Source organism: Ruegeria sp. AG6 (assembly GCF_056541565.1).
This window is the reverse complement of the sequence record NZ_JBQFYQ010000013.1, coordinates 1-55642: the sequence shown is the minus strand read 5'-3', so window position 1 is coordinate 55642 and position 55642 is coordinate 1. Positions and strand designations below refer to the sequence as shown.

The following is a 55642-nucleotide window of genomic DNA, read 5'->3' as shown; positions in this document are numbered from 1 at the left end:
AGAGCGCCGGGCCGAGATGGTGTCACTGGAGGAATCCGTGATTACTGAGGCCGGTCTGATCAGTGACCGCGCCCGCGTTGGCAAGAGAGCAGTGACTTTGATCCAGCAGGAGCATCTGGCGGCGATTGGGTCGTATCTGGGGCAGGGGCCGGTTGCGCCTGAAATCCTGCGGCGCAACCTGGTGGTTTCGGGGATCAATCTGACGGCGCTCAAAGGGCGCGAGGTGCAGGTGGGCGAGGCAATTTTGCGCCTCACCGTGATTTGTGCGCCGTGCAGCCGGATGGAAGAAGCGCTGGGCAAAGGTGGCTATTCCTCCGTGCGTGGGCACGGAGGATGGTGCGCCGAAGTCGTGCGACCCGGGCGGGTTCGGCTGGGTGATGTGGTGCAACCTGTTGATTGACAACGCCTCGCAGTTCTGAACATCAGCAGGGTATGGAGCGGTACGGCATACCCTATGCGCGACCTGGGCAGGTCGTCGGTCTGTTCGGCGGGTCGTTTGATCCACCGCATCAGGGCCATGTGCATGTCACGCTTCAAGCGATAAAGGCGTTCGGGCTGGATCGGGTTTGGTGGCTGGTATCGCCGGGCAATCCGTTGAAGGAACGCGGGCCCGCGCCCATGGACAAGCGAATGGCGGCAGCGCGGAATGTGATGCAGCATCCGCGTGTCGAAGTGACGGACATCGAGGCGCTCACAGGTACACGCGCGACTGCGGATACTCTGACAGTGTTGCAGCGATTGTATCCACAGGTCCGATTTGTGTGGCTGATGGGGGCGGACAATCTGGCGCAGTTTCACCGCTGGAAAGACTGGCGAGGGATCATGGACAGTGTCCCTGTCGGTGTGGTCGCGCGGCCCGGCGACCGGATATCTGCCCGGATGTCCAGGGCGGCACGGGTCTATGCCAAGTACAGGATCGACGGGCAGGCGCGGCATCTTTTGGGGCGGGCGCAGGCTCCGGCCTGGTGTTTCGTGAATGTGCCGATGGTTGATGTCAGTTCCACTGAGATTCGGACGCGCGGCGAATGGCGCGCGGAAGTGTTGCCGGAATAGCCTTGCCCGGCGCATAATCGCAGCGAGTGGTTGCGCGCATTTGATCTGTGGGATTTTATTCCAACTATGGCTGGTCGTTTTTCACGTCGTGAGTTTCTGGGAGGATTGGGGGCGTCTCTGATCCCGGCAACTGGTTTGGCGCAGGCGCCGCTGGTCTCGCTCAGACCGCGCGCGCGTGCGGCGCTGTTGAGTGGTGCCGAGCGTTTGGTTGCAGCCGCAGGGTTGACGGGCGAAGTTGTTTTCGCCGTCGCGGATGTGGCGACCGGAAAGCCGCTGGAGGTTTTTGGTGAAGGTGCGGGCTTGCCCCCGGCCAGTGTCGGCAAGGCGATGACCGCGCTTTACGCGCTGGACGTTCTGGGGCCTGACCACCGGTTCGAAACCCGTTTGATCGCAGATGGGCCAATTGAAAACGGGATTCTGCATGGCGATCTGATACTGGCAGGCGGGGGTGACCCGCTGTTGGATACGGATGCGCTGGCCACGATGGCGGCCAACCTGCGCGAGGCCGGAATCACCGAGGTTCGAGGAGCTTTCAAGGTCTATGACGGGGCGCTGCCCTTCGTGTTCAGCATTGATCCCGGACAGCCGGATCATGTGGGGTACAGCCCGGCGGTAAGCGGGATATCGTTGAATTTCAATCGGGTCCATTTCGAGTGGAAGCGTGCCGGCAAGGGGTACGATGTGACCATGGATGCACGCAGCGCACGATATGTGCCGGCAGTGGATGTGGCAGCCATGCGGGTCGAGAACCGCAGCTTGCCTATCTATACCTATCAGCCAAGTGCGCGGCAGGACCGCTGGACCGTGGCCAAGGGCGCGCTGGGCAATGGCGGGGCGCGCTGGCTGCCTGTGCGCAAGCCCGCATTGTACGCGGGTGATGTGTTTCATACTTTAGCCCGATCCAATGGAATCGTTTTGAATCGGGTGCAAGTGACACGAGAGACGCCAAAAGGCGTCGACCTTGTGGTGCATCGCAGCGATCCATTGAACAGTATTTTGCGCGGGATGCTGAAATACTCGACGAACCTGACGGCCGAGATGGTTGGGCTGGCCGCAACCAAAGCGCGGGGCGTTGACCCGCGCAACCTGGCGGAGTCGGCGGCCGAGATGAACCGTTGGGCGTTTCAGAGCTTTGGCGTGAACGGGATCGCGATGGTCGATCATTCCGGTCTTGGCGATGCCTCGCGTATGGTGCCGGCGGATCTGGTTGCGTCCCTGGTCGCGGCCCGGAAAATGGGCGCATTGCGCCCATTGATGAAGCCTTTTGCCTTGACGGATCGCAATGGGCGGCCGGTCAAGAACCACCCGATCAAGGTCGATGCCAAGACAGGCACATTGAACTTCGTATCCGGGTTGGGCGGTTTCCTGACAACGGCGGACGGGGTCGATCTTGCCTTTGCCATTTTTACGGCGGACGTGGCCCACCGCGCCAAGATTCCTCGCGCACAACGCGAACGGCCTGAAGGCGCGCGCAGCTGGAACCGCAGGTCGCGGAAACTGCAACGGGCCTTGCTGGAACGTTGGGGTTCGCTCTACGGAAGCTGAAACCCTTAGATTGCCCAGATCAGACCGTGTGGCGCGCGCGTGCCCCGCGTTCGATTGCGGCGGCATGCAGCCGGTCGATATTCAGTTCGTACCGGATTTCTTCCAGCAGGCGCAGTTCCGTTTCAGCGAGCGAACCGTCGGCGGCTGCAACATCGCAAGCCAGCGCATAGGCCGTTTCGTTCAGACGCTCGGGCAGGTTTTCACGGATCAGGCCAAACAGCGCATCCAAACCGTCTTCTTGTTCGAACAGGTCAAAAACAATCTGTGATACACGACGGGTCCGATCGATGTCATACCCGGCAAAGACCGGCAGCATGTTCACGGCGACTTCGATCTTGACCAGCTCGGCGGTTCGGATGTTTTCGTCAGACGCCGAGACTGCAACCATGATAGCCACAAGGCAATCCTGCGGGGACATCGGGTGGGGCACTTGCTCGGTCATGGGATGGTCCTGATTGGGGTCGTTCGAGGACGCACGATATGAGCGCAGCGGGTCAGGTTCAACACCTTGTTTCATCCACCCCCGCGCGATCAGATATTCATGACCATCATTCCCGAAATCAAAAGCGCGGCCCCCAGCCAGTAGCGCAGCCCAAGTGTTTCGCCGAAGAAGACGTGCGAGGCCAGTGGCACAAGAACGAAACTGAGGGCCATGAAAGGGTAGGCCTGGGACAGGGTCAGATACCGCAGGACATACACCCACAGCACCGTAGCCGAGCCATAGATGGCAAAGGCTGTCAGAAGGAAAGGATCGAACAGCGTCTGGATGAGGCCCGCAATTCCGGTGGCTTCGCGCCCGTCAATCCGGTTTCCTGCCAGTTTGAACAGGATTTGCCCGGCCGAGATCATAACTGGTGTGCACAGCAAACCAACCCAGACCAGTGTCGTTGGGGCGGGCGGAGTCATCCTTGATGCTCCGGTTCCGGTTTTTCCCCGGGGCGGTCTTCGCAATAGTAGATGTCGCGCCCCAGATCTTCGCAGACATGGATGTCCGGGCTGGGATGCACCGCGCGCAGAAAGCTGTGGGTGTAGGGGAAAAAGTTGAAATGCGGATTGAAGGTGTACCTGCTTTCGCGTTCACGCGGGACGACGATAATGACGCGTTTTCGCGCGACACGACGCAGTTCAGCGATTGCTTGCCGGTAATCCAGAAGATGCTCGATCACGTGGGTGCAGATTACGGTGTCAAAGCTGTTGTCTTCGAACGGCAGTTCTTCGATCCGAGCTGCGACATAGTCGATATTGTCGATGGCTGCCGCATCATCGACGACGAAATCCACTCCTGTCAGTTGCGTGATGTCGGGTCGGGCGGCCTTTATGCGTTGCAAAAGAACTCCGGTGCCGCAGCCGACATCGCAGATGCTTTGCCCGACGATATCCTTGGCAATCCGCTTGATGCAGGCTTCGGAATTGTCGGTGCCCTGATGTACGCGCGGATGATCGCGGTAGAGTCTTTCGTATTCGTCATCCGTCAGATAGGTTGCACGTTCACGGAATTCGGCAAGGCGCGTGATATGGTCGCCCCAAACCCGGCATGCCAGCCAATGAAAGGCGGCGCTGTCACGCAGGATAGGCGGCACGATATCTTCGAGTACAAAGCGTATACGGTTGGTGGTTTCGCGTCGCATCCCGTTTCCTCTGGTCCGGGGAACCCCCCGTGTCGCCTTTGTCTAACACTGCCCGGTGAGCGTGCGAAACAACCGGGTCAAGTTTGCGCCCGCGCCCGTGTCTTTTTTGTTTCGGGTGAACAATCGGCCCACCATTGTGGCCTGAGCAAGGCTGGCCGGTGAAAATGCAGCGCAGATATCCCGGGCAGAGTGTTTGCGGGCCATGGAACGTTTCCCTACCTGCCCGAGGGCGACTGTTTTTTGGCGCAGTGTGTCGCGAATTGCGCCACTGCTTTATTGACTCATGCTGCACTGGCACAATAGGAGGGGCCGGTCCGGTTGCATGGGGTGACCGCGGCACTTTCCCCGATGGAGCACATTGAAATGTCTGAACTGCGTGAAACCGCGATGTCGTCCAAGGCCTGGCCTTTTGAAGAGGCGCGCCGGTTGCTCAAACGCTATCAGAAGGGTGCTCCGGAAAAGGGGTATGTGCTGTTCGAAACTGGTTACGGCCCGTCTGGCTTGCCGCATATCGGAACGTTCGGCGAGGTCGCGCGGACCACGATGGTCAAGCGCGCGTTCGAGGCGCTTTCGGACATGCCGACCAAGTTGATCTGTTTTTCAGACGATCTGGACGGGATGCGCAAGGTGCCCAGCAACGTGCCCAACCCGGAGGCGCTTGAGGAACATTTGCAGCGCCCGTTGACTTCGGTTCCCGATCCGTTTGGCGAATACCCCAGCTTCGGCGAGCACAACAACGCGATGCTGCGCCGGTTCCTCGATACCTTCGGATTCGAATATGAGTTCTATTCGGCGCGTGATTTCTATCGCTCGGGCCAATTCGACGAGATTCTGAAGCGTGCAGTTGAACGCTATGACGACGTGATGGCCATCATGTTGAAAAGCCTGCGGGAAGAACGCCAGCAGACCTATTCGATCTTCCTGCCGATCCACCCGGAAACCGGTCGGGTTCTGTATGTGCCGATGAAGAAAGTGTGTGCAGAGACCTATACCGTCACATTCGATGATGAAGACGGCAAGGAATGGACCGTTCCCGTCACCGGTGGCAACGTGAAGCTGCAATGGAAGCCGGATTTCGGGGCGCGCTGGGCAGCGCTGGGTGTCGATTTTGAGATGTACGGCAAAGAACATGCTACCAACGAAAAGATCTATGACGCGATCTGCCGTGCATTGGGTGGCCGCGCGCCCGAGCATTTCAGCTATGAGCTGTTTCTGGATGAGAATGGCCAGAAGATCTCGAAATCGTCGGGCAATGGTGTCTCGATTGACGAATGGCTGACCTATGCGCCGACTGAAAGCCTAGCGTATTTCATGTACCAAAAGCCCAAGACGGCCAAGCGGATGCATTTCGACGTGATCCCGAAAGCCTATGATGAGTATCATCAGCAGCTGCGCGCCTATCCGGGGCAGGACCTGAAAGCTCAGTTGAACAATCCGGTCTGGCACATTCACGGTGGCGACGTTCCAGAATCGACCCTGATCGTACCGTTTGCGATGTTGCTGAACCTGGCGTCGGTCTCGGGCGCGGAAGACAAGGAGACGCTGTGGGGCTTTATTCGCCGCTATGCGCCGGAAGCAACGGCTGAAAGCCATCCCGATCTGGATCAGGCCGCGGGCTTTGCGGTTCGCTACTTCAACGATTTCGTCAAACCAACGCGCAAACATCGCGCACCTACGGATCAGGAGCGCGAGGCGCTGGAAGCGCTGAAAGTCGCGCTTGAGGCTTATGATGGCCCGACCGAGGACGAGGCGCTCCAATCAGTGGTCTATTCCATCGGGCGTGAGCGGTTCGACCCCATGCGCGGTTGGTTCACGGCGTTGTACGAAGTGCTTCTGGGTGCATCGCAGGGCCCGCGTTTTGGCGGCTTTATCGCGCTGTACGGTGTGCCAGAGACAATTGGCCTGATCGACAAGGCGCTGGCCGGAGAGCTGGTCTGATTTGACCTGATCCCCTATGGGGCTACTCTTTTTTGCAGGAGGTGGCCCCATGCGTCGATTTTTGCTTGCTGTATCCCTGAGTGTTGGGCTGGGGTCGGGCGCGTTTGCGCAAAACGCAGAGATCGAAGCAAACATTTCGGCGCAGATACAGGCCTTCAAGGCGGATGATTTTGCCACGGCCTTCACCTTTGCCAGCCCCAGCATCCAGCGCCTTTTTCAGAACCCCGACAATTTCGGACAGATGGTGCGCAATGGATATCCGATGGTCTGGCGTCCTGCCGACATACGTTTTCTGGAGTTGCGTGAAATTGCAGGAGCCTTGTGGCAGAAGGTGATGATCACGGATGCAAACGGGCGTGTGCACATATTGGACTATCAGATGATCCCTCTGGAAGGCGGTTGGAAAATCAATGGCGTCCAATTGTTGGGCAACGCTGACCCTGCGGCCTGAGGCAACACCACCGTCACGGTGATATGAGCCGTGGTTAATTCTCTTTCGGTATTCAGACTGACGCGTTCGGGGCGGACCTGGACACGGGGTTTGGACGCGTCGCCAGATTGGCGTGGCGCGATTTAGAAAGGGTTTTCAATGAACAAGGCAATCACTGACGGCATCGTCTTCATGCCGCCTCAATTCGCGAATGGCCTGAACGTTTGGTCTGCGGGGGACGGAACGCCCGGCTCGCCCACATATGGTGGATCCGGCACGGGGGTTTTCGTGCCTGCGGATGCCGATTTTGGTGGCTGTCTGGAGATCCTGAAAGTCCAAACCACCCAACAGCTTCGATACATGGGCCAGACGCCGATTTTGCCTGGTTGCTATTTGCAGATCAAAGCGCGGGTCAAGGCGATCAGCGGCCCTTTGCCGTCGGTGCGCATAGCGGCCTGGGCCGGGGGCGCGGGGGACACGCATGTGTCAGGTGTTGTGGAGCAGGGGCCTGCAACACAGCTGTCAGGCTATGGAGGAGTGCATGAAATAACGGCGATTGTCGGAACCGGCAAACGCCCCGGCGTGGACATGCCTTGGGGGCTGGCCGCCCTGTATGGCCATTTTGGTCTGGATATTGAGGGCGCGAATGGGGCGCTGGTGCGTGTGGACGACCTGGAGATCACGGATGTCACCGGTGTCTTCCTGCGTGAGATGATCAGTGTTGTGGATGTGCGCGACTATGGGGCCATCGGCGACGGTGTGACGGATGATTCAGCTGCGTTTGAAGCGGCCGATCAGGCGGCGGGTGGCCGTCGGATTTACGTTCCGCAAGGGACTTATCATCTGGCCGAAAACACCAGTATGACGTCCGAAATGGACTTTGAAGGCACAGTCACCATGCCGGATGACAAGATGCTGTTGCTGACAAAGGATTTCCATCTGCCGGCTTACATCTCGGCTTTCGGAGACGAAGAACTGGCGTTCAAAAAAGCGTTTCAGGCCCTTCTGAACAATTCGGATCATGACTCGCTGGATTTGGGTGGTCGCAAGATTTCCGTCACCGCGCCGATCGACATGGCCGCAGCGGTTCCCAACAAGCAGAGTGGTTTTTCAACCCGTCGCGTGATCCGGAATGGTCAGTTTGATGTCAAAAGCAGTTCGGCGTGGGATACCGAAACGTTCACCTCGACTGCAACCTATGATCCGTCGGATAAAACGCGTCTGACCAATGTCGCGAATGTCGCCAACATTCCTGTTGGGTCCTACGTTGCCGGCAGCGGAGTCGGGCGCGAAATCTATGTACGGTCAAAGAATGTCGGTGCGGGTGAGATCACACTGAGTGCGCCTCTTGTGGGGGCTTCGGGGACCCAGTCTTTCACATTCTATTCACTCAAGTACCTGCTGGATTTCAGCGGCTTCAGCACGCTTCGGAAATTCGGCATGGAACAGATCGAATTTCAGTGCAACAGCCGATGCAGCGGAATTCGTTTGGCGGCCTCCGGCAGTACGTTTTCGTTGAGCGACTGTTTTATCAGCCGCCCGAAAAACCGGGGGATCACGTCGACCGGAACGGGGTGCAAGGGTATGCTGATCGATAATTGCCAGTTCCTGTCAGCAGAAGAATCCCTTGTCGTAACGGACCGGTATTCCATTGCGTTGAATACCAATTCAAACGATGTGAAGTTGCGCCACAACCGAGCGGTGCGTTTCAGACATTTCGCCGTTCTGGGTGGTGACAACAACATGATCCTGGGCAACCATGTCTTTCAGGGCGATAGCATCCCGCAAGGTGTGCGTACGGCCGGTTTGATCATGATCGGCACCTACAACAGTTCCACTATCGCCGAGAATTATGTCGACAACTGTTTCGTCGAATGGACGAATGAACGCGACCCGTCGCCGACCTACACGAGTGGCTTTTCGTTCAGTGCAATGAGCATCACGGACAACATCTTTTATTCCAGTCAGGCCCCGTCCTGGTTCAGTTTCATCGTCATTCGTCCCTATGGGCCCGGGCATTTTCTCAATGGCCTGGTCGTGACCGGCAACAAGTTCCGTGCCACGAGCGGTGAAATCTTTCGAGCGGATCGGGTGGATACAAGCTTTGCCGACTTGAACAAAGACAGGCACTCGAACGTGACCTTCCAGAACAATACGTATCATGGCGTAACAAGGAAATCCGCAAACCCGTTGAGGGTTCGTTATACGCAGAACTCGGTGTCCAATCTTTGGCCTGTTTCGGCAAACGGGCAGTTGCCTTTCGACGGCAAAGCAAGAAGCTGCGATGGGGTTGCGACGATCGGTGTGCTCTCGGGGGTGTTCAACAACCACGTCTTCAGTGCGCCTCATGTTGAGGTCGAACAGGGGGCGACAGGCGACAGTTTTCTGTTGCGTTGGCCAGAGCATGTGAAGGGTACGGCCTCGGTTCTGATGCGCATGGAACGTTAAAAGGCTGTCTGGCCACCCCGAAACGGGTGGCCATTTCACTCTGATCTGACCGTAAAATAACAGACCCGGTTTGCAAGGACGGCAGGAAATAGGCGACGTTTCATTTTGATGTGTTAGGCTTGGGACAGAAAGTGGAGAATCCCGATGCTGAAAATCGCCAAAAACGCCAGTGTTCAGACAGTTATCACGACCTTTGAAATGACGCCTGGCACCTGCCAGGACCTTCTGGAAGCTCTGACGGATGCCTATGCCGAATTCATTTCGAAGCAGCCAGGTTTCGTTTCCGCCGGGCTGCACGTCAATGACGCGCAAACCCGAATAGCAAACTATTCGCAATGGGAACGCCGCGAAGATTTCCTTGCCATGCTGCGCACGCCTGAAATGCGCGATCGCAACCGCAAGATCAACGAACTCTGCAAAAGCTTTGAACCGGTCATGTATGACGTCGCTGAGACATTCGGCAGTTCCTGACCTGAATCAAAGCCTGCAATTCGTATCTGTTTCAAAGTTAGCCTGCAAAAACGGAGGCTCACATCATGTATCACAACATTCTGGTCCCCATCTCGTTCGATGTTGAAAGAGATACATCCGGGCCTTTGAAGCTGGCCCAGATTCTGGCCACGCCAGACGCGCAGGTGACCTTGTTGCATGTGGTCGAGCATATTCCTAACTATGCAATCTCGTACATGCCGTCAGAATATCTGACAGAGGCGCGTAAGGCGATTCAGACAGAACTGGATGAACTGGCATCGCAGCTGCCGAATGCAAAGGGTTTGGTGATCGAGGGACATTCCGGCCGGACCATTCTGGATTGGGCCGAGGCGAACAAACCCGATCTGATCATAATTGCGTCCCACCGGCCGGGGATGCAGGACCTGCTACTGGGCTCTACCGCGTCTCATGTCGTTCGTCATGCGGCATGTGCCGTGCATGTGGTCCGCTGATGGCTAGAAATCCTGTGCGGTAAGGCGGCAGGCCCTGCCAAATCCGGCGTTCAAAAGGCCGTCTTGGATGGCGAACCGGACCAGTCCGAAATCGGCGAAATCGATATAGAGTTTCGCTTTGGGCCGTCGCGCCAAGTACCGGTCGCGCAAGTCACCATAGCCTGCCATGTCCCGGTGAACTGGCTGAGCGATCACGTGCAATGTCAGGCGCGGATGGGTCAGCGGGTCGCCCTTGTCTGCGGGCTCTCCGATCAGAAGGGCGCAGTTGGGACAAGCGCTCAGCGCGCGCGTGTGTTCCGCAAGGGTTGAAATCAGCGAAACAGGGCAACCTGCTTCATCCGTGGCCAGCGCGATCCGCGAGACAGACGGCAACCCGGTGTCAGGGCGCAGAAAGGCCAGTGCGGCAAATTTGGCCTGAAAGAGAAGGTCCTGTGCTTGCAAGCGCGCCGCTGCGTCGGGCGTCTGATAAGGATCGGATTGGGTCACGATATCGGTTCGGCAGCAAAAAATCGGGCAGATGACGGTCCCTGTCATTTTAAGTGCCTGAAATGGATTGCGCCATTTGTTTTACCTCAGCGATATGGGATTGCCTCGGCTTTGCCACAAATCGACGCTACAGATCAGACAATGCTGTTCAAGAAACCCTCGCAGGATACGCCTGATCCGAAGCCGCGGCCGTCCAGACGACACCGGCGCGCAGAGGCGACGCGCAGGCATGCGCTGTCTCCGATACGCATTCTGGTCATGGTTCTGTTGTTGCCGCTGACCACCGTGCTGATCGCCACGGGTGTTTTTCTGCGCCTGTCCGGATTTGAGCGGGAAGAGGCGGTGATCCACCTGATCGCATTGGCAGGGTGTGATGCAACGCAGTCGCTGGGGGTGGGGCCGTTTTACGAGGGGCAGGCGGGTTATCACAAGCGTAATGACCCGGATGGCGACGGGGTCGCCTGTGGCGCTGCCAGCCCGCCCCGGGCAACTGCGCCGCCAGTTCACAACAATCCCGAACCGCAACAGCGGTCTCTTGGAACGGCCAAGTTCGTGCGCCCCTGACGGTTGTAATCGCGAAGTCCAGAAAATCTGCTCGGGCCGGGGCCGGTTGCCTGTGTCATCCAGTTAGCCTCAAGCGAACGGGCGTCATGTCACAGTGGGATGGCAATGCAGCGGATCAACCCCATCTCATATGGATGGCAAAACAGGAGATCGTATGATGCAATGCCCGATTGACGGAACTCAACTGGTCATCACGGACAGAAACGGGGTTGAAATCGACTATTGTCCGCAATGCCGAGGTGTCTGGCTGGATCGGGGCGAACTGGACAAGATCATCGAGCGTTCGACAGCGTATTCTTCGCCACAACCCGGCTACGATGACCGGGCGGATCACGGCCATCGCAAGAAAAAGAAAAGAGGCGGCTTTCTGGAAGATCTGTTCGATTTCTGACCCGGTTAGGACAGCTGGGCCCCGGCACATTCGCGGAAAATGCGAACCTGGGGCGCTGCACCGTCCAAGGGAAATTCACTCACCCTGTCCTGCGTAAACGCATAGGCGGTCAGGTTGTATTCCAGCCCGTCCAGCACGTTTCCAAATCCGGTATCGGTAACCGTCAGCATCGATGCACCGTCAGATAGGACATGATGCGGAGTGGCGATTTCGATAGGGTTTGGCCCCTGGAACCGCATCGCGAACCATGGGGTATTGGTCCAACCTTCGGTCTTGCGGGTAACGGACAGGGTATAGAGCGGCTTTGCGGGGTCATAGGTCAGGAATAACTCTGCCGTGTCCGTCACGTGTGACAGGGTGCAGATCTGGCCCGCCGTTGCTTCCCACGCGGCGGCGGGTGTGCCGAGGATCAATGATAACAGGACAACGCGCATGGGGCGAAGTCTAGCGGCCGAAAAGTCCGGGGCAAGGGCTGCGTCAGCCTTTCATCGCATTCAGCAGGTCCAGCAACCCCTTGCGGTCGTCATCATCGGCATAATCGCCTGCGGCCAACCGTTCGGCGATGCGCAGGCGCAGACGCTCGTGCTGGGTGCGCACCTCTTCGCCGGCGGTTTCGGCCAGGGTTTTCATGATCACCGCCACCGCCTGCTGGCGCTTGGTGGTGGGGTTGGCGATGTAGTCGACCAGGCTCTGCTGCCCGGAATCGAGGATGTTTTCGGCCAGCGCCCGCAACTGATCGCCATTGGGCAGCAGCGGGGCGGGGGCATCCTCGGGTGGCAGAATTTCCGGCAGGCTGCGCGGGGTTTCGGCCAATGCGTTTGCGCCGTCGACGAAGGCTTCGGTGATCATGCGGGTGATCTTGATCGCGCGCGGGTCCTTGAACAGGGCCGAGGCGATGGCCACGCCGTAATCCGTATAGACCCAAGGGTTGACCCGCCGCCCGCCGCGACCCTTGGGCTTTGAAATCACATTCTGTGATTGCAGATCGGCCACCTCGGCATCGGTCAGCTGAAAGCGGTAGCCCTCGAACAGATCCTTGTTGCGCGAGACGGCCTGATTGAAAGCGCTGACGGATTTTCCGTAGAACTGCGCCAGATCCTCGGCCAGCACGACACGGGTGCCGCGCACCTTGTGAATGGCGTTTTGGACCTCATGCGTGGAGGGCAGGGTGTTCGGGTTCGTCATGGCAGCCGTTTGGAATCACAATTTGTGATTTCAAACGTGGAGGAGGGAGGGGTGGGGTGCAAGGGTGGAGTGTGGGGGTGAGATTGTCGCAACTGAGGATGAGGACTTAGCCAATTATCATGTCCCGACCTTCAAACTCGACAGTGTAGACATAAGGCGGTTTGTTCTCTGAGGTGGAGTTTAGATCTCTCGCCGCTATGGAAACGTCTTTTCCAAATACCTTCCGCAAGTTACTACAAAACAACCAAAGAACTATCATTTCAGAGCTGAACATCGTGGCACAGCGAAGCTGTCGAAGCAAAGAGGCCAAGTCCATTTCAACTGGAGTGTCATCACCTTTCTCAACTACTACTGAGGGTGCGGCAACGGACCCGTTCGGCAACAAGCGATAGTTCTGTAGTGCAAGTAATTGCCCGGGTTTAGGGTGTTCTTTTGCGTTCCTAAACCACCTAACGAAGCCCAAATCGTGCTCGATGTCGGAAAGTACGTCACTTTGATCAGCGGACGAAAATGCAGAAAAGTCCAATCTTCCTGCCAAGTCGCGAAACCAGTTCTCCTTCTTGCTGATGTCAGGAAAAAAGTGAAAACTCAATTCGCGAAGAATAGATCGAATATCTGAAAGAGCGTCATGGGCGTTAGACCATTCTCGTTCTAAATCTGCATAAACAGGTACCAAAAGCGACCTCATCGAAGGTGGCTGAAGGGTATCTTCTGTTTCACTTGAATGCTTCTCGAGTCGAAAAATTGTCTCATCAAGCTTGGCAAAGGCAACGGAAAGCGCCAAGGCTTTAGACAAGCAATAATCCCTATCGACTTCTATTTCTGAAAGGTTTGCTTCAAGAAAGTAGTGTACCTGAAGGAGAGTCTTTTTCACAACTTCAGAATGCGCCCCAATTGACAGGACTTGTTGTTGTGTATTCGGCAAGCCGACGTTTGAGCGGCCAGGATCGATAGCATCGGCGAGCTGAATTTTCCAAATGGAATTTTCTTTGACAACGTACATTGCTTCAGAGATTCCAATCATTATCAGACAGCGCTTTCCGTCATCACCGACCCTCATGCTGACGGCGCCGTCTCTAATTTTGTCGATTTCTTTTTGTGACATTGACTATCGCTTCCTCCGCTTCACATTCCCACCCCGCTGCCCTGGCCTGCCAGCCGTTGACCGTCCACGCGATTTCACCGCGTCTTCCGAGGCTTTCTCGACCGCCCATTGACGCGCCATGGGGTCGTCGGCGATGGCCAGATCGACCGCTTCCAAACGTTTGATCTCATCCCTGATATTGGCGGCTTCTTCGAATTCCAGGTTCTCGGCCGCCTTGCGCATCTGGTCGCGCAGACCGTCCAGATGGGCCTCGAGATTGGCGCCGTGCATCGGCTTGTCGATGGTGGCGGTGACGCGGTTCATGTCCACGTCGCCCTGATAGAGCCCGGCCAGAACGTCCTCGACATTCTTCTTTACCGTCTCGGGCGTGATGCCGTGTTCCTCGTTATAGGTGATCTGCTTGGCGCGGCGGCGGTTGGTTTCCTCCAGCGCGCGCTCCATGCTGCCGGTGATGCGGTCGGCATACATGATCACGCGGCCTTCGGCGTTGCGGGCGGCGCGACCGATGGTCTGGATCAGCGAGGTTTCGGAGCGCAGGAAGCCTTCCTTGTCCGCGTCCAGAATGGCGACCAGGCCGCATTCGGGGATGTCGAGCCCCTCGCGCAGCAGGTTGATGCCCACCAGCACGTCGAAAGCCCCCAGCCGCAGGTCGCGCAGGATCTCGATGCGTTCCAGCGTGTCGATGTCGGAATGCATGTAGCGGACTTTTATGCCCTGTTCGTGCAGGTATTCGGTCAGGTCCTCGGCCATGCGTTTGGTCAGCGTGGTGACCAGCGTGCGGAAGCCATTGGCGGCGACCTTGCGCACCTCGTCCAGCAGGTCGTCTACCTGCATCTCGACGGGGCGGATTTCGACCTCGGGGTCCAAAAGGCCCGTTGGGCGGATCACCTGTTCGGTGAAGACACCGCCGGTCTGTTCGATCTCCCACTTCGCCGGGGTGGCAGAGACAAAGACGGATTGCGGGCGCATGGCGTCCCATTCCTCGAATTTGAGGGGACGGTTGTCCATGCAGGAGGGCAGGCGGAACCCGTGTTCGGCCAGCGTAAATTTCCGCCGGTAGTCGCCGCGATACATGCCGCCGATCTGCGGCACGCTGACGTGGGATTCGTCGGCAAAAACGATGGCATTGTCGGGGATGAATTCGAACAGGGTCGGGGGCGGCTCGCCCGGCGCGCGGCCGGTCAGATAGCGCGAGTAGTTCTCGATCCCGTTGCAGACGCCGGTGGCCTCGAGCATCTCGAGGTCGAAATTGGTGCGCTGTTCCAGCCGCTGCGCCTCGAGCAGTTTGCCCTCGCCCACCAGTTGATCCAGCCGCTGACGCAGTTCCTTTTTAATGCCGATGATGGCCTGCTGCATCGTCGGTTTCGGCGTGACATAGTGCGAGTTCGCATAGACGCGCACCTGTTCCATCGTCGCGGCGCGCTCGCCGGTCAGCGGATCGAATTCGGTGATGCTTTCCAGTTCCTCACCGAAGAACGAGAATTTCCAGGCGCGATCCTCAAGGTGGGCAGGCCAGATTTCAAGGCTGTCGCCCCGCACCCGGAAGCTGCCGCGCTGGAAGGCCTGATCGTTGCGGCGGTATTGCTGGGCCACCAGATCGGCCATCACCTGCCGCTGGTCGTATTCGTGTCCGACCTTCAGATCCTGTGTCATCGCCCCGTAGGTCTCGACCGAGCCGATGCCATAGATGCACGAGACCGAGGCCACGATGATCACGTCGTCGCGTTCCAGCAGCGCCCGCGTGGCCGAGTGGCGCATCCGGTCGATCTGTTCGTTGATCTGCGATTCCTTCTCGATATACGTGTCCGATCGCGCGACATAGGCCTCGGGCTGGTAATAGTCGTAGTAGGAGACGAAATATTCGACCGCGTTTTCCGGGAAAAACCCCTTGAACTCTCCGTAAAGCTGCGCCGCCAATGTCTTGTTGGGGGCGAGGATGATGGCCGGGCGTTGGGTTTCTTCAATCACCTTGGCCATGGTGAAGGTTTTGCCCGTACCGGTCGCCCCCAACAGAACCTGATCGCGCTCTCCATCCAGAATGCCGCCTGCAAGTTCCTTGATCGCGGTTGGCTGGTCTCCTGCGGGGGCGAACTCCGTATGCATGACAAACCGTTTGCCGCCTTCCAGTTTCAGGCGGGCCCGAACATCTTCGGTTGTCATTTGAGTCTTGTCGGAATGGGCGTATGGCATGGGCAGGCTCCGGATCAGGCCCCTACATTTGTTCTTATTTTGTCCAACTGCAAGGGCTGATCCGGTACAAATTCCCCAGTTTTGAAACTGGGCAGATACGCATCCGGATTGTGATCCGAGCCAACCTTGCCGGCCAACGCGGCAAGGTCGCCGATGAGAGCCTTCGTCATCATCGGTTTGCCGGCGATCACGGCATGGGCTTCGGTCGAGGGCATCGCCCGGTTGTTCCCGGGGTTTGCGTTGACGTCCAGAATGCATTCACGATGGATCATCTGCTTATCCTTCGGCTGACTTGTCGAAGATCATAGTTGGCCCTGATGACAGTTTCTGTCATTGGCTTGCTTCGACAATCCGCGACAATTGTTGTCTTGTCCCGGGCTGCGCTCTGACGCATAAACAGGTCCAGCCAAGTGAGTACGGAGAGGCGACATGCGCGCACGGATTTACCAGCCTGCAAGGAATGCGATGACTTCAGGAATGGCCAAGACCCGCAAGTGGGTTCTGGAATATGCCCCCGCTTCGGCACGTGAGGTTGATCCGCTGATGGGCTGGACATCATCCAATGACACGCAAACCCAGATACGCCTGAAATTCGACACCAAGAAAGAGGCGATGGATTATGCCAGGGACAATGGCATCGATGCGCAGGTCAGCGAGCCGCACAAGCGCAAACCCAACCTGCGCGCACGCGGATACGGAGAAAACTTCGCCACCGACCGCCGTGGGCCCTGGACACACTGAATGATCGAAATTCGCGAGGCAGACCCGACCTCGGACGTGTTGCGCCCGATTGTGGAAGCTCATTTCGCTCACAGCGAATCGGCCGGCCCTGCGGAAAGCAACCATACGATGAGCGCAGAATCACTGGCCGGATCGGGCATTCGATTCTGTGCGATTTACGACGATCAGCAGGCTTTGGGCTGCGGCGCCTTGAAGCTGTTGCCCGATGGCACGGCCGAGGTGAAATCGGTGCATATCCTCGCACAGGCACGGGGGCGCGGACTGGCGCGTGTCATGATGGCTCATCTGGCCGATCTGGCGCGCGCAGAAGGCGTCAAGGCTTTGGTTTTGGAAACCGGGGCAGAGCATCTTCCAGAGTATGATGCCGCCCGCAAGCTTTACGAAGCGTTGGGTTATTCCTATTGCGGACCGATCTTTGGGTACAGTGACGATCCGAACAGCGCATTCATGCGCTTGGCTCTTGAACCCCGCTCGTAAAAACCGCAAGAAGGGTGCAGCGGTCCCTTAGCTCAACTGGATAGAGCAGCTGACTTCTAATCAGCAGGTTGAGGGTTCGAGTCCTTCAGGGATCGCCATTCTCGAATTTCGATTTCGATGAACACGTCAGGCCGCAATGCGGGCTGTTTCTTCGCGGTTGTCGGGTAAGGTATGAAGGGCTGGACGAGGGGGTCATGCCAGCCCTTCTAAGGGGTCACAGAGTGGTAGTGTGTGTTCCTTAACCAAACATTAACCTGATTCACCATGTTCCGAAATTGGGGGATTCCCGTAGGACGGCCAATGCGCGGATTTCAGCGTGTGGGTTGCAGCCGGCGGATCAGGATCCGGGATCATAACGCGAATTTTTCAGGGTGATTTGGGGCCTGGGCCGTAAAAGCGCCAAGGTAGCGAAAAAAATATTGCAACCGGTTGCAAATAGAATCATTGTTGCGCGCAACAACAAGATTCGGGAGATCTGTATGTTGAACGTCGGATTGTTGGGTGCCGGGCGCATCGGGCGTGTTCATGCGCAGGCGATTGCATCGCATCCGGGCAGCAAACTCATTGCTGTTTCCGATGCCTTGACCGAGGCCGCGGCCAGCCTTGCCAGTGATCATAGGGCCGAGGCGCGCAGTTCCGAAGAGATCATTGCGGATCCGGAAATCGGCGCGGTTCTGATTGCAACTCCAACAGATACGCATTCTGACCTGATTGAAGCAGCGACAGGCGCAGGAAAAGCCGTCCTGTGTGAAAAGCCCGTTGATTTGGACCTGAAGCGCGCCTCGGATTGTCTGAATACCGTCGCGGAACGCGGCAAGCCGGTCATGATAGGGTTCAATCGGCGATTTGATCCCAATTTTGCGACCTTGAAGGCGGGGTTGGATGCGGGTGAGATCGGCAAGGCAGAGCTCCTGTCGATCACATCTTTTGACCCGGCGCCACCACCAGTCAGCTACGTAAAGGTGTCTGGCGGTTTGTTTCGGGACATGATGATCCATGATTTTGACATGGCTAACTTCCTGATGGGGGATGTTCCCGAAACGATCTCGGCGGTTGGGTCCTCGCTTGTGGATGCTGAAATCGGCGCCGCGGGGGATGTGGATACAGCGGCAGTTACAATGACTTACGCGGATGGCCGCATCGCGGTCATCAAGAATTCGCGGCGCGCGGCCTATGGCTATGACCAGCGGGTCGAACTGCTGGGGTCCGAGGGGTTGCTACAGGCTCAGAACATGCTGGAGAACACTGTCGTAAAGTCAACGGCGGACGGTGTGGTGGGGGCCAAGCCGACCTATTTCTTCCTGGAACGCTACATGCCTGCTTACCGTGTGGAATGGGCCGCATTTGTCGACGCTGTTGAAAGTGGATCCGAAGTTCCGGTCACGCTGAAGGACGGTGTTGCAGCGCTGGCGATGGCCGAGGCCGCGACCCTGTCAGCGCAGACGGGAAAGCCCGTTCGGATGGAAGAGATTTTGAAACCGGTTGCAAAATGATCGAAATTCTTCAAACTAATACCAGCTCGGCCCAGCGCCGCAGCCACTGAGATTCGGCACAGCCGGATGATTGGGGCCGGTACCCCGACAGAAGATCAGACTGAACCATTGGGAGGAAACTGAAATGAAGAAATTCGTTAAAGGCGCGCTTGCTGCGGGGGCACTGGCCTTGGCCACACCTGCATTTGCGCAGGAAATCGTGGTCGTGTCGCATGGCCAGGCCAATGACGCATTCTGGAACGTCGTGAAGAACGGCGTAGAGCAGGCCGGAAAAGATGTCGGTGTGAATGTGGAATATCGTGCACCTGAGACCTTTGACATGGTTGCCATGTCGCAGCTGATCGACGCCGCCGTGAACCAGGAGCCTGACGGACTGATCGTCTCGATCCCGGATGCCGATGCGCTTGGCCCCTCAATCGAACGTGCGGTTGCCGCCGGTATCCCGGTGATCTCGATCAACTCGGGTGCGGAAGTGGCCAAGGAACTGGGCGCTCTGCTGCATGTGGGTCAGGACGAATATGATGCGGGCAAGGCGGCTGGTGAAAAGCTGGCCTCGATGGGTGGAACCAATGCGATCTGTGTCAACCACGAGGTCGGCAACGTATCACTTGACCTGCGCTGTGAAGGCTTCACCGAAGGGTTTGGCGGTAAAGTAACCGTTCTGCCGACCTCGAACGATCCGTCCGAGATCGAGTCCAAAGTTGCCGCCGCGCTGGCCGCTGACGAAAGCGTCGATACCGTTATGGCGCTGGGCGCGAGCTCGGCCGGCGAGCCTTCGGTCGCCGCGGCCAAAGCCTCGGGGCGGGATTTGAATGTTGCCTCGTTCGACCTGTCGGCCAACTTCCTCCAGTCAATCGTGGATGGTGACGCGGCCTTTGCCATTGACCAGCAGCAGTACCTTCAGGGCTACCTGTCGGTGAACTTCATGGGTCTGCACGCCAAATACGGCCTGATGCCGGGCGGCGACGTGCCTTCGGGTCCGAACCTGATCACTCAGGACAAGGCCGCACAGGTCATCGAACTGTCCGCGCAGGGTATCCGCTGATTTCGGCGCGATCCGACAAACAACAGGATCGGCGCCAACGCGCCGGTCTCACCGAATTGGGAGGAAACCATGAGTGAATCAGCGCCCGTCCTGTCGGACGAAAGGGTCAAGAAAGAACCGTTCCTGACCAAACTGATGAAAAGACCCGAGCTGGGCGCCATTGCAGGGGCGGTTCTGGTATTCGTGTTCTTTGCGATCACCGCAGATGAATCGATGTTCACTCTTGCCGGTGTCATGAACTTCATGACCCCTGCGGCACAGTTGGGTATCCTGGCGATCGGTGCGGCACTGCTGATGATCGGTGGAGAGTTCGACCTGTCGATCGGATCGATGGTCGCGTTCTCGGGGCTGTTTTTCGGCGTCTGCGTCGTGACCTGGCAATTGCCGCTGATCTTTGCCATCCCAATGACATTCGTATTTGCGGCCTGTGTCGGTGCGGTCAACGGCAATATCGTGATCCGTTCGGGCCTGCCTTCGTTCATTGTAACGCTGGCGTTTCTGTTCATCCTTCGTGGCCTGTCACTGGTGGGGCTGAAAATGGCGACAGGCGGTTCGACCCAACTGCGCGGCGTGCGCGACGCGGTCGAAAACGACTGGCTGGCCCCCTTCTTTTCGGGCGAAGCATTCGGCAGCCTGTTCGCATGGCTGGCCGCCAACGGCATGATCGATACATTCAAAAGCGGCGCGCCCAAGGTCCCGGGTATTCCGGTCGAAATCCTGTGGTTCATCGTCATTACACTGGCGGCGACCTACGTGCTGCTGCGTACCCCGGTAGGGAACTGGATTTTCGCCTCGGGTGGTGACAGCACGGCTGCATCCAATTCGGGTGTACCGGTGAACCGCGTCAAGGTTTCACTGTTCATGCTGACGGCGTGCTGTGCCGCCCTTGTGGCGATCATTACCGTCATGGACGCAGGCTCGACCGATGCGCGGCGGGGGTTCCAGAAAGAATTCGAGGCGATTATCGCCGCGGTGATCGGCGGCTGCCTGCTGACCGGCGGATACGGCTCGGCCATCGGGGCTTTCTTCGGCTCGATCATCTTTGGAATGGTCGTCATCGGACTGACCTATACCGACTTTGATCAGGATTGGTTCCAGGTCTTTCTGGGTGCCATGCTGTTGATTGCCGTTCTGTTCAACAACGCGATCCGCAAGCGCGTAACCGGGGAGCGCTGATATGACCGAAGACACCAAGTTCCACCATGGCGATGCCGTCGATGATCAGGCGCCCATCGTTCAGATGAAAGACATCGAAAAGCACTTTGGCAATATCATCGCACTTGCTGGCGTCAGCTTTGACGTCAAGCCCGGGGAATGCCATTGCCTGCTGGGCGACAACGGCGCGGGCAAGTCCACCTTCATCAAGACCATGTCCGGGGTGCACAAACCTACCAAGGGCGAGATTTTGTTCGAAGGCCAGCCGTTGCATTTCGACACGCCGCGTGACGCGATGGAAGCGGGCATCGCGACCGTGTTTCAGGATCTTGCGATGATCCCGCTGATGAGCGTGACGCGCAATTTCTTCATGGGGCGCGAACCCACAAAGGGCAAAGGGTTGCTCAAGCGGTTCGATGTGGATCATGCAAACGAAGTCTGCATGGAAGAGATGCGCAAGATGGGCATCAATCTGCGCGCGCCGGATCAGGCGGTTGGGACATTGTCCGGCGGCGAACGTCAGACGGTGGCCATCGCGCGGGCGGTGTATTTCGGCGCCAAGATCTTGATCCTCGACGAACCGACCTCGGCGCTTGGTGTGCGTCAGACGTCCAATGTTCTTGCCACGATCGACCGGGTTCGCAGCCAGGGTGTCGGCGTGGTTTTCATCAGCCACAACGTGCGCCATGCGCTGGCGGTGGGCGATCGTTTTACCGTACTGAACCGCGGCAAAACACTGGGCACTGCCAAACGCGGTGAAATCACACCCGAAGAGTTGCAGGACCTGATGGCCGGTGGTCAGGAAATGGCCGAGCTTGAGGGATCGCTGGGCGGTACTGTCTAAAGCAAGACACTCGGATGCCCTCACGGGGGGCATCCATCGGGCGGTGGCACCTGACGCCACTCTGATTTCAGGCTCTGGCAAAAGGCCTGACACCTTCGCAAATGAGAAAACCCGCGGACCGCCGATGGCGGCTCCGAGTTGAAAGGGATCATGATGAGCAAAACAGTCCGATTGACCGCGGCGCAGGCTCTGGTGCGCTATCTGGGCGCGCAGATGAACGAGGCCGGAGAGCCGTTCATCGCAGGTGTGTGGGCGATCTTCGGCCATGGCAACGTGGCCGGTCTGGGCGAGGCGCTGCATGGGGTGAAAGACAGTCTTCCCACCTATCGCGGTCACAACGAACAGACCATGGCACACAGCGCTATTGCTTATGCCAAGCAGTTGGGTCGGCAACGCGCCATGGCGGTGACATCGTCGATCGGACCGGGGGCCACCAACATGGTCACGGCCGCTGCTCTGGCCCACGTGAACCGTCTGCCTGTTTTGTTGCTGCCCGGCGATGTATTTGCGACGCGTGGCCCCGATCCGGTTTTGCAGCAACCCGAAGTGTTCTCGGATGGAACCATCAGTGCGAATGATTGTTTCAGACCGGTCAGCCGGTATTTCGACCGCATCACCCGCCCGGAACATCTGCTGACGGCTCTGCCGCGCGCTTTCCGCACGATGACGGACCCGGCGGATTGCGGCCCGGCGACGCTGGCCTTTTGTCAGGATGTGCAGGCCGAAGCATATGACTATCCTGAAAGCTTCTTTGAGCCGCGCGTCTGGTATCAGCGCCGCATTCGCCCGGATGAGGGGGAACTGGCGCGCGCCGTTGCCGCGATCAAGGCCGCCAAGCGCCCCGTTATCGTTGCCGGCGGAGGTGTGCATTATTCGGACGCAACCGCCACGTTGCAGCGTTTTGCCGAGGCACACAATATCCCCGTGGCCGAGACACAGGCCGGCAAGTCCGCATTGGCCTGGGATCATCCGCTCAACCTTGGTCCTGTTGGTGTGACCGGGGGCGAACCTGCCAACGACATCTGCGCAAGGGCGGATCTTGTGCTGGGCGTCGGCACCCGGTTTCAGGACTTCACCACCGGGTCATGGGGGTTGTTTGCGAACCCCGAGCGGGAATTGATCAGCCTGAACACCGCCGCCTATGACGCCGAGAAGCACGGAGCGATGCCGTTGCAGGCCGACGCTCGGGTTGGTCTGGATGAACTCAGTGAAGCGCTGGGCGGCCATCGCGCGCCGGATCTGCCCGCGGCATTGAAATCTGATTGGTTCGGCAAAGTTGATGCGCTGACGGATGCCCCTGCGGACAGCAATGCACTTCCCACGGATATGCAGGTGATCGGCGCCGTGCAGCGGGCCGCCAAGGAAAACACTGTTGCGATGTGCGCTGCCGGAACGATGCCGGGTGAGCTGCACAAGCTTTGGAAGGCACCACGCCCCGGAGCCTATCACATGGAATATGGTTTCAGCTGCATGGGGTATGAGATCGCCGGTGCCATGGGCATCAAGATGGCCCAGCCCGACCGCGACGTGATCTGCTTTACCGGTGACGGCACTTATATGATGGCCAACTCGGAAATGGCGACGGCGGCGATGATGGGGATTTCGTTCACTGTTGTCGTCACGGACAACCGCGGGTTTGGGTGCATCAACCGTCTGCAAATGGGGACAGGCGGGGCCGAGTTCAACAACCTTCTCGACCACACTGTGCACGAGACAAAATCAGCCATCGATTTTGCCGCCCATGCGGCAGCGATGGGGGCGACTTCGGTCAAGGTCAGTTCAATTGCCGAGCTCGAAGACGCGCTGGCCAAACGCGATGAGGTCAAAGGCCCCTATGTCGTGGTGATCGACACCGATCCCTACCCATCGACCGAATATGGCGGAACCTGGTGGGAAGTGGCGGTGCCCGAGGTCAGCACCCGCCCCGAAGTGAATGAAAAACGCGCGGCCTATGAAGTCGCCATCAAGGAAAGAAACACGAAATGAGCGTGAAGATCGGTATCTCTCCGATTGCCTGGCAGAATGACGACCTGCCGGACCTGACCGCAGCTTACACGATGGAGCAGGCGCTGAAAGAAGCGCGCGAGATCGGCTATACAGGTGTCGAACGCGGCCAGAGGATGCCCGCCGACACCGAAGGGTTGCGGGCCTATCTGGACGCAAATGACATCGCGCTGTGTGGGGGGTGGTGCTCGGGCAGCACGCTGGTTAACGACCTGCACTCCGAGATCGCCGTCGTGCGCGAACAGGTCGAACAATTCGTTGCGCTGAACAGCCCGTGCATCGTTTATGCCGAATGCTCCAATACCGTCCAGGGACAGATTGGAACACCTGTCAATGATCGCCCCAAACTGTCGCGGGACGAGGTTCTGGCCTATGCGGGGAAGCTGACCGAGCTTGCCAAATGGATGGCAGATCAGGGCATGCCGATGGCCTATCACCATCACATGGGCACGATCATCGAAAGCGAAGATGAGGTGAACTGGCTGATGGAGGGGTCAGGCCCCGAATTGAGCCTGTGTTTCGATACCGGCCATCTGCTGTTTGGCGGCGGCGATGTGATGGCCACGCTGAACCGTTGGGGCGACCGGGTGCATCACGTGCATTTCAAGGATATCCGCCCTGAAATCGTACAGGTCACGCGTGAGAACAATCGCAGTTTTTTGGATGCGGTGATCGCGGGCGCGTTCACCGTGCCGGGCGATGGTTGCATCGACTTTCAGGCCGTGGCCAATGCACTGAAAGCAATGGATTACAGCGGCTGGATCGTGGTCGAGGCAGAGCAGGACCCGGCCAAGGCGCCGCCCTACGAGTACTCGAAAATGGGCTATGACCACATCGTCGAGGTCTGCGGCAAGGCCGGGCTGAAGATCACCCCATAGATCACCACCCCAAACGGGGCAACACCGAAGCCATCAGAGAGGAGCGCGTCATGGTACAACAGGACCTTGGATATGTCGGCTATTTCGACCGGGAATCCTGTGATCTGGACGAATTCAAAGTGTTGACCTCGCAAAACCTGACAACCGGTGCGGTGCCTCATGCCGCATCGGTGCAAAAGAACGTTCCGATCTATGATATGCATGCGCTGCGCCCGGCGTTGGAGAAGGCTGATCAAAGAAAAGCGCTGCTGGCGGAATGGGCGTATGTGCTGGACAAATCTGCGGGTGTGATCGTTCTAAAAGGCGCATTTGCGGATACGTCCGTGATCGACCGGGCGACCGCTGTGTTCCATCAGATGATCGAGGAAGAACGTCAGGGCGGGGCCGGAGAAGGTGACCACTTCGCGGCCTCGGGCGCGAATGACCGGGTGTGGAACGCGCTGCAAAAGCAATGCCTGCGCGACCCCGAGGGCTTTGCGCTTTATTTCGGGAATGTGGCCATTGCAGCGGCTTGCGAGGCATGGCTTGGCCCGAACTATCAGGTGACCGCTCAGATCAATCAGGTGCGCCCCGGTGGCAAGGCGCAACAGGCGCATCGGGATTATCACCTTGGGTTTCAAAGCGCCGAAAGCGCGGCCAGTTATCCGGCACAGGCTCATCTGGTGACGGCCTCGCTGACCCTGCAAGGGGCGGTTGCGCATTGTGACATGCCGGTGGAAAGCGGGCCGACCAAGTTGTTACCGTTCTCGCAGCTCTACCCGCCGGGCTATCTGGCGTTCCACGATGAAGCACACCGGGCGCATTTCGAAGACAGCTGTATCCAGTTGCCATTGGAAAAGGGTGACGCGGTGTTCTTCAATCCGGCGTTGTTCCATTCGGCGGGCGCGAACAGCAGCGCCAACATCAATCGCATGGCAAACCTGCTGCAAATCTCATCTGCCTTCGGGCGCGCGATGGAGTCGGTGGATCGGCGGGCGATGTCCGTGGCGGTGTTCCCGTCACTGATCGCCTTAAAACAGCGCGGGGCGCTGGACACAGCGCAGGTGGAGGCTGCAATTGCGGCCACGGCTGAGGGCTATCCCTTCCCGACCAATCTGGACACGGACCCCCCGGTCGGGGGCAATGCGCCGGAAAGCCAAGCGGATATTCTGCGTCGCGCGGTTGCGGAAAGATGGACTCAGGCGCAGCTGGCCCAGTCCCTATCGGCCCGGAACCAAAGGCAAGCTGCCTGAATACAACACAGGCGGGCACTCGGGGGCCGCCCAAGAAGGAGATCAAGAATGGCAGACCTGCTGAAGAAACCGATCGGAACCCGCGGCAAGGTACATGACATCACTCCGTCAAGCGCTGGATGGAAATACGTGGGCTTTGGGCTTTATCAGCTAAAGGCCGGGGATCGCGCAAACGAAGGGACTGCGGATCGCGAAGTCATCCTTGTGATGGTCGAAGGCAAGGCGCGGATCACCGGGGCAGGTCAGGACTGGGGCGTGTTGGGCGAGCGGATGAACGTCTTTGAAAAGACCCCGCCTCATTGCCTTTATCTGCCGAACGGAACCGAATGGGAGGCCGTGGCCGAAACCGATTGTGTGATCGCCGTGTGTTCAGCCCCGGGCAAGGGCGGCCACGAGGCCCGGCGGATCGGTCCGGACGGGATAACCCTGACTGAACGTGGAAAGGGTGCAAACACACGCTATATTAACAACATCGCGATGGAGGCCGAGGATTACGCCGACAGCCTGCTGGTGACCGAGGTGTTCACGCCGAACGGCCACTGGTCGTCCTATCCCAGCCACCGCCACGACGAAGATGACTATCCCCACATCACCTATCTGGAAGAGACCTACTACCACCGCCTGAACCCGTCGAACGGATTTGGGATCCAGCGGGTTTACACCGATGACGGCCAGTTGGATGAGACGATGGCGGTATCCGATGGCGACGTTGTGACTGTCCCGCGTGGCCATCACCCTTGCGGTGCGCCCTATGGGTTCGAGATGTATTATCTGAACGTCATGGCCGGACCGCTGCGGAAATGGCGGTTCGTGCCGGCCCCCGAGGTCGAATGGATCATGGAGCGTGACGGATGAGCCAAACTTTTGCCAATTACCCAAGCCTCGCAGGGAAGACTGTTTTCATCACCGGCGGCGCCGGCGGAATTGGCGCGGAAACCGTTCGGGCCTTTGCCGAACAGGGGGCAAAGGTTGGGTTTTTGGACCTCAACGCCGATGCCGGGCTTGCTTTGCTTTCCGAACTGGACGGAGAGCATGCATTCGCCCAATGCGATCTTCGCGACATTGACGAGATGAACGCCGCAATAGGGCAATTGGTTGAAGAGCTGGGCGAGGCGGGTGTTCTGGTGAACAACGCGGCCCGGGATGACCGGCACGACTGGCGCGACGTCACGCCTGACTACTGGGATGAGCGCATGGCGACAAATATCCGCCACATGTTCTTTGCCATTCAGTCGGTGGCACCCGGAATGATCGCCAGGGGTGCAGGTTCGATCATCAATATCGGCTCGAATTCGTGGTGGGAGGCCGGGGCGGGTTTCCCTGCCTATGCCACCGCCAAATCCGCTGTGCATGGACTGACCCGCACCATGGCGCGCGAGCTGGGCGATCACCGTATCCGCGTCAACACGGTCGTGCCCGGCTGGATCATGACCCAGCGCCAGAAAGATCTGTGGGTCACCCCCGAGGCTCTGGCCAAGCAGATCGACCGTCAGTGCCTGCCCGACCCGATCGACCCGGTCTATGTGGCGCGGATGGTGCTGTTTCTGGCGTCGAACGATGCGGCCATGTGCAGTGCCGGGAACTTCATGGTCGAAGGCGGGTCGATCTAAGTCTTTCCATACCGAAAGAGAAATCAATGCCTCAACCGTTTCTACTTGCGGCCTGTGCCGAGATGCTGTGGCTGGACAGGCCGATGGATTGGCGCGCCGCCCGGCTGGCCGAGATGGGGTTCGGTGTTGGGCTGTGGAACTGGCCGGAGCTCGATATTCCCAGACTGGTCGCAACCGGCGCCAGCTTCACCATCATGAACGGCTATCTTCAGGGGCGGCTGGCCGACGATGACGGGGCCGAGATGCTGCTGGCCTCGGCGGCCGAAACAATTCAGGTCGGCAAGCGTCTGGGCGTTGCGCGTCTGAATCTGCACGGCACCGGGTTGGGTGATGGTGGCATACCGATCTGGCAACATGACGAGGTCACAGGGCCGATGTGGCTCAAGGCCAGGGACACCCTGAACCGGATCTGTGATCTGGCCCAGGCCGAAGATGTGGTGTTCACGCTTGAAAACCTGAACCTGCTGGACCATCCAGGCTGTCCGTTCGGGTCAACGGCGGACGTGCTTTCCTTGGTTTCGTCGGTTGATCGTCCGCAGTTGCGGATCAATCTCGACCTCTACCATACCCAGATCGGCGAGGGGGATCTGATCCGATGGTGTGAAAAATGCCTGCCCTGGATCGGAGAGGTGCAGGTGGCCGACAATCCCGGTCGGTGCGAGCCCGGAACCGGTGAGATCAACTATGCCGCCGTGGCGCGTGCGTTGAACGAATTGGGCTATCGCGGCCCGGTCGGGATGGAAGCCTTCGCCGCAGGCGACCCGGAAGACGCGCTAAACGCCTTCCGGTCGGCATTCACGCTCTGAGCGTTACCGCTGCGGTGGCGCACCAAAGGCGCGGATCACCGTGCGGGCAGCAGCCTCAACCGAGTCGTGCGTTTCCTTCAGGATCGTTACCCGGTCGAACCGGTCGGGGTCGCGGTTTACGGCCTCGCGCAGGGCGGTGCCGAAGGCCATGCGCAGCTCGGTCCCGATGTTGAATTTGCAGATCGCGGTTTCACGCGCCAGCCGCGCGCGCTGTTCGACCGGCACACCCGATCCGCCATGGATGACCAGTGGAACGTCGGTCATGGAGTCGATCTGGCGTATGCGGTTTTCGTCCAGACCACCTTCCTTTTTTTGCTGAAGGTGGACGTTTCCGACCGAGATTGCCATCGCGTCCACGCCGCTGTCGCGGGCAAACTTTGCGGCTTCCTCGGGATCCGTGCCGTTGGAACCTTCACCGCCGGAATAGCCGACGAAGCCGATCTCGCCCTCGCACGAGATCCCGGCGGCATGGGCCATTTCGGCAATCGCGGCGGTTTCATCGATGTTCTGCTGCAAGGGCTTGCGCGACCCGTCGAACATCAGCGAGGTGAACCCGCTGTCCAGCGCGATCTTGCAGTCCTCGAAGGTATAGCCGTGGTCCAGATGCGCCACCACGGGCACCGAGGCGTTTTCGGCCAGATACCGGAACATCTTGCCCAGGATCGGCAGCGGGGTGTGCTCGCGGCAGCTGGGTCCGGCTTGCAGGATCACCGGGGCGTTCTCGGCCTCGGCGGCGGCGACATAGGCGCGCATGTCCTCCCAGCCCAGCGTCACCAGGCCGCCGATGGCATAGCCCTGTTCGTAGGCGGGTTGCAGGACGTCTTTGAGCGTAGCGAGGGTCATTTGAATTTGGCGATCATGTCTTTGATGCCCGGGATCGTTTCGATCTGATAGGCATGGGTGGGTTGGAAATACTGTACCAGCGACCGCTGGGTCAGCCCGCCGAGGATGGTGAAGTAATACATCTCGTATCCCGGCAGCACGCAGCACGGGTGATAGCCCTTGTCGATGCAGATCGTGGAGCCATCGACGATGTGATAGGCATCGCCCGGCTCGTTGTCCTCGCGTTGCAGCATCTGTAGGCCCGAGCCCCAGTTGGGTTTGAAGCGGAAATTGTAGGTTTCGTCATGCCGGGTCTCGTCCGGCAGGCGGTTGGTGTCGTGCTTGTGGCTGGGAAAGCCCGACCAGCCGCCCTGACCGACGGTGAACAGCTCGCTCACCAATAGGCGACCGACCTTGTCATGCTGTTTCTGGCCGAGGATGTGCTTGATTTTGCGGTGGGTCTTGGTGTCGTCGCTGCCGTATTGCACCAGGTCGTGCTCGCGCACGTCGAACGGATCCAGCACCTTGTCATACTTTGCGCCTGCCACGAACACCTCGGCAGCCTCTGACACGCAGACCATCTGCGCCCGTGCTCCCGACGGGACATAGGCTCCCTCGGGTTCGCCATCCCAGACATCCTCGCCCCGATTACCCAGATGGGCAAAGCGCACGCCTTCGACGTCCACGTCGACGCTGCCGGTGGCGGGCACGATGCAGGTCTCGTAGCCCGGCACCTGGTATTCGAACGCTTCACCTATGTTCAGTTTGACGATGTTGAAATAGTTCAGCGGAACGGTCGGATCATCGGCGTCTACGATGGGTTTGTTCCGATTGTCATAGGGCGCGATATGCATGGTACTCTCCTATGTGGTCGGGCCGGGATGCGAAGCGAGGAACGCGTCCAGTTCTGGTGTCGTTGGCATGGCGGGTGCGCAACCGGGATGCGACACCACGATCGACGCGCAGGCCGAACCGCGCATGACGGCGTCTTTCAGATCGTGCCCCGCCGCGATCGAGGCCAGAAGCCCGGCCATGAAACTGTCGCCAGCCCCGTTGGGTTTGACAGCCGTAACCGGGTAAATACCGGTTCGCAGCTCTTGCCCGTCCACGAAGGTGACAGCACCTTTTTCGCCCATCTTGTAGATGACGATCCGACCCGGTTTTTGGGCAAGTTCCTGCGCTTTGGCAAAACCCTTTTCGATGCCGCCGGCCATGAATCCGAACTCTTCGTCATTGCCGACGATCAGGTTGCTGGCTTCGCCAGCCCGCGACAGAACTTCGGCAGCCACCTCGGCCGAGGGCCAGCTGTATGGGCGGTAATCGATGTCGAAGATGATCGGCAGGCCTGCGCTTCGGGCGTTCTCGAAGGCCCGGAATGTGGCGCTGCGCGACGGTTCGGACGCAAAGACCGTTCCAGCCGAGATGATTGCCGAGAAAGATGAATAATCGACCCTGTCCATATCCTCTTTCGTGACTTGGAAATCAACGGCCCCGTTGCGATAGATCACATTCTGAAAGTCCTCGATCCGGCTTTCGTACACGGCCAAAGACATGCGGTATTCGCCGCCCAGAATGCGGATATAGGATGTGTCCACCCCGTAATGCCGCAACCGGTTGAGGCAGAACCGCCCAATCGCATCGTTCGAGACGGACGTGATCAGCGACGCCTCGCTGCCCAACTTGACCAGCCCGGCACAAATGTTGGCAGAAGAACCACCAAGGTCGGCATGAAACGTGCTGGCATCCTCGCTTTTGACACCAATTGGGTCTGCGTAAAGGTCCATACCCGCACGCCCCAGAACGGCGAAACGGTTTCCTTTGATACCATCCATCAAAACGCTCAAGTTTTGTCCTCCGGCAGAATGGGTCGGCAAAGTTTGGACCTTGCGTTGAATCGATTCACACGATACTGATTTTGCAACCGGTTGCAAATGATATGTTCGGAGCCGTTGCAGATGCCTGAAATCGGAATTGGAATCGTCGGTGGCGGCTATATGGGCAAGGCCCATTCCGTGGCCATGTCAGCGGTCGGCGCGGTGTTCAACACGGCATTGAGACCCCGGCTCGAGGTCATCTGTGCCTCCAGCCCCGAAAGCGCCCAACGTTATAGGACGGCCTACGGTTTTGACCGAGCGACCGATGATTGGCGGGTATTGGTTGAGGATCCCAAGGTTCAGGCAATCGTCATCGCCTCGCCTCAATCGACACATCGTCAGATTGCCGAAGCAGCTTTTGCACTGGGTAAACCGGTCTTGTGTGAAAAACCATTGGGCGCATCGCTTGAGGACAGTCTGGCCATGGTTGCTGCTGCCGAAGCGTCGGGCGCGGTCAACATGGTGGGGTTCAACTATGTTCGTACGCCTGCGACGCAATACGCACGCCAGCTTATTGCAAATGGTGAAATCGGGGATATCACCTGGTTCCGGGGCGAGCATACCGAGGATTTCTATGCCGACCCGCACGCTTCTGCCTCCTGGCGTACGACGGGCATGGCCAATGGCACCATCGGAGATCTGGCACCGCATATGGTCAACGGTGCATTGGCGCTGGTTGGACCGATCGCGCGTGTGATGGCGGATGTTGAAACGGTTCACAAAACCCGACCGGGTGGTGAAGTGACAAATGATGATCATGCCCAGATGATGTGCCGTTTTGAAAACGGGGTTATGGGCAACCTGTATTTCAGCCGCGTCGCGACGGGGCGGAAAATGGGCTATGCTTATGAAATATCGGGAACAAAGGGCGCCATCCGGTTCGATCAGGAAGACCAGAACGCGCTGTGGCTCTACAAGCGGGAAGGACCCGAAGCGTCCCGTGGGTTCACAAAAATCCTGACCGGACCGGCGCATCCGGATTACGAGCCCTTCTGCCAGGGTCCGGGCCACGGAACAGGCTATCAGGACCAGATCATTATCGAGGCCAAAGACTTTCTTCAGGCCGTCCACACCGGAAAGGCCACTTGGCCCACCTTTCGCGACGGGCATGAGGTCAACCGGGTGCTTGCCGCCGCCTTGGCATCGTCCGAGCAGCGGCAGTGGAAAGACATCCGCGATTTCTGATCGCTCAAACAAAAAAGTTCTAATGAGAGACGATGACCATGGCTAAGTTGAGATGGGGCATGATCGGTGGTGGTGAAGGCAGCCAGATTGGCCCCGCGCACCGCTTGGGGGCACAGGCTGACGGGCTGTTTGAATTTGCCGCAGGCGCGCTGGATCACCGGCCCGAAGCGGGCCGGGAATACGCGCAGCGATTGGGTGTTGCCGCTGATCGCGCCTATGGCGACTGGCAAGAGATGCTGGCCGGTGAGAAGGACCGTGAAGACCGGATCGATCTGGTGACAATCGCCACTCCGAATTCGACGCATTTCGAGATCGCCAAGGCCTATCTTGAGGCGGGCTTCAATGTCTTGTGTGAAAAACCGATGACCATGACTGTAGAAGAGGGTGAGGAAATAGTCCGCGTCGCCGAAGCATCGGGAAAGATCTGCGCGGTGAACTACTGCTATTCCGCCTATCCGATGGTGCGGCAGGCCCGCGCTATGGTGCGCTCAGGCGAAATCGGACAGGTGCGTCTTGTGGTGACCAATTTCAGCCACGGCCATCATGGGGATGCCACCGATGCGGACAATCCGCGCGTGCGCTGGCGCTATGACCCTGTGATGGCAGGGGTTTCCGGGCAGTTCGCCGATTGCGGTATCCACGCCCTGCATATGGCCAGTTTTATCTGCGATGATGAGGTGAAGACGCTTTCGGCTGATATGGCCTCAACGATCGCAAGCCGGGAACTGGAAGACGATGCAATGATCAACTTCCGGATGGAAAGCGGCACAGTCGGGCGTCTTTGGACATCTTCTGTGGCGATCGGGCGCCAGCATGGCTTTGACATTCAGGTCTTTGGCGAAACCGGCGGGTTGCGCTGGGCGTCAGAGCAACCCAACCAGTTGATCTACACCCCGGTAGGAGGGCGCACCCAGATCATCGAAAAGGGCGAGGGGGGTCTTCATGATGAAGTGCAGCGCCTGTCTCGGGTCGCCATCGCGCACCCCGAAGGCTTCCCGCTGGCTGTAGCCAATATCTATTGCGATCTGGCGGATGCGATCCGCGGTGAAAGCCGGGATGGCCTGCCCACCGCAGCGGATGGCGTGCGATCGATCGCAGCGGTGCACGCGGCTGTTGCGTCGGGCAAAGCAGATGGTGCCTGGCAGGACGCCCGCCCGCCGATGTTCCGCTGATCAGAGGCGGGGCCGCAACGTGCCCCGCTCGACCACCCGGCAGGGGAAAATCCGTGCCTCGGGGTAGCGATCGGGCGCCTTCAGCATCTCTTCCACCAGATCGACCGACGAGGTGATGATCTGCTTGATCGGCTGATGGATAGTCGTCAGGTTGATATATTCCCAGCGCGACATCTCCATGTCGTTCAGGCCGATGATCCCGATATCGGTGCCCGGTTTCAGCCCGTGATCGGCCAGCGCCGACAGCGCCCCGATCGACAGGATGTCGTCGCCGCAGAAATAGGCCTGCGCAGGATCACCCGCCAGCAGGCGCAGCATCTCGGCCCGGCCGGCCTCGAAGGAATAAGCTCCGGCGAAGGAGTGGTTGACGGGAATCTGCGGATGGTTGGCCATTTCCTCGAAAAAGCCCCGCTGCCGGTCCAGGGACGAGGTCGCATCCTGCGGCCCGCCCAGATAGCCCACGCTGGCATAACCCCGCGCGACCAGCTCGCGCGCGGCCATGCGGCCGCATTCCACATTGTCGATCCCGACCACATGCACCTCGGGCGAGGTGGCAGACCGGCCGAACGTGTGCACCACCGGCACGCCCGCATCGTGGAACGCTTTGGCAAAGCTGGGCGGCAAGGTCGACGAGGCGACGATCACCGCATCCACCGAATATTGCCGCAGCATGCGTACGGAATTGGCGGGCTCGGTCTCGTCCGTCAGGTTCACGATCAGCGGGCGCAGGCCGCGTTCCTGTAAGGCGCGTGTAAACTGGTCGAAGACTTCCAGAAAGATCGGGTTGTGAAAGTTGTTCGAAATCAACCCGATCAGTTTGGTGCGCCCGGTCGTCAGCGACGAAGCCAGAGCATTGGGGCTGTAGCCCAGCTCTCGCGCGGCCTTTTCAACCTTGCTGCGCGTTTTTGCGGAAACCGAGGCACCTTCGGTAAAGGTGCGCGACACCGCAGATCGCGATACACCGGCCAAGGCGGCCACGTCTTTCAGGGTCACGCTCACGCTGCGGGACTCCGATTACAGCGAGGCAGGAAAACAGATAAGTCTGGCATTGCCCGAGCATTATGCATCATCGACCTGAACTTGCAACCGGTTGCAACTCTGCCGCGACGATTCAACCGTGTTTGCATGTCGAAACTTTGGAGGCAAAAAGGTGGGTGATGAGACACTCGAACTCCTGACATCTTCGGCATAACCGAAGCGCATTTTCCAATCCGCAGATGCACCAAGACGCCGTCTTGCATTACCGCCAAGCGCACGATTTCTCAGAAATGCCTGGCGTTGTCAGCGATTTGAAGTTGCATAAACTGCGGAACGGTTCAAGGGCATATCCTTTCTTGCCGTATTCAAAGTCACGTCCGACCGAGCCACAACAGGCATGCGTGACGGCACATGCGTTGCCAAAAGGGCGGTGGGGCAATAGCTTTTTCAACCCTTGGCATTGGCTCCATGACCGTGGCAAAAACTCTTGCCATCCCTTGGTGAACACACATGAGAGAAGCAGTGGAACGCCAACCCGCCCATTCGCAGCGCAGGTGCTATCCAAGGCGGAATTCGGTTGGCGTCACACCGGTCTGTCTTCGAAAAAACCGAGTGAAGTGGGACTTGTCGGAATAGCCAAGCATGAGACCGATCTCGGCAACTGTCATTTTGCTTTCTCTGAGGTGCTCCTTGGCGACATCGACCCGCAACCGCCTTACCTCTCGGGGAAGTGTTGTCTGTTGCTTCTGAAGTGCTTTCAGAAACCGCTCGGGCTGGATGCCCAGCAATCCGGCCACAACCTCCGGCCCCAGTTCTGACTCATCCAGTTTTCCACGCAAGACAGACCGCAAAGCGGCCACCACGGTGACGTCTTCATTGTGCCGAATCGTGGTTGTTGGCGCTTCGGTCTCCTCTGCCGCATGGTGTAAAAACAACCAGTCCACAGGAAAACTGATCTGCATTCCGGGGTTGGGTCCAAGGCCAACTTCGATACCCTTGTAACCGCGAGGCAAGCCAAGGATGTATCTGCCTTCCCATCGCACTCGGGATGGATCCCACGCGTTTCCGACCACGCTTTGCAGCAGGCGCACATAGATGGCAGCCCCAAACCCGGTAACCTGAACAGGCGGAACAGTTGGTTCCTGTTGCCGCTCGATCCGATAGATCGCTTTGTCCGCTTCCACGACAAGGCTGTGCCGGACGGCGTTTGACTCTTGTGGCACAAGCCTGACGAACCGGGCAAAAAACTCGAACAGAGTGTTCGAGGATTGCAGCGAGCGGGCGAATGGCGGCCATCCTTGCAGGTCAAACGTCTCTCCTACATTCAGGCCAAGGTATCGATCCCCTGACAACTCTGAGAAGGCATTCAACAGGCCATAGACCAATTCTGAATGGACATAGACGGATGGGTCGGACAGCAGGGCGGCTTTCAAGCCGACCTGATCCAGGGCCGGTTGCGGATTGATCTTGCGGTCGGTGAGATATTGCAGAAACGGGGCGGCCAGCGCGAGGCGGATAAAGCCTTCGCTATGCGCTTCAGAAGTGGAGTTGAGTGGCACGCCGGTCACCCTTGTTTGAACCAATGGTTTCGTTCAGTGGCCCTTTTTGTGGTCACATTCGCACATGTTAGTCCAAAAGTGGCAACCCGCCCAAGAGTTTTTGGGCTACACTTGGCAAAACGTGAATATGAAGGGAGACCCTATGACCAATATGCGAATGTCCCTTTGCCCGGCGGTCATTGTCGCGGCAAGTGTTGGTTTTTCGGCGGCTGCGCTGGCTCAGGATCAAGAAGAACCCCAAACGCTGTTTACCAATGTGCACGTCTTTGATGGCGTTAACGAAGCCCGCATCGAGAACGCAAGCGTGCTCGTCGAAGGCAACCTCATCAAAACGGTTTCAACCGAGGCGATCGATGCGCCGAACGCAACGATGATCGACGGCGGTGGACGTACACTTACGCCGGGCTTCATCGAGAACCACGCGCACCTGATGCTGATGGGTCCGAGCCTCGGCGCCATGGAAGCCAATACGACATGGGAAGATTTCGCCATTCACGGTGCCTTGATGGCGGAAATGTATCTCATGCAGGGCTTCACCACGGTCAGGGATGCAGGTGGGGCCAATGGCGGTTTGCGCCGCGCAATCGACGCTGGCCAGATCGTCGGACCGCGCCACTATGCTTCGGGGGCGTTCATCGGTACGCGGGGCGGTCACGCCGATTTCGGAAACTTTACAGCCCCGCCGGGGAGCGATACGAACTTCAGCCGTCTGAACATGGCGCAGGAAGTCAGCGGCGTAGACGACATTTACCTGTATGGCCGCAACAACTTCCGGATGGGTGCCACGCAACTAAAGTTTATGCAGTCGGGCGGTGTGGTGTCGGCCTTTGACCCCTGGCAACTGCTCGCGGGGTCAAAAGATGAGATCGAAGCCGCCGTGCAGGTCGCCAACGAATATGGCTCTTATGTCATGGCGCATTCCTATCGTAAGGAAGCCATCATGAACGCACTCAACGCAGGAGTGATGTCGATCGAGCATGGCTTTTCGTTCGATTGTGAGATCGCTGAAAAAATGAATGAAATGGGGGCGTACATCACCACGAACCTCACCGCTTTCGATCCCGGTTTGCTCGACATTCCTTCTGTCAAGAACCAACCCACGAGCCTTGCAAAGGCAATCTCCGCTTCGGCGACTTTCGCGAACTACATCCCGAACATGAAGGAGTGCCCGGTCAAGCGCGGTTTCCAGACGGACTGCGTCGGCTCGGTAGAGGCCTGCAACATCCAGATCGCCTATGAAAAGCATCTCAACAACGAGTTCTTCGGCCCCTACCAGTCGATGGTCACATTGACCTCGATCGGTGGCGAGATCGCAGCACTTTCCGGCGATTTCATGAACCCGTATACGGCCGGGAAACTGGGTGTGATCGAGGAAGGGGCCTATGCTGACATCCTGCTGATCGACGGAAACCCACTTGAAGACTTTTCCGTCGTTGGAACCGGGGATCAATGGTTTGGCGCCGACCCGAGGCCGGAAAGCCCGGAAACGATCCGACTGATTATGAAAGACGGTGTGATATACAAGAACACACTGGACTGACCCCAAAACCGGTTGGAGAGATTTGATGTCCCCTTGGTTTCGCGCCGCAGTTTTCGCTGGCTTTGTCCTGAGCGGTCATTCCGCAATGGCAACGCCCCATGCGACGCTTGACTGGTCTGACCTACCGGACCCGTCGGTGCAGGTGTTCGACGACCCTTATCGCGATCTGAGCCCTGAACAGTTTGACGATGTCCTCTTCGTCGTGCGCTTGCGCGGCAGGTTGCAGCAGGATGTCGGCAGCGTTGAGGAAAGACAGAAATGGCAAGAGCTTCTGACCGAGACTGAAGACGCCTTGGCCGAGGGTGGCGTTGATGTCGACTGGCTGCTCGATCAGCGAGAGGCTGTGAAAGAGCGGCGGAGAAAGGCAGGAACAAGGGGAAATCCGCGTTTCGATGGCCAGAGTGTTACGCTGACAGGCTTTGCCATTCCCGCGCCGAACGATCCGGACGGGCGAGCAGTTGCGTATTTGGTGCCAGAACGCGGGATGTGCAGCCACATGCCCCCGCCTCCGCCCAATCAGATGATCCGGGTGCGGTTGAACGGCGACTGGGCCCCCAGTTACTTCCATGAACCCGTTCGGCTCAAAGGTAGGCTGACGATTGAACCCTCGGTTCAGAACATGATGGTCGTGGATGGGCTTGTGCCGATGAATGCAACCTTCAAACTGGAGACGGACAGCGTTGAAACGCTGGAAACAAAGGCCGACGGTCTGGAATGGAGACAGCGTGCAGCCGATCGCCTCCGAGCTGCTGGCAATCGTAAAACTGGCGGCGCAAAGGCGTCGGAATGATAGGGCGCCTTGTTGCCGCATTGAGCATTGCCTGCGCGGGTACGGCGTCTGCGCAGGGGTTGTCCGGGCCTTCTTCGGTCGAGGCCGAGCTGAAACCTGGCGATGGCCTGACCGATCCGCAATACCGTTCCGAATTTCCGCGCAACATCGCGCCGGGTTGGTTTCGGTGGAAAGACCGGCTGGCCGAGGGCGGGTTTCGGTTCAACGTGGATTACCTGGCGTTGGGCCAATCCACGAACGCTGATTTGGGAACTGGTGAGGCCGCAAGTGGAATCGCGCGTGTCTACGGCAGTTGGCAGGCAACCGAGCGGGGTTCTTTGACATTCAAAATCGAAGATCGGCACGGATACACCGATGTTGCCCCGCAATTCCTTGGGCTGGACGGAGGTGCATTGTCGATCACCGGGACAGCCTTCAACGACAATGGTTTGTTGCTGACCAACCTGTTCTGGACCCAAAGGGCCGAGAACGGCGCGTGGACGCTGCAAGTCGGCCAGATTGATGTAACGGACTTTGTGGATATCTATGGATTGGTCAGCCCCTACAGCGGGTTCCAAAACCTGTCGTTCAACACCAACCCGACAATCAACACACCCAACCAGGGAATTGGCATTGCCGGTGGGATAAAGCTGAGCAAAAACTTCTACGCCGTTGCCAGCGTTGCAGACGCAAACGCCGATCCGTCGGATCCAAGTCTTGACGTGTTCAGGGACGGCAATCTCTTCAAATCGTTTGAGATTGGCTACACTTCGGGCTTTGATCGCATCTATTTCGACAATGTCCATTTGACCCTCTGGCATGCAGATGCGGCCGACGATGGCAGCCGTGCAGAAGATTATGGCGCCGTGTTTTCCGCGGCTTGGTTTGTCGACAACAAATGGATGCCGTTCGTTCGGGCAGGGGCGTCGAAAGGCACGGCAGCGCTGTATGATCGTTCGGTTTCTGCCGGGCTGGGCTATTACGGTCGAAACACCGATCTGGCCGGTTTGGGTTTGAACTGGGCCGAAGCAAGAAACATCGACGGCGATCAGTTCACGCTGGAAGCATTCTATCGCTTTTCAATCTCACCCGGTCTGCAAATCACGCCGTCACTACAGTTCATCTCCAATCCGCTGCTGAACGCCAATCAGGATAGCATCACGTTGTTCAGCCTGCGCACCCGGATCGTTTTTTGATGCGGCTCGAAAGCAGCAACTCACACGAAACCAATTTGGGAGGCTCAGTCATGAAAACTTGGTTGGCCGCAAGCGCCATTGCAATCGTATCCGGTGCCGCGCTGCACGCGAGCGAGGAAAGCAAGACATGGGATGCGTCGGATGAAGCAAAGCAATTTGTGAAGGACACAATCGTGCTTGGTATGTTGGCCAGCCCCTACGGCACCGGCTGGACTGAAGAGGAACAGCTGCACACTTACTTCGCGCGGGCTCGGGACAACGGAATAACAGGTCATGAGATGACGCTGGCCGCAGCGGATATGTCTTTTGAGACCTTTCTTGATCAGCACTACCACTTCCGGTCGGCGATGGCGCAACAGCCAGAGAATTACCTGATCGTGAATGAAACCCGCGATATCGAAGCCGCCCATATTCAAGGCAAGACGGCGGTCATCTGGAACAGCCAGACGGCGACGATTCTGGATGGCGACCTGAGGAAGATGGCGTTGCTTAAGGATATGGGGATCAAGAGTATGATCCTGGCCTACAACGATATCTTCCGCACCGGGTCGGGGCAGTTGGCGGCCTATAACGGGCGCGATATCGGTCTGACCCCTTGGGGCAAGTCGGTGATCGATGAAATGGTGCGTTTCGGCATCCTTCTGGACCTGAGCCACACGGGTTCCAAAACGGCCAACGACGCCATGGACTACATGGACGAAAACTATCCCGGCGTGCCTTATGTTTACACGCATTCGGTTCCTGCCGGCCTTTACGCAAACGAACCCGGTGCGACGCCACGCGGGTGTTATCGGGCCATTCCCGATGACGAGGCCCTGCGTGCGGCCAAATCGGGCGGCTTTGTTTCTCCGACATTCACTGAATGGATGATGGACGGCGTTTGGCCTGAAGATATCTCACCCAAGCAAGCCGCCGACATGATCGACTACTATGTTCAACTTGTTGGGGTCGACCACGTTGGGATCGCAACGGATGACATGTTCTCGACTGAATTGGTTGTGCAGTTCGCGACTGCAAACGCCAGCATGTATGATGATGGCGGCTATATGATCGACGCGTTCAACAAAGGGGCGACCGGCAACGGTGAGTTGGCCAAAATCCTTGCGGCAATTACCGATGATCTCTGGGCAAGAGGTTATTCCGATGAAGACCTCGAAAAGATCTATGGCGGCAACAAGATGCGGGTTTACGCGCAAGTCTGGGAGGGCACCCCCCCCGAACAATTTCTGAAAGAATACCCCGAGCGTCTGCGTCTCAGGCAGGAATTGCGAGAAGGGTTTTATTCGCGATAGACTTTCGGGACCGGCATCAATGATGATTGGCCCCGGATGCGGAACAGCGCAGAAATTTTGGGGGAAAGGATGGTGGGTGATGAGAGACTCGAACTCCCGACATCTTCGGTGTAAACGAAGCGCTCTACCAACTGAGCTAATCACCCGTGATGCTGCATTTAGCCAAGCCTGCGGGCAGGTGCAAGAGGGTCTGGAAGATTTTCTTGCGTTCCTTCGCTGGCGGCCGTCCAACGGGGCATATTGTCAGCAGTAGGCCGAACAGGCGGGCGTTCGGGGCGCCTCTCGGACTGGAAGGTGGGCAGCACATTTTAAGACGGATCGATGGAAAACGCCTTGCTCAACCTGCGACCCATCATGTGTAAATGGCCAAAGGCGCTTGCGCGCCACCGGTGACGTCCGATATCCCCAGAGAGACTGAAGCAAACCGGTCGGGAGTGTACATGACCCTATCCTTCGCCCGCCGATTTTGGATGGTGGCATTGGTCCTTGGCATGACGGCGCTGGCCCCGATTCAGGCCGGTGCAGAAGGCATTCTGGTCTTTGCAGCGGCCAGCCTCAAGACCGCATTGGATGAAATCGTTGCAGGGTACGAAAAGCAGACCGGTCAGAGCGTTTCCGTTTCCTATGCGGCGTCGTCGGTCCTCGCCCGGCAGATTCAGCAAGGCGCGCCTGCGGATGTGTTTGTCTCCGCCAATACGGATTGGATGGATGTGTTGGAGCAGGACGGTTTGATCCGGGCAGACTCTCGGGTTGATCTGCTGGGCAACGGCCTTGTTCTGATCGGGGCTGAAGATCATGCGCAAGTGGGTGAGATCCAGCCCGGATATGACCTCAAGGCGGACTTGAAAGACGGCTATCTGGCCATGGCACTGGTCGACGCGGTGCCTGCCGGTATCTATGGCAAAGCTGCTTTGCAAAGTCTGAACCAGTGGGAGGCTGTGCGGACACAGGTGGCGCAGGCCGACAATGTGCGCGCTGCGCTGGCTCTGGTGGCGGCAGGGGCCGCGCCGCTTGGGATCGTGTACCAATCAGATGCCAGGGTGGAAGAAAGGGTCCGGGTCGTTGCGACATTCCCTGCCGATCTGCATCCACCGATAATTTACCCTGCGGCACTGACCCTCAATGCAAAAGAAGGAGCACACGCCTTTCTTGAACACCTGAAAACGGATGCAGCCACGGCTGTATTTCTGGAGCAGGGATTTACCCTGCCGGTCAGGTGATTGCCTTGGATTGGTTGGGGCCTGCCGAAGCAGAAGCTTTGAAGCTTTCATTGCGCGTGTCCTTTTGGGCGACGCTGGCGACTTTGCCGTTTGGGATATTTGTCGCTTATGCTCTGGCACGTTGGCGGTTTCCCGGACGGCAGGTTTTGAACGGTCTGGTGCATTTGCCTTTGATCCTGCCGCCGGTTGTCACCGGATACCTGCTGTTGCTGACTTTTGGCATTCAAGGGCCGCTGGGCCGGCTTCTGGCCGAGTTCGGGATCGTAGTGGCCTTTCGCTGGACAGGCGCGGCCCTTGCCGCCGGGATCATGGCCTTCCCTTTGATGGTCCGGGCGATACGTTTGTCGATCGAAGCGGTGGACCCGAAGCTGGAACAGGCCGGGGCAACTCTGGGCGCGTCGCGTCCGATGGTGTTTTGTACGGTGACCTTGCCGATGATTTTACCGGGTGTCATAGCCGGGGCTATTCTGGCCTTCGCCAAGGCCATGGGTGAATTTGGTGCGACGATTACCTTCGTGTCCAACATCCCGGGTCAGACGCAGACGTTGCCTTCGGCTGTCTACGCCTTTTTGCAGGTCCCAGGCGGCGAGGCAGCCGCGACGCGGCTGGTTCTGATATCGATCGTCATCGCAATGAGCGCGTTGTTGCTGTCGGAGTATGTGGGGCGGCGTGCTGCAGCTCGGGTGGCCGGATCATGAGCCTGTCTGTTCGGTTGCACCACCATCTGTCGGGGATCGATCTGGATGTCAGTTTTGATGCGCCACCGGGCGTGACGGTGCTGTTCGGGCGCTCGGGATCGGGCAAGACCACCATCGTCAATGCCGTGGCAGGGTTGTTGCGGCCCCAGGCGGGCCGGGTGTCGGTAGATGGCTGGGTTCTGTTCGACACGGAACAGGGCCTGTGGCTGCCGCCGCATCGGCGCCGATTGGGGTATATTTTTCAGGAAGGGCGGTTGTTCCCCCATCTGACCGTGCGCCAGAACCTTGCCTATGGGCGTTGGTTTGCGCCGAAAAACACACGCCGCGAAGACCCCGACAGGGTCATCGACATGCTGGGCATCGGTCATCTGCTGGACCGCAGACCTGCCGGGTTGTCAGGCGGTGAGAAACAGCGCGTCGCCATCGGGCGGGCCTTGTTGGCAAGCCCGCGGTTGATCCTTGCAGATGAACCGTTGGCAGCACTGGATGATGAGCGAAAAGCGGAAATCCTGCCCTATTTCGAGCGTCTCAGGGACGAGGTGTCGGTTCCGATCCTCTATGTGACCCACTCTGCCGCCGAAGTGGCCCGGTTGGCAACGTCCGTTGTTGCGTTGCAGGATGGCAAGGCCGTTCGCCACGGGCCCGCATCCGAAATGCTTGCCGACCCGTCAGTGGCCCCTGCGGGAATTCGTGCCGTCGGGGCCGTGTTGCAGGTTCAGGTTGTAAAGCATCATTCCGACGGGCTGACAGAGTTGAACGCCAATGGCGCGCGGCTGTTTCTGCCTCGTGTCGCGCATGAGGTCGGGGCAAACTTGCGGATTCGGATACCCGCTCAGGAAGTGATCCTGTCGAACAACAAACCCGAGGGGCTTTCGGCGCTGAACGTGCTTGGCGGGACCGTGGACTCGATCCGGTCAGGCGAGGGGCCGGGTGCCATCGTGTCGGTAAAGACCCCGGCGGGCAATGTGCTTGCGCGGGTTACGCGTCGATCTGTTGCGGCCCTGAACCTGAAACCGGGCAGCACATGTTATGCCGTGATCAAGACGGTTGCATTGGCCCCGCAGGATGTCGGCGGGCGCATTGTGGCCAGCAGCTAGGCTCAGGCGAGGGCGCGGGCTTCGTGTTCGCGCAGTATCAGCCGAGCCGCGCGTCCGAACCCGGTGTGACCCGAGGTCGGTCTGTCGGGGAATATCGAAGCCAGTTCCCGCAATGCCTCAGAGGACAGCCCATAAAGGGCCTCTTCCCCCAGAAACAGGCTTTCGGCCTGCGCGCCTTCGGCGTTCAGGATCTCATGCCGGTCCAGCAGGACGTGGAGATATTCGACCGTTTGAACCGATGTATCGATGCAGATGCCGGGCCATCCGCACAGGTGTTTGGCGGCAACCAGGGCTTCGAATGCGCCGAAAAGCAGCTCGACTTTCGGGCCTTTGACCAGGATCCTGTGCTGCTGCGACACCAGAAGGTCTCGTGAGGGTTCGTTCGGCCCCAGACTGCCCGCCGAGATACGAACGGGGCGCAAAGCAGGTTCGTCGCATAATCGTTCGGGTGGAATCCTGCTGCTTTCGATCCAGCGGATAGGTTGCAGACCGTGATCGGCAGTGGCCACCTTATGACCCGCGTCCAGCGTTTCGATCGCAAGCGGGCCGCTTTCAGTTTCGATCAGGGTTCCGGCCGCAAAACAGACGCCCTCGATCCGGATGATCACTTCCACCGGGTCCGGTGTGCCGGTGAATGGAAGGGTGAATGGGCCGGCTTGCGTTGTACCCGAGACGGTGATGAAGAAAGAATCGAAGACGACTTCGCCTTTGTCGAGGCCATCGAAAAATGTCGGGTCGACGGTATAGGTCCACTCTCCTGTATTCGGGTCGATCGAGGCGGTGCCGTTGGCGGGTTGTGCCGCAATCGTCCAGGTTTGCGTGACCGGATTGAAGTTTCCATTGTCCAGAGTGGGTTGTCCCGTCTCAACGTTGGGTGGAAAACCAGTCACATCCCCGGTCAGTTCACCTGTGATCGGAACTGAAACCAATTAACCCTCGCCTTGCTGCAACACGCGTTCAAATTCCTTCTTGCGATACAGGCGCATGTGAACCTCGCCCGCTTCATCCCGCGTCCATTCGACGATGCGATTGCGTGTCATGTCACTGTCCATCCGGTTGGTGCGCACACGCGGGTGCGGGATTTCCTGCTTGAGGATATCAACAATTTGGCTGGTCTGTCCAAACGGAGCCACAAGATCAATGATCCAGAAGGATGATCCGCTGGTGAAGTCCGTGTCGGAAAGGGGTTTTTCTTTCACCGCATAACGGAACTCGGCTTCGGGGTTGAGCCCGGCGAAGGTGACAAAACCACGAGGGAATCCGTGCTGCCGGAAGATATGGTACTGGCCCAGGCGAAACGGAGTTTCGAACGCGTACAAAACCTGTGCCAGACTGCGTTTCTGATGTGTTTTCGTCAAACCCGCCAGATAGAACATAGCGCCCAGATCCGCATATTTTTCCGGCGTGAAGTCGAACCAGTCTTTTGGAAACGTCTTGCTCAAAGAGATGCCCAACAGTGTAACGGGAACCAAAAGTCTACAGCGAGTGTACTGCTTTCCTGCAATATGGGTAGAATAAATTCTTTGATGTGGTCAGTGTTGCCGGCTCGTTGGCCTGTCCTGCTTTACTCGCAGGTCGTCCCGACTATGCTATTGGTATCGGACCCTTGTTTCGGGATACTTGGATTATGCGTTCATTCAAGACTCTGGCTACTGCCGCGCTTTTATCGATACCTGCGATGGCCGAGGCTGTAGGTTTCGGCCTGTCCGTTCGGCCGCAATTCCGTACGGAAATCACGCCGATGACGGACGGTGTCTACGAGGTCAAGGCCATCGGATCCTCAGCGCCCGTGAATTATTGGTGTGGAATTGGGGATTACGCGATCCGCAGTCTGGGCGTGCCAAACAACCAACGGATCTATATCTGGCGCGCCTATGAACCCGGCGTCCGGACCGTGCAATTCTCGCTGACCCCGCCGCCGGGGGCGGATACCAAGCCGGGATATTCCATCACCGTCAGGAAAGTCGGGGCCAACATGTCGGCGTCGTCGGCGCAGAACTACTGCTATGACAACTTCATCATGGACACGTTCTGAGCGTCAGACCCATTTCGCCATCGGTGGCAGGCTCATCAGAACCGCGTCTGGATCATGTCCGGTTTCCAGTCCGAACTTGGTGCCGCGGTCATAGACCAGATTGTATTCCGCATAAAGACCGCGATGCACCAGCTGGGTGTCTTTGTCGGCGTCCAAGAAACCCTGTGCGCGCCGTTTTTCAACCAATGGCACGAAAGCGGGCAGGAAAGCCCGACCGATATCCTGAGTCAGGGCGAAATCGGCCTGCCAGTCTCCGGTGCAATAATCATCCATGAAAATACCGCCCACGCCGCGTGCGCGTTTGCGGTGGGGGATATAGAAATATTCGTCCGCCCACTCTTTCAGGCGTGGATAATGTCCGGGTCCATGCGGGTCCAGATGAGCCTTTTGGGTATCATGGAAATGCGCCGTATCGTCATCATATTCGATGCAGGGGTTCAGATCCGATCCGCCGCCGAACCACCAGGCGTGCGGGGTCCAGAACATCCGAGTGTTCATATGCACCGCCGGGACATGGGGATTCTGCATATGCGCCACGAGACTGATCCCCGAGGCCCAGAAACGCGGGTCTTCGGTCATCCCGGGAATGCCTTTGCGTGCTGCCATCGCCTGTTGTGCACGTTCGCCCAGGGTCCCGTAAACTGTCGAGACATTGACCCCGACCTTTTCAAACACGCGCCCGCCGCGCATCACGGACATCAGACCGCCCCCTGCGTCAGAGCCGTCCTCGGACTGGCGTTTGGTTTCCTTGACTTCAAAGCGGCCGGGCTTTGCGTCTGAAAACGGGCCGGTGTCGTGGCTGTCCTCCAATGCTTCGAATGCGGCAACGATGTCGTCGCGCAATTGGCGGAACCAGGCAGAGGCGGTGTTTTTTTCAGTTTCGAACATGGGTCTCAATGCGCAGGTGCGGCAACAGGGTCAAGCAATGTGCGGCCGCCGTCGATTGTCAGGATCTGGCCGGTGATGAATCCGGCTGCATCCGATGCCAGATACTGCGCGGTTTCCGTCAATTCAGTGGCCGACGCGATACGGGCAAGCGGTGTGTGCTTTTCGATATCGTCGCGGAATTCCCGGTTCTCTCTCAGTGTCGATTGCAGTGATGCACTCATGACCGAGCCGAGCGCAATCGAATTGACCCGGATGCGGTTCGGCGCCAACGCCACGGCCAGTGAACGTGTCATCTGGTCCAGCGCGGCTGTCGACACGGAATAGGCCATCAGGTCGGGATGCGTGCGGCGGGCCGCGATGGATGACAGGTTGATGATCGATCCGGCAGGGCTCTCATCGTCATCCCCGGCCTGTTTGATCATACGCTTTGCGACCAACTGGCTGAGCCGCAGCGCAGGCATCAGGTTCTGGTTCAGCAAGGTGCGCATCGAGTCGTCATCGGGATCAAGCGGATCAGACTGGATCACCTGGCGCGCGCCGTTGATCAGAATATCCACCTGATCAAACGCATCCAGTGTTGCCGACAGCAAATTGGCAATGGTCAGCTTTTCACGCAGGTCGCCTGCGAAATACCGAATATTGCCGTCTTCTGCCTGTTCCCCCAGCTCATCGACCAGACGTTTTTCATCTATATCGGCGAACATGACATTTGCGCCCGCATCCGCGAAATGCCGACCTATGGCCAGCCCGATGCCATTGGCCCCGCCTGTAACGATTGCGGTCTTGCCTGCGATGGAAAAGGACATCCGAATCCTCCTGAATTAGGGGCAGGTTAGCTGGCCTTATCGCCGAGGGCGAGAGGCCTCAAACACCTTGAACCGGTTGTCGCCGGCGGCTTCATCGACCCGAGCGAAGTGTTCGTTCAGAGTGGTTTCGTAGGGAAGGTGGCGATTGGCGACCATCCATAGGGTTCCGTTGCGCGTCAGATTGCGTGCCGCTGCTGCGATGAAACCCTGCCCCAGCGTGGGGTCGGCACTGCGTGAGGTGTGAAACGGGGGGTTCATTACAACCGTGTCCAATGGCTCTGGCGCCGTCCAAGTAACGGCGTCAGCCCAATAAAACCGGACCCTGGGGTCAGAGGCGTTGATGCGCGCGCAGGCAAGGGCCGTGTGGTCTGCTTCGACAAGATGCACGGATTTAAGGTTGTCGCGCTTCAAAAGCTCTGCGGTCAGATACCCCCACCCGGCACCCAGATCGGCCACGCGCGGCCCCAGCTTGGCAGGCAAGGCGTTCAGCAACATGGCCGAGGCGGGATCGATCCCGTCCGCTGAAAACACACCTGGTGCCGTGTGGTACCCATCGACGATCTGCGTCTTTGGCGCAGCCCAATCTGCAAAGCTGTGCGGGTCAGCCTGAAACCAGAAGATTTTTCCGTGTGCCTTGGACAGAGGCCCTTCGACCGAGACCCTTTTGCGAACATCTTTCAGAATGCTGTCCACGCCATCGGTCTTTGCGCCATCGATCACGACAACGCCGCGGGCTCGTGAGCTGGCCAGATGGATCATCGCCCGTGCAAGCGCCTTGGCCCGCGGCAAAAACACAATTGCATCCTCGCAAGGGTTTTCTGCCTCGGGCACCGTGTCAAAGCCCTGCGCGGCAAAATGGTCATAAAAAGGTTTGAACGGCTGCACCACCTGCGCCGCATGGGAAAGCGCCGACAGATCATGGGTTGGAACAGGGCAGATCACGCTGAGGGGCGACGACAGCGACAGGCCGTTCTGCAATGCAAGTTCCAGGCGAGGGGACATGGGCAATTCCGGCAAATATGTGTGAGGGTCAGGCGAAAAGCCTTATTCTTCGCGTTCCATGGTGCATTGCAGCGGGTGCTGGTGCCGGCGGGCGAAATCCATAACCTGGCCAACTTTGGTCTCGGCAATTTCATGGCTGAAGACCCCGACGACGGCCACACCTTTTTTATGCACGGTCAGCATGATCTCGAATGCTTCTGCATGGGTCATGCCGAAGAAACGTTCCAGAACATGAACCACGAATTCCATCGGCGTGTAATCGTCGTTCAGCAACAGCACCTTGTACAAAGGCGGACGCTTGGTTTTTGGGCGCGTCTGTACCAGAACGGACGCGTCGCTGTCGTTGTCCGGTTCGTCAGACATCATCCAGGTCTTTTCCAGCATCGTAGGCAACTGTCCGATTCAGTTTTGGGGTTTATCTTCGCGCTTATATAACGTGGGGATGGCCGGTGAAAAGAGCAAGCGGACGTAAACGAGATGACTGACAAGCTGACGACAATCGGTTTCGATGCGGATGATACCCTGTGGCACAATGAGCGTTTTTTTCAGCTGACGCAGGCGCATTTTGCCGAGCTGCTGGCCGATCATGCCGACCAGGATCATCTGATGGAGCGGCTTCTGGCGGCCGAAAAGCGCAACATTCGACACTATGGCTATGGCATCAAGGGCTTTGTTCTGTCGATGATCGAAACCGCTCTCGAGGTCACGGATGACCGTGTGCCGGCCTCGGTCATTCGCCAATTGATCGAAGCCGGGCAAGAGATGCTGGCCTATCCGATCGAGCTGTTGCCCCATGCCCGCGACGCGGTGGAAGGCATGACAGGCTTGTGCCGGGTTGTCTTGATTACCAAAGGGGACCTGATCGACCAGGAACGCAAACTGGCCCAGTCGGGTCTGGGCGATCTGTTTGACGCAGTGGAAATCGTGTCTGAAAAGACCCCTGAAACTTACCGGTCGATATTTGAGCGGCATGGTGATGGCCCGGCGCGCGCGATGATGGTTGGCAATTCCATGCGATCTGATGTTGTGGCTCCGATCCAGGCAGGAAGCTGGGGGGTTCATGTCCCGCACGGCCTTGTCTGGGAGGTGGAGCATGCCGAAGCCCCGGTCGACAGTCCCCGATTCCGGGAGTTGAGGGATTTGGGCGGTTTGGCCGATCTGGTGCATAGCCTGAAGTGATGTTGCCTATTGGCCGCAGTTCCACGAAAACCCTGCCGGGTGTTGACCAAGTTCTGCCTCAATCGCGCATCTGGTGGGCTTTGGGCAGTATTTGTCTAGATATAGCCCAGTTCAGGCAACCTAACGAAACCGCGAAATGCTCAGCTTTCGGTTTATTTCACCAAGTCTCTGTGATAGTGTTTACGATAATAAAATAATTTTTGCTGACCGGGAATACCCGGCGGCGCGAGGCAGACAGAGGCAAAAATCGTGCAGATTCGGCGGACAGTTCCGGCCCGAATGGGCTTTTTTCTCATAGTGGTGTTGTGCGTGCTGGCGTTTGCGCCGCTCAGGTCCATGGCGGCACCTTACGCAGCGATGGTGATTGATGCCCGAACCGGAGAGGTTCTGCATTCGCGCAATGCTGATACAAGGCTTCACCCGGCATCGCTGACCAAGATGATGACGCTTTATATCGCGTTCGAAGCGGTGCGGAACGGTGAGATCACTCTGGATACCCCGGTTCGGATCACCAAAAAGGCGGCAGCCGAGCCACCGTCGAAGCTGGGCCTGCGCGCTGGTCAGACAATTGCTTTTCGCTATCTCATCCGCGCGGCTGCTGTGAAATCGGCCAATGATGCTGCCACGGCCATCGGTATTGCCATCAGCGGGTCCGAGGCAGCTTTTGCGCGTCGTATGACGCGAACCGCCAAGGCGATGGGGATGAGCCGCACGACCTTCAAGAACGCCCATGGTTTGACCGAGGCGGGGCATCTTTCGACCGCACGTGACATGACCACGCTGGGTCGGCATCTGCTGTATGACTATCCGCAATACTATAACCTTTTCTCGCGTCAATCGACGCATGCAGGGATCAAAACCGTTCCCAACACCAACCGTCGCCTGCTGGCGGCCTACAAAGGCGCCGACGGCATCAAAACCGGTTACACCCGTGCGGCGGGGTTCAATCTTGTGGCATCGGCAAAACGCAAGGATGAACGCATCATCGCCACCGTTTTCGGCGGAAAGTCCGGCGCCTCTCGGAATGCCAAGGTTGCCGAGCTTCTGGATTTGGGTTTCCGCCGCGCCCCGTCCCGTGCGCCCATTCGCAAACCTGCCCGACCTGCCTATGCTGGAAATACCGGATTGGGTGTCGGGACGCAGGTCGCCAGCGTGAGCGGCGCGCCAAAATCCAGTTTGCGCCCGGTTCGGCGCCCCTCCGCGTCGACGCAAGTCGCAAGCGCGGTTGCTGTGACAGCTGATGAGAATCGTGGACGCATTAACAGCGCGATCGCGGCGGCCATTGCCAAAGCGGATATCGCACCAACGGCACCGCCGGTGGAAACATCCGATACCCGTCCGGCATTGCGCCCCGACAATCTGGTTCTGGCTTCGACGGATTCCACCAAGCAGCCAGAGCCTGAGCAGGAGGTTGTCACTCGGCTGTCTTCGTCAGGTGGGCACCTGTGGGGGGTCAATGTGGGGCGCTATACCACGCGGTATGAGGCCGAGAAGGTTTTGCTGAAAACCGCATTGTCGGAAATGACCACACTGGAAGGCACGCTGCGCAAAGTGAACCAAAGCGCGCGCGGGTTTGACGCAACCTTTCAGGGCATGACCCGCGAACAGGCGGATCTGGCCTGTCGCCGTTTGCAGGCCCGCAACGTCACCTGTTTCATGATCGGGCCATCATAAGGTTCGGCATATTCTCTCCTGAATGGGTCTGGGCTGCGGTATTCCGCAGCCCTTTTTTCAATCGAAAACGTGACCGTGCTGGTATTGTTCGTCCTGTCCGGCGGCGGCTGTCAGGGCGGCGACATTGTCCTTGGTGAAGAACCCATCATATTTGTGGCACCGCTCGATATACTCGGTAATCAGCAGGGTATGCTTGGAGTGTTTCGAGAAGATCTGTTTCAGGTTCGGGTCGTCTTTGCACTCGCCCACCACATGGGCCAGGAACGGCACACCCTTGTCCTTCAGGGTGTTCACAACGAAATCGACGTTCTTTTCCCCGGCGCCGTGATTGCCATCCTGAATCTCGACGGCCATGTGGTGCAGACGACGGCCAAAATTGCGCACGAAATCCTCGGTCGGCATCGGCAGTTTGGCGAAGGAGTTGACGAAGGATGGCGTGTTGTTTGCGGTGAATACCTTGGCCGGAGATTTTTTGTCATCGTCCACATTGCCGTTGCGGTTCACGTTGGTCGATGAGTTCATGTCGAATATGTTGTAAGCGCCCCAGAAATAATAGGGCACCATGGTCAGAAACTCGAGGATCGCATCCTCGCGCTCGCCCGCCAGGACCCGCGTCGCAAGATGGTCGATTCCCAGCATCAGCGGGGCGATTTTGCTTTCGGTTCCAAAGGCGGCGGCCTGTTCCAGACGGGCCTGTTCCGTGTCGCTCAGCAACACGCGATCCCCAAGGCCCAGACTGTCGGTGTCGTTAAAGTCGTGGGTCGAATACCCGACGCGGTTGCAGGTGAAATCGGACGGGGTGGTGAATCGGAACCCGTCCGATGTGTAGAACGGGTTCTCGGTATCTCCGGGATATTCGAAACGTATGTTCTGATCCTCAAGTGCATGGGTCAGCGCGTCCAGATCACAGGCAGCAAATACCTCGCCGACATAGCGCGTCTGCGGTGTGTTGCGCGCCAGTGGATACATGCGATTGATGCGGGGGATAAAGTCTTCGAATCCGGGGCTGAGCGGCGCCATCAGGATCAGCGCAGGATAGTCGGGATGTGAATGCAGAACCGAGACTCTGTGGGTTCGTCCCAGATAGCTGGCGGTGTGCCGATAGGGTGTCATCACGTAAAGTTCGACCATCGTGTCGAATACCGCGTCGGGTTCGACCTGAATGATGATGGCCCGCATCGCGCCGACCTGATCCGCAATGCCCGAGCTTGTCCGGCGTTCGTAAATCTTCGGAAGGTATTCGTTGAAGAAGTCCGAGTTCTTCTTGTCGCCCCGGGGCTGATAAGACATCAGATCAAATGACATTCCACGACCTCCTTGCTCTTGCCCGCCATGGGTCAAGGCATTGTTTGAAATTGTAGTATTCAGAATATGCGTTTGCCCGCCATGCTAGGCGCTGAGGCCTGTACGGGCAACAGTCGTGAATTTGGGTTGCCGACGTTAACCCATGATGTTCAGCGGGTGAATGTCGTCACCTCGACACCGCCCCCGATCAGGCTTTCACGAACAGAACGGGCGATCTGCACCGCGGTTGGTCCGTCACCATGCAGGCAGATTGTGTCGATCGATGTTTCCAGCCGCTTGCCGCTTTCGGTGATGATCGCGCCTTCGCGGACCATGTTCAGGATGCGAGGTCCTGCGACATCCGCGTCGTGGATCACCGCGCCGGGCAGGCTGCGGTCAACCAATGTTCCGTCGTCATTGTAGGCGCGGTCGGCAAAAATCTCGCCCACCCATTTGCAGCCCAGCTCGCGCACGGCGTCTTCTTGTTTCGTCACGGCAAGAACCATCACGATGATGTCGGGATCGACGTCCAGCGCGCCCTGATAGCAGGCCCGCGCCATATCGACATCGAGCGAACACATATTGGCCAGTGCGCCGTGCAGCTTTAGATGGCGAACTCTGGTGCCAACCGCATTGGCCATGCCCATGGCTGCGCCCAACTGATACCGCACCAGATTGCGGAGGGTGTCCTGAGACAGCTTCATGTTCCGGCGGCCAAAGCCTTGCAGGTCGGGAAACCCGGGATGCGCCCCGATGCCGACACCATTCTCGGCTGCCAGCTTCATTGTCGATGCCATTACATCCGGATCACCCGCATGAAAGCCACAGGCAATATTGGCCGAGGTGATGATCTTCAGAAGGCTTTCGTCGTCGCCCATTTTCCATGGGCCAAAGCTTTCCCCCATATCGGCATTCAGATCGACGCTTGGCATCGGCACATCTCCTTAGTCGGTGGCAGAAATCACTCCGCTGATCAATTGGTAGGACAGCAAGTCCGGGATGTCATGCGGGTTACGCACCAACGCTTCGACTTTCGAGGGCAGGCGGGCAAGATCCGCCATGAATGCCGCGTGCAATTCGGTGGCTTGCTCGATGCTGACAAATTCGAACGTGATCGCTCCGCCCGCGGGTGTCTGCGCTGCGCGGGGCATGTCGCAGGGCAGAACGGTCGCGATGCGGGGATACCCTCCTGTGGTCTGGCATTCGGGCAGCAGGATGAACGGGTCTCCGGTTCCGGTCATCTGGATGTCGCCCGGGGAAATAACCTCGGACAAGATGTTCAGTTGGCCAGTGGCCGCAAACCCGTCGCCGTCACTGTTGACTTGCATCCCCATCCGGTTGGCGCGTGCGCCACGATGGAATGAGGTGCGCGCAAACCGATCAAGCGTTGCGTCATCAAACAAGGACGTCTGGAAGCTGGCGACGACACGCAGAACGCCACCCGAGAAGCGTTCGGAAGGGGGCAGTTTCAAACCAGCGTCGCCTGCCTCCGCGCCACAGGTCAGCCGGTCGCCCGGCTTCACCGCTCGCCCGATCCGTGCCGTCAGATGCGCGGATCGAGATCCAAGAAAAACCTCTGAATCGATACCGCCCCCCAAATGAAGATAGCCGTAATTGCCTTGCAGAAGCGCACCGATGACCAGCCGTTGTCCGGGCTTCAGGTGATGCGAGGCATTCCAGGCCACGGGGCTGCCATCAATGCTGGCCTGCATCTGCGCACCGGTCAATGCGATGCGCATGTTCTGTGCCGCCTCGAACGTGCCGCCCATTCCGGCCATTTCCAGCGCAGCAAGTTCCGGGCTTTGGCCGAGCAATGCGGCGCCTTCATGAAGGGCCAGTGTATCGACGGCCCCGGACCGGGACAGGCCCTGGTCCAGATAACCTGAGCGCCCCTGATCCTGGATGGTGCAAGCCGGGCCGATCTGGTGGACGATCAGGCTCATGGCGCAATCTCCTCGCAGGTTGCTCCGCCCGTGCCATCTTCGTTTTTGGCTCTGATTTGTTCCAGGTCTTCGCGGGAAATGGGTTCGAATATCAGTTCATCCCCAGGCTTGAGGGCGAATGCCTCGGTCGTCTCGGGCCGGAAACACCGAAAAGCCGTCTGCCCGACATGCCGCCACCCGGTTGGCGTCGGCCCGGAAAACAGGACAAACTGAGATATTGCAAGAACCAGAGCGCCTTCGGGCACCATGGGGGTCAGGTTTTGCAGCCGCGGAATATTGAACTCGGGGGGTAATGGCCCAAGGTAGGGTTGCCCGGGGGCGAACCCTATCGTCAAAACCCGCACGCGGGACTGGCCAAGCCGCCGTATTGCTTCTTCCGGCGCGAGACCGGCAGCAGCAGCGGCATCGTCCAGCTGGGGCGCAAGGTCGGTGCCATAGACCGTCGGAATTCGCCACAGCCTGCGGCCTGTTGGAAGTGGTGTGCTGTACCAGTCCTTCTGATCGACGAGGTCCTGAAGCTTGTGCAGCATCTGTTGGTGGGTGGTGATTTGCGTATCGAACCGGACATATGCCGAGGCCAGCGAGGCAGAAGATTCCGTGACCTCTGCCCATTGAAGCCGATCCAGTTCAGATCGAAAGGCCAGCGCCGCTCGGTTCGCTGTCTCAGACATCGTGTCCGCAAATGTGACAAGCGCTCCGTCAAATCCGACGGTTCTGACCAGTGGGAACGTAAGGTGACGCGTCATGCCTGTCTCGCTGAAGAAGTCGAAAACGAATGTCCCAGACCAGAACTCATCTCGGTGGGATGTTCAAGATTGGTGTTCAGAATGTTGGCACGCTCAAGGTGTGGTCGGAATCATGTAGGCCCCCTCGGCATGATGCAGTTCGAAATCTGGCCTTTAAGGTTTTCAATGCAGATTCTGGCAGAGTCCCGAGTCGATTCACGGACTTGAGTCGCGCAGCCTTGTGTTCAGTGTCGGTCGATTCCCTATATATAGTAGTGCCATCTTGTGTCTTCCGGGTTGTGTCGTGGCCATCCGATGGAGAGAGTCCCGACCGACACAGGAAAGGTGAGCTTTCGACGCTTGTAATATGCTGTTTTTAAATGGTTATCTAAGAATTTTCAAAAAAATGCTCTGCGGCGTCATTTTCCGCTTGCGGGATTTGTTTGTTATACTTAGAACCCCCTTCACCGGCGCTGCTGAGGCGCTGGGACGCGGCGGAAGCGGCGGTTACG

Annotated in this window: 58 protein-coding genes and 2 tRNA genes (1 of these 60 cut by a window edge); 35 read left to right on the top strand and 25 right to left on the bottom strand. The window is 58.3% G+C overall.

What is annotated here, in order from left to right; all coding sequences use genetic code 11:
* From ACR0I0_RS18880 to dacB, 3 genes are all read left to right on the top strand, one after another.
* A protein-coding gene (locus ACR0I0_RS18880; protein ID WP_171638071.1) for an MOSC domain-containing protein crosses the window boundary here: on the top strand, nt 1-400 show its 3' portion. 71 nt of this gene lie to the left of the window's left edge; only the last 400 of its 471 coding nucleotides appear in the window; its start codon lies off the left edge, out of view; its stop codon occupies nt 398-400.
* 32 nt (nt 401-432) lie between these two features.
* Nucleotides 433-1053, top strand: a complete 621-nt coding sequence (locus tag ACR0I0_RS18875) for a nicotinate-nucleotide adenylyltransferase (RefSeq protein WP_210093754.1) — start codon at nt 433-435, stop codon at nt 1051-1053.
* 66 nt (nt 1054-1119) lie between these two features.
* Nucleotides 1120-2598, top strand: a complete 1479-nt coding sequence (gene dacB / locus ACR0I0_RS18870; RefSeq protein WP_480492519.1) for a D-alanyl-D-alanine carboxypeptidase/D-alanyl-D-alanine endopeptidase — start codon at nt 1120-1122, stop codon at nt 2596-2598.
* 19 nt (nt 2599-2617) lie between these two features.
* Here dacB and ACR0I0_RS18865 read toward each other — a convergent pair whose 3' ends face one another.
* The 3 genes from ACR0I0_RS18865 to ACR0I0_RS18855 all read right to left on the bottom strand — a co-directional run bounded on the left by ACR0I0_RS18865 (nt 2618) and on the right by ACR0I0_RS18855 (nt 4226).
* Nucleotides 2618-3040 (bottom strand): tellurite resistance TerB family protein, encoded by a 423-nt coding sequence (locus ACR0I0_RS18865; protein ID WP_152459150.1) that lies wholly within the window; start codon nt 3038-3040, stop codon nt 2618-2620.
* Nucleotides 3041-3129: 89 nt separating this feature from the next.
* Nucleotides 3130-3504, bottom strand: a complete 375-nt coding sequence (locus ACR0I0_RS18860; protein ID WP_480492518.1) for an EamA family transporter — start codon at nt 3502-3504, stop codon at nt 3130-3132.
* Complete coding sequence (locus ACR0I0_RS18855) at nt 3501-4226, bottom strand: class I SAM-dependent methyltransferase (RefSeq protein ID WP_171725084.1); 726 nt, start codon at nt 4224-4226, stop codon at nt 3501-3503. Before ACR0I0_RS18855 ends, ACR0I0_RS18860 begins: the two co-directional genes overlap by 4 nt.
* A 363-nt stretch (nt 4227-4589) precedes the next feature.
* Here ACR0I0_RS18855 and ACR0I0_RS18850 point away from each other — a divergent pair, with 363 nt between their 5' ends.
* The 5 genes from ACR0I0_RS18850 (at nt 4590) to ACR0I0_RS18830 (ending at nt 9986) form a co-directional block, all read left to right on the top strand.
* Nucleotides 4590-6164: a lysine--tRNA ligase gene (locus ACR0I0_RS18850; RefSeq protein ID WP_480492517.1), complete on the top strand. Its 1575-nt coding sequence runs from the start codon at nt 4590-4592 to the stop codon at nt 6162-6164.
* Between the two features lie 49 nt (nt 6165-6213).
* On the top strand, nt 6214-6615 hold the full coding sequence (locus ACR0I0_RS18845; protein ID WP_171725082.1) for a DUF4864 domain-containing protein: 402 nt from the start codon (nt 6214-6216) through the stop codon (nt 6613-6615).
* Nucleotides 6616-6753: 138 nt separating this feature from the next.
* The gene (locus tag ACR0I0_RS18840; protein ID WP_480492516.1) at nt 6754-9042 is read left to right on the top strand and encodes a glycosyl hydrolase family 28-related protein; all 2289 of its coding nucleotides are present in this window, start codon (nt 6754-6756) and stop codon (nt 9040-9042) included.
* A gap of 144 nt (nt 9043-9186) precedes the next feature.
* On the top strand, nt 9187-9513 hold the full coding sequence (locus tag ACR0I0_RS18835) for an antibiotic biosynthesis monooxygenase family protein (RefSeq protein WP_152459145.1): 327 nt from the start codon (nt 9187-9189) through the stop codon (nt 9511-9513).
* A gap of 65 nt (nt 9514-9578) precedes the next feature.
* Nucleotides 9579-9986 carry a universal stress protein gene (locus ACR0I0_RS18830; protein ID WP_171725080.1) on the top strand — a complete coding sequence of 136 codons (408 nt, stop codon included), beginning with the start codon at nt 9579-9581 and terminating at the stop codon, nt 9984-9986.
* A gap of 3 nt (nt 9987-9989) precedes the next feature.
* On the opposite strand, the gene ACR0I0_RS18825 is transcribed toward ACR0I0_RS18830, so the two are convergent.
* Nucleotides 9990-10520 (bottom strand): HugZ family pyridoxamine 5'-phosphate oxidase, encoded by a 531-nt coding sequence (locus ACR0I0_RS18825; RefSeq protein WP_480492515.1) that lies wholly within the window; start codon nt 10518-10520, stop codon nt 9990-9992.
* A 93-nt stretch (nt 10521-10613) separates the two neighbouring features.
* Between ACR0I0_RS18825 and ACR0I0_RS18820 the strand changes: the two genes are divergently transcribed.
* Together ACR0I0_RS18820 and ACR0I0_RS18815 are read left to right on the top strand one after the other, a co-directional pair.
* Nucleotides 10614-11036, top strand: a complete 423-nt coding sequence (locus tag ACR0I0_RS18820; protein WP_480492514.1) for an excalibur calcium-binding domain-containing protein — start codon at nt 10614-10616, stop codon at nt 11034-11036.
* 157 nt (nt 11037-11193) lie between these two features.
* Nucleotides 11194-11427, top strand: a complete 234-nt coding sequence (locus ACR0I0_RS18815; protein ID WP_209835348.1) for a TFIIB-type zinc ribbon-containing protein — start codon at nt 11194-11196, stop codon at nt 11425-11427.
* 5 nt (nt 11428-11432) lie between these two features.
* On the opposite strand, the gene ACR0I0_RS18810 is transcribed toward ACR0I0_RS18815, so the two are convergent.
* The 5 genes from ACR0I0_RS18810 to ACR0I0_RS18790 form a co-directional block, all read right to left on the bottom strand.
* The gene (locus tag ACR0I0_RS18810) at nt 11433-11861 is read right to left on the bottom strand and encodes an excinuclease ABC subunit B (RefSeq protein ID WP_480492513.1); all 429 of its coding nucleotides are present in this window, start codon (nt 11859-11861) and stop codon (nt 11433-11435) included.
* Nucleotides 11862-11904: 43 nt separating this feature from the next.
* Nucleotides 11905-12612: an ORF6N domain-containing protein gene (locus tag ACR0I0_RS18805; RefSeq protein WP_480492512.1), complete on the bottom strand. Its 708-nt coding sequence runs from the start codon at nt 12610-12612 to the stop codon at nt 11905-11907.
* Between the two features lie 106 nt (nt 12613-12718).
* Nucleotides 12719-13717 (bottom strand): hypothetical protein, encoded by a 999-nt coding sequence (locus ACR0I0_RS18800; protein WP_480492511.1) that lies wholly within the window; start codon nt 13715-13717, stop codon nt 12719-12721.
* A 3-nt stretch (nt 13718-13720) separates the two neighbouring features.
* A complete protein-coding gene (gene uvrB / locus ACR0I0_RS18795; RefSeq protein ID WP_480492510.1) occupies nt 13721-15907 on the bottom strand; it encodes an excinuclease ABC subunit UvrB in 2187 nt (728 codons plus the stop codon).
* A gap of 14 nt (nt 15908-15921) precedes the next feature.
* The gene (locus ACR0I0_RS18790) at nt 15922-16179 is read right to left on the bottom strand and encodes a hypothetical protein (protein ID WP_171638041.1); all 258 of its coding nucleotides are present in this window, start codon (nt 16177-16179) and stop codon (nt 15922-15924) included.
* A 157-nt stretch (nt 16180-16336) separates the two neighbouring features.
* On the opposite strand from ACR0I0_RS18790, the gene ACR0I0_RS18785 reads away from it, so the two are divergent.
* From ACR0I0_RS18785 to ACR0I0_RS18725, 13 genes are all read left to right on the top strand, one after another.
* The gene (locus tag ACR0I0_RS18785) at nt 16337-16648 is read left to right on the top strand and encodes an ETC complex I subunit (protein ID WP_152459136.1); all 312 of its coding nucleotides are present in this window, start codon (nt 16337-16339) and stop codon (nt 16646-16648) included.
* A complete protein-coding gene (locus tag ACR0I0_RS18780; RefSeq protein WP_171638037.1) occupies nt 16649-17125 on the top strand; it encodes a GNAT family N-acetyltransferase in 477 nt (158 codons plus the stop codon). It abuts the gene before it with no gap.
* Between the two features lie 21 nt (nt 17126-17146).
* Nucleotides 17147-17223 (top strand) — tRNA-Arg (locus tag ACR0I0_RS18775).
* A 381-nt stretch (nt 17224-17604) separates the two neighbouring features.
* On the top strand, nt 17605-18618 hold the full coding sequence (gene iolG / locus ACR0I0_RS18770; protein WP_209835322.1) for an inositol 2-dehydrogenase: 1014 nt from the start codon (nt 17605-17607) through the stop codon (nt 18616-18618).
* 124 nt (nt 18619-18742) lie between these two features.
* Nucleotides 18743-19663, top strand: a complete 921-nt coding sequence (locus ACR0I0_RS18765) for a sugar ABC transporter substrate-binding protein (protein WP_171638033.1) — start codon at nt 18743-18745, stop codon at nt 19661-19663.
* A 69-nt stretch (nt 19664-19732) separates the two neighbouring features.
* Nucleotides 19733-20839 (top strand): ABC transporter permease, encoded by a 1107-nt coding sequence (locus tag ACR0I0_RS18760; RefSeq protein WP_171118992.1) that lies wholly within the window; start codon nt 19733-19735, stop codon nt 20837-20839.
* Between the two features lies 1 nt (nt 20840).
* Entirely contained in the window at nt 20841-21662 is an 822-nt protein-coding gene (locus ACR0I0_RS18755) for an ATP-binding cassette domain-containing protein (protein ID WP_152459131.1), read from the top strand.
* Nucleotides 21663-21815: 153 nt separating this feature from the next.
* The gene (gene iolD, locus ACR0I0_RS18750) at nt 21816-23648 is read left to right on the top strand and encodes a 3D-(3,5/4)-trihydroxycyclohexane-1,2-dione acylhydrolase (decyclizing) (RefSeq protein ID WP_480492509.1); all 1833 of its coding nucleotides are present in this window, start codon (nt 21816-21818) and stop codon (nt 23646-23648) included.
* Nucleotides 23645-24544, top strand: a complete 900-nt coding sequence (gene iolE / locus ACR0I0_RS18745) for a myo-inosose-2 dehydratase (RefSeq protein ID WP_171725071.1) — start codon at nt 23645-23647, stop codon at nt 24542-24544. Before iolD ends, iolE begins: the two co-directional genes overlap by 4 nt.
* Before the next feature lie 50 nt (nt 24545-24594).
* Complete coding sequence (locus ACR0I0_RS18740; RefSeq protein WP_480492508.1) at nt 24595-25776, top strand: phytanoyl-CoA dioxygenase family protein; 1182 nt, start codon at nt 24595-24597, stop codon at nt 25774-25776.
* A 48-nt stretch (nt 25777-25824) separates the two neighbouring features.
* A complete protein-coding gene (iolB, locus tag ACR0I0_RS18735) occupies nt 25825-26631 on the top strand; it encodes a 5-deoxy-glucuronate isomerase (protein ID WP_480492507.1) in 807 nt (268 codons plus the stop codon).
* Nucleotides 26628-27386 carry an SDR family NAD(P)-dependent oxidoreductase gene (locus tag ACR0I0_RS18730; protein WP_171638020.1) on the top strand — a complete coding sequence of 253 codons (759 nt, stop codon included), beginning with the start codon at nt 26628-26630 and terminating at the stop codon, nt 27384-27386. The genes iolB and ACR0I0_RS18730 overlap by 4 nt, the downstream gene beginning before the upstream one ends.
* A gap of 26 nt (nt 27387-27412) precedes the next feature.
* Complete coding sequence (locus ACR0I0_RS18725) at nt 27413-28192, top strand: TIM barrel protein (protein WP_480492506.1); 780 nt, start codon at nt 27413-27415, stop codon at nt 28190-28192.
* Nucleotides 28193-28195: 3 nt separating this feature from the next.
* Here the strand turns inward: ACR0I0_RS18725 and ACR0I0_RS18720 are convergent, their stop codons facing one another.
* The 3 genes from ACR0I0_RS18720 to iolC are packed head-to-tail and all read right to left on the bottom strand — an operon-like array spanning nt 28196 to nt 30846.
* Nucleotides 28196-29035: a class II fructose-bisphosphate aldolase gene (locus ACR0I0_RS18720; protein ID WP_171638016.1), complete on the bottom strand. Its 840-nt coding sequence runs from the start codon at nt 29033-29035 to the stop codon at nt 28196-28198.
* On the bottom strand, nt 29032-29868 hold the full coding sequence (locus tag ACR0I0_RS18715; RefSeq protein ID WP_171638014.1) for a 5-deoxy-glucuronate isomerase: 837 nt from the start codon (nt 29866-29868) through the stop codon (nt 29032-29034). Before ACR0I0_RS18715 ends, ACR0I0_RS18720 begins: the two co-directional genes overlap by 4 nt.
* Nucleotides 29869-29877: 9 nt before the next feature.
* Entirely contained in the window at nt 29878-30846 is a 969-nt protein-coding gene (gene iolC, locus ACR0I0_RS18710; protein ID WP_480492505.1) for a 5-dehydro-2-deoxygluconokinase, read from the bottom strand.
* Nucleotides 30847-30969: 123 nt separating this feature from the next.
* On the opposite strand from iolC, the gene ACR0I0_RS18705 reads away from it, so the two are divergent.
* Nucleotides 30970-32073, top strand: coding sequence for a Gfo/Idh/MocA family protein (locus ACR0I0_RS18705; RefSeq protein WP_480486640.1), 1104 nt, complete (start codon nt 30970-30972; stop codon nt 32071-32073).
* 38 nt (nt 32074-32111) lie between these two features.
* Complete coding sequence (locus ACR0I0_RS18700; RefSeq protein WP_480492504.1) at nt 32112-33245, top strand: Gfo/Idh/MocA family protein; 1134 nt, start codon at nt 32112-32114, stop codon at nt 33243-33245.
* Here the strand turns inward: ACR0I0_RS18700 and ACR0I0_RS18695 are convergent, their stop codons facing one another.
* Entirely contained in the window at nt 33246-34244 is a 999-nt protein-coding gene (locus tag ACR0I0_RS18695; RefSeq protein ID WP_480492503.1) for a LacI family DNA-binding transcriptional regulator, read from the bottom strand. It lies immediately after the preceding gene.
* A gap of 536 nt (nt 34245-34780) precedes the next feature.
* Nucleotides 34781-35782: an AraC family transcriptional regulator gene (locus ACR0I0_RS18690; RefSeq protein ID WP_480492502.1), complete on the bottom strand. Its 1002-nt coding sequence runs from the start codon at nt 35780-35782 to the stop codon at nt 34781-34783.
* Nucleotides 35783-35924: 142 nt separating this feature from the next.
* Here ACR0I0_RS18690 and ACR0I0_RS18685 point away from each other — a divergent pair, with 142 nt between their 5' ends.
* The 4 genes from ACR0I0_RS18685 to ACR0I0_RS18670 are packed head-to-tail and all read left to right on the top strand — an operon-like array spanning nt 35925 to nt 40579.
* Nucleotides 35925-37322, top strand: a complete 1398-nt coding sequence (locus tag ACR0I0_RS18685) for an amidohydrolase family protein (RefSeq protein ID WP_171169065.1) — start codon at nt 35925-35927, stop codon at nt 37320-37322.
* Between the two features lie 25 nt (nt 37323-37347).
* Nucleotides 37348-38112, top strand: a complete 765-nt coding sequence (locus ACR0I0_RS18680) for a DUF3299 domain-containing protein (protein WP_480492501.1) — start codon at nt 37348-37350, stop codon at nt 38110-38112.
* Nucleotides 38109-39287 (top strand): carbohydrate porin, encoded by a 1179-nt coding sequence (locus ACR0I0_RS18675; RefSeq protein WP_480492500.1) that lies wholly within the window; start codon nt 38109-38111, stop codon nt 39285-39287. The genes ACR0I0_RS18680 and ACR0I0_RS18675 overlap by 4 nt, the downstream gene beginning before the upstream one ends.
* A gap of 50 nt (nt 39288-39337) precedes the next feature.
* On the top strand, nt 39338-40579 hold the full coding sequence (locus tag ACR0I0_RS18670) for a membrane dipeptidase (RefSeq protein ID WP_480492499.1): 1242 nt from the start codon (nt 39338-39340) through the stop codon (nt 40577-40579).
* Between the two features lie 70 nt (nt 40580-40649).
* Here the strand turns inward: ACR0I0_RS18670 and ACR0I0_RS18665 are convergent.
* A tRNA-Val gene (locus ACR0I0_RS18665) sits at nt 40650-40725 on the bottom strand.
* Nucleotides 40726-41019: 294 nt separating this feature from the next.
* Between ACR0I0_RS18665 and modA the strand changes: the two genes are divergently transcribed.
* The 3 genes from modA to modC are packed head-to-tail and all read left to right on the top strand — an operon-like array spanning nt 41020 to nt 43594.
* Nucleotides 41020-41799 carry a molybdate ABC transporter substrate-binding protein gene (modA, locus tag ACR0I0_RS18660; RefSeq protein WP_371807781.1) on the top strand — a complete coding sequence of 260 codons (780 nt, stop codon included), beginning with the start codon at nt 41020-41022 and terminating at the stop codon, nt 41797-41799.
* A gap of 5 nt (nt 41800-41804) precedes the next feature.
* Nucleotides 41805-42497 (top strand): molybdate ABC transporter permease subunit, encoded by a 693-nt coding sequence (modB, locus tag ACR0I0_RS18655; RefSeq protein ID WP_152456975.1) that lies wholly within the window; start codon nt 41805-41807, stop codon nt 42495-42497.
* On the top strand, nt 42494-43594 hold the full coding sequence (modC, locus tag ACR0I0_RS18650; protein ID WP_480492498.1) for a molybdenum ABC transporter ATP-binding protein: 1101 nt from the start codon (nt 42494-42496) through the stop codon (nt 43592-43594). The genes modB and modC overlap by 4 nt, the downstream gene beginning before the upstream one ends.
* A gap of 2 nt (nt 43595-43596) precedes the next feature.
* Here modC and ACR0I0_RS18645 read toward each other — a convergent pair whose 3' ends face one another.
* Both ACR0I0_RS18645 and ACR0I0_RS18640 read right to left on the bottom strand, forming a co-directional pair.
* Entirely contained in the window at nt 43597-44523 is a 927-nt protein-coding gene (locus ACR0I0_RS18645) for a Hint domain-containing protein (protein WP_480492497.1), read from the bottom strand.
* Entirely contained in the window at nt 44524-45036 is a 513-nt protein-coding gene (locus ACR0I0_RS18640; RefSeq protein ID WP_171637991.1) for a toxin-activating lysine-acyltransferase, read from the bottom strand.
* A gap of 185 nt (nt 45037-45221) precedes the next feature.
* Between ACR0I0_RS18640 and ACR0I0_RS18635 the strand changes: the two genes are divergently transcribed.
* Nucleotides 45222-45629 carry a hypothetical protein gene (locus ACR0I0_RS18635; protein WP_480492496.1) on the top strand — a complete coding sequence of 136 codons (408 nt, stop codon included), beginning with the start codon at nt 45222-45224 and terminating at the stop codon, nt 45627-45629.
* 3 nt (nt 45630-45632) lie between these two features.
* Here ACR0I0_RS18635 and hemF read toward each other — a convergent pair whose 3' ends face one another.
* From hemF to clpS, 4 genes are read right to left on the bottom strand one after another with little or no spacing between them, the layout of a single operon-like run.
* On the bottom strand, nt 45633-46517 hold the full coding sequence (hemF, locus tag ACR0I0_RS18630; RefSeq protein WP_480492495.1) for an oxygen-dependent coproporphyrinogen oxidase: 885 nt from the start codon (nt 46515-46517) through the stop codon (nt 45633-45635).
* Between the two features lie 5 nt (nt 46518-46522).
* Nucleotides 46523-47323, bottom strand: a complete 801-nt coding sequence (locus ACR0I0_RS18625; protein ID WP_171637986.1) for an SDR family NAD(P)-dependent oxidoreductase — start codon at nt 47321-47323, stop codon at nt 46523-46525.
* Between the two features lie 36 nt (nt 47324-47359).
* Nucleotides 47360-48325, bottom strand: a complete 966-nt coding sequence (locus ACR0I0_RS18620; protein ID WP_480492494.1) for a class I SAM-dependent methyltransferase — start codon at nt 48323-48325, stop codon at nt 47360-47362.
* A gap of 42 nt (nt 48326-48367) precedes the next feature.
* Entirely contained in the window at nt 48368-48709 is a 342-nt protein-coding gene (gene clpS / locus ACR0I0_RS18615) for an ATP-dependent Clp protease adapter ClpS (protein ID WP_480492493.1), read from the bottom strand.
* Between the two features lie 93 nt (nt 48710-48802).
* Between clpS and ACR0I0_RS18610 the strand changes: the two genes are divergently transcribed.
* Both ACR0I0_RS18610 and ACR0I0_RS18605 read left to right on the top strand, forming a co-directional pair.
* Entirely contained in the window at nt 48803-49504 is a 702-nt protein-coding gene (locus ACR0I0_RS18610; RefSeq protein ID WP_171637982.1) for an HAD family hydrolase, read from the top strand.
* Between the two features lie 279 nt (nt 49505-49783).
* Complete coding sequence (locus tag ACR0I0_RS18605; RefSeq protein ID WP_480492492.1) at nt 49784-51178, top strand: D-alanyl-D-alanine carboxypeptidase family protein; 1395 nt, start codon at nt 49784-49786, stop codon at nt 51176-51178.
* Between the two features lie 57 nt (nt 51179-51235).
* On the opposite strand, the gene ACR0I0_RS18600 is transcribed toward ACR0I0_RS18605, so the two are convergent.
* The 4 genes from ACR0I0_RS18600 to ACR0I0_RS18585 all read right to left on the bottom strand — a co-directional run bounded on the left by ACR0I0_RS18600 (nt 51236) and on the right by ACR0I0_RS18585 (nt 55151).
* Nucleotides 51236-52483, bottom strand: a complete 1248-nt coding sequence (locus ACR0I0_RS18600) for a hypothetical protein (protein WP_480492491.1) — start codon at nt 52481-52483, stop codon at nt 51236-51238.
* A gap of 149 nt (nt 52484-52632) precedes the next feature.
* Nucleotides 52633-53394 carry a LamB/YcsF family protein gene (locus tag ACR0I0_RS18595; RefSeq protein ID WP_171637976.1) on the bottom strand — a complete coding sequence of 254 codons (762 nt, stop codon included), beginning with the start codon at nt 53392-53394 and terminating at the stop codon, nt 52633-52635.
* A gap of 12 nt (nt 53395-53406) precedes the next feature.
* Nucleotides 53407-54405, bottom strand: a complete 999-nt coding sequence (locus ACR0I0_RS18590; RefSeq protein ID WP_209835342.1) for a 5-oxoprolinase subunit C family protein — start codon at nt 54403-54405, stop codon at nt 53407-53409.
* Entirely contained in the window at nt 54402-55151 is a 750-nt protein-coding gene (locus tag ACR0I0_RS18585; RefSeq protein WP_171637973.1) for a 5-oxoprolinase subunit B family protein, read from the bottom strand. The genes ACR0I0_RS18590 and ACR0I0_RS18585 overlap by 4 nt, the downstream gene beginning before the upstream one ends.
* Nucleotides 55152-55642 lie beyond the last annotated feature (491 nt).

Coding starts and splice junctions, on each gene's coding strand:
- ACR0I0_RS18875 (WP_210093754.1), top strand. CDS start 433: ATGGAGCGGTACGGCATACCCTATGCGCGACCTGGGCAGGTCGTCGGT.
- dacB (WP_480492519.1), top strand. CDS start 1,120: ATGGCTGGTCGTTTTTCACGTCGTGAGTTTCTGGGAGGATTGGGGGCG.
- ACR0I0_RS18865 (WP_152459150.1), bottom strand. CDS start 3,040: ATGACCGAGCAAGTGCCCCACCCGATGTCCCCGCAGGATTGCCTTGTG.
- ACR0I0_RS18860 (WP_480492518.1), bottom strand. CDS start 3,504: ATGACTCCGCCCGCCCCAACGACACTGGTCTGGGTTGGTTTGCTGTGC.
- ACR0I0_RS18855 (WP_171725084.1), bottom strand. CDS start 4,226: ATGCGACGCGAAACCACCAACCGTATACGCTTTGTACTCGAAGATATC.
- ACR0I0_RS18850 (WP_480492517.1), top strand. CDS start 4,590: ATGTCTGAACTGCGTGAAACCGCGATGTCGTCCAAGGCCTGGCCTTTT.
- ACR0I0_RS18845 (WP_171725082.1), top strand. CDS start 6,214: ATGCGTCGATTTTTGCTTGCTGTATCCCTGAGTGTTGGGCTGGGGTCG.
- ACR0I0_RS18840 (WP_480492516.1), top strand. CDS start 6,754: ATGAACAAGGCAATCACTGACGGCATCGTCTTCATGCCGCCTCAATTC.
- ACR0I0_RS18835 (WP_152459145.1), top strand. CDS start 9,187: ATGCTGAAAATCGCCAAAAACGCCAGTGTTCAGACAGTTATCACGACC.
- ACR0I0_RS18830 (WP_171725080.1), top strand. CDS start 9,579: ATGTATCACAACATTCTGGTCCCCATCTCGTTCGATGTTGAAAGAGAT.
- ACR0I0_RS18825 (WP_480492515.1), bottom strand. CDS start 10,520: ATGACAGGGACCGTCATCTGCCCGATTTTTTGCTGCCGAACCGATATC.
- ACR0I0_RS18820 (WP_480492514.1), top strand. CDS start 10,614: ATGCTGTTCAAGAAACCCTCGCAGGATACGCCTGATCCGAAGCCGCGG.
- ACR0I0_RS18815 (WP_209835348.1), top strand. CDS start 11,194: ATGCAATGCCCGATTGACGGAACTCAACTGGTCATCACGGACAGAAAC.
- ACR0I0_RS18810 (WP_480492513.1), bottom strand. CDS start 11,861: ATGCGCGTTGTCCTGTTATCATTGATCCTCGGCACACCCGCCGCCGCG.
- ACR0I0_RS18805 (WP_480492512.1), bottom strand. CDS start 12,612: ATGACGAACCCGAACACCCTGCCCTCCACGCATGAGGTCCAAAACGCC.
- ACR0I0_RS18800 (WP_480492511.1), bottom strand. CDS start 13,717: ATGTCACAAAAAGAAATCGACAAAATTAGAGACGGCGCCGTCAGCATG.
- uvrB (WP_480492510.1), bottom strand. CDS start 15,907: ATGCCATACGCCCATTCCGACAAGACTCAAATGACAACCGAAGATGTT.
- ACR0I0_RS18790 (WP_171638041.1), bottom strand. CDS start 16,179: ATGATCCATCGTGAATGCATTCTGGACGTCAACGCAAACCCCGGGAAC.
- ACR0I0_RS18785 (WP_152459136.1), top strand. CDS start 16,337: ATGCGCGCACGGATTTACCAGCCTGCAAGGAATGCGATGACTTCAGGA.
- ACR0I0_RS18780 (WP_171638037.1), top strand. CDS start 16,649: ATGATCGAAATTCGCGAGGCAGACCCGACCTCGGACGTGTTGCGCCCG.
- iolG (WP_209835322.1), top strand. CDS start 17,605: ATGTTGAACGTCGGATTGTTGGGTGCCGGGCGCATCGGGCGTGTTCAT.
- ACR0I0_RS18765 (WP_171638033.1), top strand. CDS start 18,743: ATGAAGAAATTCGTTAAAGGCGCGCTTGCTGCGGGGGCACTGGCCTTG.
- ACR0I0_RS18760 (WP_171118992.1), top strand. CDS start 19,733: ATGAGTGAATCAGCGCCCGTCCTGTCGGACGAAAGGGTCAAGAAAGAA.
- ACR0I0_RS18755 (WP_152459131.1), top strand. CDS start 20,841: ATGACCGAAGACACCAAGTTCCACCATGGCGATGCCGTCGATGATCAG.
- iolD (WP_480492509.1), top strand. CDS start 21,816: ATGAGCAAAACAGTCCGATTGACCGCGGCGCAGGCTCTGGTGCGCTAT.
- iolE (WP_171725071.1), top strand. CDS start 23,645: ATGAGCGTGAAGATCGGTATCTCTCCGATTGCCTGGCAGAATGACGAC.
- ACR0I0_RS18740 (WP_480492508.1), top strand. CDS start 24,595: ATGGTACAACAGGACCTTGGATATGTCGGCTATTTCGACCGGGAATCC.
- iolB (WP_480492507.1), top strand. CDS start 25,825: ATGGCAGACCTGCTGAAGAAACCGATCGGAACCCGCGGCAAGGTACAT.
- ACR0I0_RS18730 (WP_171638020.1), top strand. CDS start 26,628: ATGAGCCAAACTTTTGCCAATTACCCAAGCCTCGCAGGGAAGACTGTT.
- ACR0I0_RS18725 (WP_480492506.1), top strand. CDS start 27,413: ATGCCTCAACCGTTTCTACTTGCGGCCTGTGCCGAGATGCTGTGGCTG.
- ACR0I0_RS18720 (WP_171638016.1), bottom strand. CDS start 29,035: ATGACCCTCGCTACGCTCAAAGACGTCCTGCAACCCGCCTACGAACAG.
- ACR0I0_RS18715 (WP_171638014.1), bottom strand. CDS start 29,868: ATGCATATCGCGCCCTATGACAATCGGAACAAACCCATCGTAGACGCC.
- iolC (WP_480492505.1), bottom strand. CDS start 30,846: ATGGATGGTATCAAAGGAAACCGTTTCGCCGTTCTGGGGCGTGCGGGT.
- ACR0I0_RS18705 (WP_480486640.1), top strand. CDS start 30,970: ATGCCTGAAATCGGAATTGGAATCGTCGGTGGCGGCTATATGGGCAAG.
- ACR0I0_RS18700 (WP_480492504.1), top strand. CDS start 32,112: ATGGCTAAGTTGAGATGGGGCATGATCGGTGGTGGTGAAGGCAGCCAG.
- ACR0I0_RS18685 (WP_171169065.1), top strand. CDS start 35,925: ATGACCAATATGCGAATGTCCCTTTGCCCGGCGGTCATTGTCGCGGCA.
- ACR0I0_RS18680 (WP_480492501.1), top strand. CDS start 37,348: ATGTCCCCTTGGTTTCGCGCCGCAGTTTTCGCTGGCTTTGTCCTGAGC.
- ACR0I0_RS18675 (WP_480492500.1), top strand. CDS start 38,109: ATGATAGGGCGCCTTGTTGCCGCATTGAGCATTGCCTGCGCGGGTACG.
- ACR0I0_RS18670 (WP_480492499.1), top strand. CDS start 39,338: ATGAAAACTTGGTTGGCCGCAAGCGCCATTGCAATCGTATCCGGTGCC.
- modA (WP_371807781.1), top strand. CDS start 41,020: ATGACCCTATCCTTCGCCCGCCGATTTTGGATGGTGGCATTGGTCCTT.
- modC (WP_480492498.1), top strand. CDS start 42,494: ATGAGCCTGTCTGTTCGGTTGCACCACCATCTGTCGGGGATCGATCTG.
- ACR0I0_RS18635 (WP_480492496.1), top strand. CDS start 45,222: ATGCGTTCATTCAAGACTCTGGCTACTGCCGCGCTTTTATCGATACCT.
- hemF (WP_480492495.1), bottom strand. CDS start 46,517: ATGTTCGAAACTGAAAAAAACACCGCCTCTGCCTGGTTCCGCCAATTG.
- ACR0I0_RS18625 (WP_171637986.1), bottom strand. CDS start 47,323: ATGTCCTTTTCCATCGCAGGCAAGACCGCAATCGTTACAGGCGGGGCC.
- ACR0I0_RS18620 (WP_480492494.1), bottom strand. CDS start 48,325: ATGTCCCCTCGCCTGGAACTTGCATTGCAGAACGGCCTGTCGCTGTCG.
- clpS (WP_480492493.1), bottom strand. CDS start 48,709: ATGCTGGAAAAGACCTGGATGATGTCTGACGAACCGGACAACGACAGC.
- ACR0I0_RS18610 (WP_171637982.1), top strand. CDS start 48,803: ATGACTGACAAGCTGACGACAATCGGTTTCGATGCGGATGATACCCTG.
- ACR0I0_RS18605 (WP_480492492.1), top strand. CDS start 49,784: ATGGGCTTTTTTCTCATAGTGGTGTTGTGCGTGCTGGCGTTTGCGCCG.
- ACR0I0_RS18600 (WP_480492491.1), bottom strand. CDS start 52,483: ATGTCATTTGATCTGATGTCTTATCAGCCCCGGGGCGACAAGAAGAAC.
- ACR0I0_RS18595 (WP_171637976.1), bottom strand. CDS start 53,394: ATGCCAAGCGTCGATCTGAATGCCGATATGGGGGAAAGCTTTGGCCCA.
- ACR0I0_RS18590 (WP_209835342.1), bottom strand. CDS start 54,405: ATGAGCCTGATCGTCCACCAGATCGGCCCGGCTTGCACCATCCAGGAT.
- ACR0I0_RS18585 (WP_171637973.1), bottom strand. CDS start 55,151: ATGACGCGTCACCTTACGTTCCCACTGGTCAGAACCGTCGGATTTGAC.